50 protein-coding genes (1 of these 50 running past the window's edge) are annotated in these 57671 nt (G+C 61.9%); 20 read left to right on the top strand and 30 right to left on the bottom strand.

What is annotated here, in order from left to right:
• Positions 1-48 precede the first annotated feature (48 nt).
• The 6 genes from tkt to fba all read left to right on the top strand — a co-directional run bounded on the left by tkt (position 49) and on the right by fba (position 6358).
• On the top strand, positions 49-2046 hold the full coding sequence (gene tkt, locus PSH81_RS25215; RefSeq protein ID WP_192299918.1) for a transketolase: 1998 nt from the start codon (positions 49-51) through the stop codon (positions 2044-2046).
• A gap of 159 nt (positions 2047-2205) precedes the next feature.
• Complete coding sequence (gene epd, locus PSH81_RS25210) at positions 2206-3261, top strand: erythrose-4-phosphate dehydrogenase (RefSeq protein ID WP_192299917.1); 1056 nt, start codon at positions 2206-2208, stop codon at positions 3259-3261.
• Positions 3262-3278: 17 nt separating this feature from the next.
• A complete protein-coding gene (locus tag PSH81_RS25205) occupies positions 3279-4442 on the top strand; it encodes a phosphoglycerate kinase (RefSeq protein ID WP_192299916.1) in 1164 nt (387 codons plus the stop codon).
• Positions 4443-4471: 29 nt separating this feature from the next.
• Positions 4472-4699, top strand: coding sequence for a hypothetical protein (locus tag PSH81_RS25200; RefSeq protein ID WP_192299915.1), 228 nt, complete (start codon positions 4472-4474; stop codon positions 4697-4699).
• 47 nt (positions 4700-4746) lie between these two features.
• A complete protein-coding gene (locus PSH81_RS25195; RefSeq protein WP_192299914.1) occupies positions 4747-5079 on the top strand; it encodes an MliC family protein in 333 nt (110 codons plus the stop codon).
• A gap of 214 nt (positions 5080-5293) precedes the next feature.
• Positions 5294-6358 (top strand): class II fructose-bisphosphate aldolase, encoded by a 1065-nt coding sequence (fba, locus tag PSH81_RS25190; protein WP_192299913.1) that lies wholly within the window; start codon positions 5294-5296, stop codon positions 6356-6358.
• Positions 6359-6415: 57 nt separating this feature from the next.
• On the opposite strand, the gene PSH81_RS25185 is transcribed toward fba, so the two are convergent.
• Entirely contained in the window at positions 6416-6844 is a 429-nt protein-coding gene (locus PSH81_RS25185) for a hypothetical protein (RefSeq protein ID WP_226454531.1), read from the bottom strand.
• A 233-nt stretch (positions 6845-7077) separates the two neighbouring features.
• Positions 7078-7743 (bottom strand): polysaccharide lyase family 7 protein, encoded by a 666-nt coding sequence (locus PSH81_RS25180; RefSeq protein ID WP_226454530.1) that lies wholly within the window; start codon positions 7741-7743, stop codon positions 7078-7080.
• A gap of 312 nt (positions 7744-8055) precedes the next feature.
• Here PSH81_RS25180 and PSH81_RS25175 point away from each other — a divergent pair, with 312 nt between their 5' ends.
• Genes PSH81_RS25175 through PSH81_RS25165 form a run of 3 tightly spaced genes read left to right on the top strand, consistent with a single transcriptional unit; the run spans position 8056 to position 11017 of the window.
• On the top strand, positions 8056-10158 hold the full coding sequence (locus PSH81_RS25175; RefSeq protein ID WP_226454529.1) for a bifunctional diguanylate cyclase/phosphodiesterase: 2103 nt from the start codon (positions 8056-8058) through the stop codon (positions 10156-10158).
• A 42-nt stretch (positions 10159-10200) separates the two neighbouring features.
• Positions 10201-10701: a M48 family metallopeptidase gene (locus PSH81_RS25170; protein ID WP_017735682.1), complete on the top strand. Its 501-nt coding sequence runs from the start codon at positions 10201-10203 to the stop codon at positions 10699-10701.
• A 19-nt stretch (positions 10702-10720) separates the two neighbouring features.
• Positions 10721-11017, top strand: coding sequence for a helix-turn-helix domain-containing protein (locus PSH81_RS25165; RefSeq protein WP_192299909.1), 297 nt, complete (start codon positions 10721-10723; stop codon positions 11015-11017).
• Positions 11018-11138: 121 nt separating this feature from the next.
• Here PSH81_RS25165 and PSH81_RS25160 read toward each other — a convergent pair whose 3' ends face one another.
• A complete protein-coding gene (locus PSH81_RS25160) occupies positions 11139-11591 on the bottom strand; it encodes a GNAT family N-acetyltransferase (protein WP_226454528.1) in 453 nt (150 codons plus the stop codon).
• A 177-nt stretch (positions 11592-11768) separates the two neighbouring features.
• Here PSH81_RS25160 and PSH81_RS25155 point away from each other — a divergent pair, with 177 nt between their 5' ends.
• Positions 11769-12506, top strand: coding sequence for an ABC transporter substrate-binding protein (locus tag PSH81_RS25155; protein WP_226454527.1), 738 nt, complete (start codon positions 11769-11771; stop codon positions 12504-12506).
• 104 nt (positions 12507-12610) lie between these two features.
• On the opposite strand, the gene yccS is transcribed toward PSH81_RS25155, so the two are convergent.
• The 10 genes from yccS to betI form a co-directional block, all read right to left on the bottom strand.
• Positions 12611-14794, bottom strand: coding sequence for a YccS family putative transporter (gene yccS, locus PSH81_RS25150; RefSeq protein ID WP_192299906.1), 2184 nt, complete (start codon positions 14792-14794; stop codon positions 12611-12613).
• A 215-nt stretch (positions 14795-15009) separates the two neighbouring features.
• Positions 15010-16188, bottom strand: coding sequence for an NAD(P)/FAD-dependent oxidoreductase (locus PSH81_RS25145; RefSeq protein ID WP_192299905.1), 1179 nt, complete (start codon positions 16186-16188; stop codon positions 15010-15012).
• Between the two features lie 159 nt (positions 16189-16347).
• Positions 16348-17685, bottom strand: a complete 1338-nt coding sequence (gene dbpA / locus PSH81_RS25140; RefSeq protein WP_230412671.1) for an ATP-dependent RNA helicase DbpA — start codon at positions 17683-17685, stop codon at positions 16348-16350.
• Between the two features lie 130 nt (positions 17686-17815).
• Entirely contained in the window at positions 17816-19243 is a 1428-nt protein-coding gene (mdtD, locus tag PSH81_RS25135; RefSeq protein ID WP_226454525.1) for a multidrug transporter subunit MdtD, read from the bottom strand.
• A gap of 37 nt (positions 19244-19280) precedes the next feature.
• Positions 19281-20129, bottom strand: coding sequence for an alpha/beta fold hydrolase (locus PSH81_RS25130; RefSeq protein WP_305391671.1), 849 nt, complete (start codon positions 20127-20129; stop codon positions 19281-19283).
• Positions 20130-20407: 278 nt separating this feature from the next.
• Positions 20408-21724 carry a TldD/PmbA family protein gene (locus tag PSH81_RS25125; protein WP_305391670.1) on the bottom strand — a complete coding sequence of 439 codons (1317 nt, stop codon included), beginning with the start codon at positions 21722-21724 and terminating at the stop codon, positions 20408-20410.
• Positions 21724-23166, bottom strand: a complete 1443-nt coding sequence (locus PSH81_RS25120; protein WP_226454523.1) for a TldD/PmbA family protein — start codon at positions 23164-23166, stop codon at positions 21724-21726. Before PSH81_RS25120 ends, PSH81_RS25125 begins: the two co-directional genes overlap by 1 nt.
• A gap of 215 nt (positions 23167-23381) precedes the next feature.
• Positions 23382-25085 carry a choline dehydrogenase gene (betA, locus tag PSH81_RS25115; RefSeq protein WP_226454522.1) on the bottom strand — a complete coding sequence of 568 codons (1704 nt, stop codon included), beginning with the start codon at positions 25083-25085 and terminating at the stop codon, positions 23382-23384.
• Between the two features lie 134 nt (positions 25086-25219).
• On the bottom strand, positions 25220-26692 hold the full coding sequence (gene betB / locus PSH81_RS25110) for a betaine-aldehyde dehydrogenase (protein ID WP_305391669.1): 1473 nt from the start codon (positions 26690-26692) through the stop codon (positions 25220-25222).
• Between the two features lie 91 nt (positions 26693-26783).
• On the bottom strand, positions 26784-27377 hold the full coding sequence (gene betI / locus PSH81_RS25105; RefSeq protein ID WP_015886274.1) for a transcriptional regulator BetI: 594 nt from the start codon (positions 27375-27377) through the stop codon (positions 26784-26786).
• 380 nt (positions 27378-27757) lie between these two features.
• On the opposite strand from betI, the gene PSH81_RS25100 reads away from it, so the two are divergent.
• Positions 27758-29692 carry a BCCT family transporter gene (locus PSH81_RS25100; RefSeq protein WP_226454820.1) on the top strand — a complete coding sequence of 645 codons (1935 nt, stop codon included), beginning with the start codon at positions 27758-27760 and terminating at the stop codon, positions 29690-29692.
• A gap of 171 nt (positions 29693-29863) precedes the next feature.
• Here PSH81_RS25100 and choV read toward each other — a convergent pair whose 3' ends face one another.
• The 3 genes from choV to PSH81_RS25085 form a co-directional block, all read right to left on the bottom strand.
• The gene (gene choV, locus PSH81_RS25095; protein WP_192299896.1) at positions 29864-31042 is read right to left on the bottom strand and encodes a choline ABC transporter ATP-binding protein; all 1179 of its coding nucleotides are present in this window, start codon (positions 31040-31042) and stop codon (positions 29864-29866) included.
• Positions 31039-31884 (bottom strand): choline ABC transporter permease subunit, encoded by an 846-nt coding sequence (gene choW / locus PSH81_RS25090; protein ID WP_010207125.1) that lies wholly within the window; start codon positions 31882-31884, stop codon positions 31039-31041. The genes choV and choW overlap by 4 nt, the downstream gene beginning before the upstream one ends.
• A 71-nt stretch (positions 31885-31955) precedes the next feature.
• Entirely contained in the window at positions 31956-32903 is a 948-nt protein-coding gene (locus tag PSH81_RS25085) for a choline ABC transporter substrate-binding protein (protein ID WP_305391668.1), read from the bottom strand.
• A 415-nt stretch (positions 32904-33318) separates the two neighbouring features.
• Here PSH81_RS25085 and PSH81_RS25080 point away from each other — a divergent pair, with 415 nt between their 5' ends.
• The gene (locus PSH81_RS25080) at positions 33319-34695 is read left to right on the top strand and encodes an L-serine ammonia-lyase (protein ID WP_305391667.1); all 1377 of its coding nucleotides are present in this window, start codon (positions 33319-33321) and stop codon (positions 34693-34695) included.
• A 518-nt stretch (positions 34696-35213) separates the two neighbouring features.
• Complete coding sequence (locus tag PSH81_RS25075) at positions 35214-36317, top strand: GlxA family transcriptional regulator (protein ID WP_192299893.1); 1104 nt, start codon at positions 35214-35216, stop codon at positions 36315-36317.
• Between the two features lie 106 nt (positions 36318-36423).
• Here the strand turns inward: PSH81_RS25075 and PSH81_RS25070 are convergent, their stop codons facing one another.
• The 5 genes from PSH81_RS25070 to PSH81_RS25050 all read right to left on the bottom strand — a co-directional run bounded on the left by PSH81_RS25070 (position 36424) and on the right by PSH81_RS25050 (position 40516).
• Positions 36424-36687 (bottom strand): hypothetical protein, encoded by a 264-nt coding sequence (locus tag PSH81_RS25070; RefSeq protein ID WP_192299892.1) that lies wholly within the window; start codon positions 36685-36687, stop codon positions 36424-36426.
• Between the two features lie 223 nt (positions 36688-36910).
• Entirely contained in the window at positions 36911-37396 is a 486-nt protein-coding gene (locus tag PSH81_RS25065; RefSeq protein ID WP_305391666.1) for a thioesterase family protein, read from the bottom strand.
• A gap of 113 nt (positions 37397-37509) precedes the next feature.
• Positions 37510-38475, bottom strand: a complete 966-nt coding sequence (locus PSH81_RS25060; protein WP_226454516.1) for an L-carnitine dehydrogenase — start codon at positions 38473-38475, stop codon at positions 37510-37512.
• A 147-nt stretch (positions 38476-38622) separates the two neighbouring features.
• Positions 38623-39510 carry a 3-keto-5-aminohexanoate cleavage protein gene (locus PSH81_RS25055; protein ID WP_192299889.1) on the bottom strand — a complete coding sequence of 296 codons (888 nt, stop codon included), beginning with the start codon at positions 39508-39510 and terminating at the stop codon, positions 38623-38625.
• Between the two features lie 73 nt (positions 39511-39583).
• Positions 39584-40516: a choline ABC transporter substrate-binding protein gene (locus PSH81_RS25050; RefSeq protein ID WP_305391665.1), complete on the bottom strand. Its 933-nt coding sequence runs from the start codon at positions 40514-40516 to the stop codon at positions 39584-39586.
• Positions 40517-40709: 193 nt separating this feature from the next.
• Here PSH81_RS25050 and PSH81_RS25045 point away from each other — a divergent pair, with 193 nt between their 5' ends.
• On the top strand, positions 40710-41654 hold the full coding sequence (locus PSH81_RS25045) for a GlxA family transcriptional regulator (RefSeq protein ID WP_192299887.1): 945 nt from the start codon (positions 40710-40712) through the stop codon (positions 41652-41654).
• 99 nt (positions 41655-41753) lie between these two features.
• Here the strand turns inward: PSH81_RS25045 and PSH81_RS25040 are convergent, their stop codons facing one another.
• Both PSH81_RS25040 and PSH81_RS25035 read right to left on the bottom strand, forming a co-directional pair.
• Positions 41754-42170: a DUF3010 family protein gene (locus PSH81_RS25040; protein ID WP_305391664.1), complete on the bottom strand. Its 417-nt coding sequence runs from the start codon at positions 42168-42170 to the stop codon at positions 41754-41756.
• A gap of 41 nt (positions 42171-42211) precedes the next feature.
• On the bottom strand, positions 42212-42613 hold the full coding sequence (locus tag PSH81_RS25035; RefSeq protein WP_192299885.1) for a lysozyme inhibitor LprI family protein: 402 nt from the start codon (positions 42611-42613) through the stop codon (positions 42212-42214).
• Positions 42614-42831: 218 nt separating this feature from the next.
• Here PSH81_RS25035 and PSH81_RS25030 point away from each other — a divergent pair, with 218 nt between their 5' ends.
• From PSH81_RS25030 to PSH81_RS25005, 6 genes are all read left to right on the top strand, one after another.
• On the top strand, positions 42832-43809 hold the full coding sequence (locus tag PSH81_RS25030; protein WP_005792153.1) for a dipeptidase: 978 nt from the start codon (positions 42832-42834) through the stop codon (positions 43807-43809).
• Between the two features lie 78 nt (positions 43810-43887).
• Positions 43888-44418: a DUF5943 domain-containing protein gene (locus PSH81_RS25025; RefSeq protein ID WP_192299884.1), complete on the top strand. Its 531-nt coding sequence runs from the start codon at positions 43888-43890 to the stop codon at positions 44416-44418.
• Between the two features lie 15 nt (positions 44419-44433).
• On the top strand, positions 44434-46494 hold the full coding sequence (dgcA, locus tag PSH81_RS25020) for a dimethylglycine demethylation protein DgcA (protein ID WP_192299883.1): 2061 nt from the start codon (positions 44434-44436) through the stop codon (positions 46492-46494).
• A 173-nt stretch (positions 46495-46667) separates the two neighbouring features.
• A complete protein-coding gene (gene dgcB, locus PSH81_RS25015; RefSeq protein ID WP_305391663.1) occupies positions 46668-48611 on the top strand; it encodes a dimethylglycine demethylation protein DgcB in 1944 nt (647 codons plus the stop codon).
• Complete coding sequence (locus tag PSH81_RS25010) at positions 48611-49831, top strand: electron transfer flavoprotein subunit alpha/FixB family protein (RefSeq protein WP_192299881.1); 1221 nt, start codon at positions 48611-48613, stop codon at positions 49829-49831. Before dgcB ends, PSH81_RS25010 begins: the two co-directional genes overlap by 1 nt.
• A gap of 10 nt (positions 49832-49841) precedes the next feature.
• Positions 49842-50612: an electron transfer flavoprotein subunit beta gene (locus PSH81_RS25005; RefSeq protein WP_192299880.1), complete on the top strand. Its 771-nt coding sequence runs from the start codon at positions 49842-49844 to the stop codon at positions 50610-50612.
• Positions 50613-50730: 118 nt separating this feature from the next.
• Here PSH81_RS25005 and PSH81_RS25000 read toward each other — a convergent pair whose 3' ends face one another.
• The 7 genes in view from PSH81_RS25000 to PSH81_RS24970 are tightly spaced (at most 15 nt apart) and all read right to left on the bottom strand, a layout consistent with a single transcriptional unit that may run on beyond the window.
• Complete coding sequence (locus PSH81_RS25000; RefSeq protein ID WP_226454512.1) at positions 50731-52671, bottom strand: secretin and TonB N-terminal domain-containing protein; 1941 nt, start codon at positions 52669-52671, stop codon at positions 50731-50733.
• 15 nt (positions 52672-52686) lie between these two features.
• On the bottom strand, positions 52687-53175 hold the full coding sequence (locus PSH81_RS24995; RefSeq protein ID WP_305391662.1) for a hypothetical protein: 489 nt from the start codon (positions 53173-53175) through the stop codon (positions 52687-52689).
• Positions 53172-53708, bottom strand: a complete 537-nt coding sequence (locus PSH81_RS24990; RefSeq protein ID WP_226454510.1) for a hypothetical protein — start codon at positions 53706-53708, stop codon at positions 53172-53174. Before PSH81_RS24990 ends, PSH81_RS24995 begins: the two co-directional genes overlap by 4 nt.
• 6 nt (positions 53709-53714) lie before the next feature.
• Positions 53715-54269 carry a hypothetical protein gene (locus tag PSH81_RS24985; RefSeq protein WP_305391661.1) on the bottom strand — a complete coding sequence of 185 codons (555 nt, stop codon included), beginning with the start codon at positions 54267-54269 and terminating at the stop codon, positions 53715-53717.
• Entirely contained in the window at positions 54266-54991 is a 726-nt protein-coding gene (locus PSH81_RS24980) for a hypothetical protein (protein WP_305391660.1), read from the bottom strand. Before PSH81_RS24980 ends, PSH81_RS24985 begins: the two co-directional genes overlap by 4 nt.
• Complete coding sequence (locus tag PSH81_RS24975) at positions 54972-56612, bottom strand: GspE/PulE family protein (protein ID WP_305391659.1); 1641 nt, start codon at positions 56610-56612, stop codon at positions 54972-54974. The genes PSH81_RS24980 and PSH81_RS24975 overlap by 20 nt, the downstream gene beginning before the upstream one ends.
• A 4-nt stretch (positions 56613-56616) precedes the next feature.
• A protein-coding gene (locus PSH81_RS24970) for a type II secretion system F family protein (RefSeq protein WP_226454506.1) crosses the window boundary here: on the bottom strand, positions 56617-57671 show its 3' portion. Its footprint extends 130 nt past the window's final position; only the last 1055 of its 1185 coding nucleotides appear in the window; its start codon lies beyond the right edge, outside the window — the gene reads right to left on this strand; it ends in the stop codon at positions 56617-56619.

Genomic DNA, 57671 nt, shown 5'->3' with positions numbered 1-57671 from the left:
CCGGTCCTTTTTTCCGTTTCTTTTTATTCAAACCCCAGGAGATCAGCGATGCCCAGCCGTCGTGAGCGTGCCAACGCCATTCGTGCCCTCAGCATGGATGCCGTGCAAAAAGCCAACAGCGGCCATCCCGGTGCCCCGATGGGCATGGCGGATATCGCCGAGGTACTTTGGCGTGACTACCTGAAACACAACCCGAGCAATCCATCGTTCGCCGACCGTGACCGCTTCGTGCTGTCCAACGGCCACGGCTCGATGCTGATTTACTCGCTGCTGCACCTGACCGGCTACGACGTCACCATCGATGACCTCAAGAGCTTCCGCCAGCTGCACAGCCGCACCCCGGGTCACCCGGAATTCGGCTACACCCCAGGCGTCGAGACCACCACCGGTCCCCTGGGCCAAGGCCTGGCCAACGCCGTTGGCTTCGCGCTGGCGGAAAAAGTCCTGGGCGCACAATTCAACCGCCCTGGCCACGACATCGTCGACCACCACACCTACGTGTTCCTGGGTGATGGCTGCATGATGGAAGGCATTTCCCACGAAGTCGCGTCCCTGGCCGGCACCCTGGGCCTGGGCAAGCTGATCGCCTTCTACGATGACAACGGCATCTCCATCGACGGCGAAGTCGAAGGCTGGTTCACCGATGACACCCCGAAGCGTTTCGAAGCCTACAACTGGCAGGTGATCCGCAACGTCGACGGCCACGATCCGGAAGAGATCAAGACCGCCATCGACACCGCTCGCAAGAGCGCACAGCCGACCCTGATCTGCTGCAAGACCACCATCGGCTTCGGTTCGCCGAACAAGCAAGGTAAAGAAGACTGCCACGGCGCCCCACTGGGTGACGCGGAAATCGCCCTGACCCGTGCTGCGCTGAAGTGGAACCATGGCCCGTTCGAAATCCCGGCCGACATCTACGCCGAATGGGATGCCAAGGAAAAAGGCCTGGCGACCGAAGCCGAGTGGGACCAGCGTTTCGCGGCCTACTCCGCCGAGTTCCCGGAGCTTGCCAACGAGCTGGTACGTCGTCTGGCCGGTGACCTGCCTGCCGACTTCTCGGAAAAAGCCTCGGCCTACATCGCCGAAGTCGCGGCCAAGGGCGAGACCATCGCCAGCCGTAAAGCCAGCCAGAACACCCTGAACGCCTTTGGCCCGCTGCTGCCGGAGATCCTCGGCGGTTCGGCCGACCTGGCCGGTTCCAACCTGACCCTGTGGAAAGGCTGCAAGGGCGTGACGGCGGAAGACGCCAGCGGCAACTACATGTACTACGGCGTACGTGAGTTCGGCATGAGCGCCATCATGAACGGCGTGTCCCTGCACGGCGGCCTGGTGCCTTACGGCGCGACCTTCCTGATGTTCATGGAATACGCACGCAATGCCGTGCGTATGGCTGCGCTGATGAAGAAGCGCGTGATCCACGTTTACACCCACGACTCCATCGGTCTGGGCGAAGACGGCCCGACACACCAGCCGGTCGAGCAGCTGACCAGCTTGCGTACCACGCCGAACCTGGACACCTGGCGTCCAGCCGACGCGGTGGAATCCGCCGTGGCCTGGAAGCACGCCATCGAGCGCAAGGACGGCCCTTCGGCGCTGATCTTCTCGCGTCAGAACCTGCAACACCAAGTGCGTACCGACGCGCAGATCGCCGACATCGCCCGTGGCGGTTATGTGCTCAAGGACTGTGCTGGCGAGCCGGAGCTGATCCTGATCTCCACGGGTTCCGAAGTGGGCCTGACCGTTCAGGCGTACGACAAGCTGACTGAGCAAGGCCGCAAGGTGCGTGTGGTTTCGATCCCGTGCACCAGCGTGTTCGATGCCCAGGACGCCAGCTACAAGCAATCGGTCCTGCCGTTGCAGGTCAGCGCGCGTATCGCCATCGAAGCGGCTCACGCCGACTACTGGTACAAGTACGTGGGCCTGGAAGGCCGAGTGATCGGCATGACCACCTACGGTGAGTCGGCGCCGGCGCCAGCGTTGTTCGAAGAGTTCGGTTTCACCCTGGACAACATCCTGGGTCAGGCTGAAGAGCTGCTGGAAGACTAAGGCTGTAAATTGGGGTGGCTGTACTGACGCCTTCGCGAGCAAGCCCGCTCCCACACTTGACCGAGTTCCAGCATGAGAATGCGGTCAAAATGTGGGAGCGGGCTTGCTCGCGAAAGCGGTCTAACAGTCACCCCTCTACCCAAGGTAATCGAGAACCCCATGCCTCAACCGCGTCCCTACAAAGTTGCACTCAACGGCTACGGCCGCATTGGTCGTTGCGTCTTGCGTGCTCTGTTCGAGCGAGGGGCGGCTGCCGGGTTTGAAATTGTTGCGATCAACGATCTGGCCGACATGGCCAGCGTCGAATACCTGACACGCTTTGACTCCACCCACGGCCGTTTCCCAGGCGAAGTGCGGGTCGAGGGCGATTGTCTGCATATTAATGGCAACTGCGTGCAGGTCCTGCGCAGTGCTACCCCCGAAGGCATCGACTGGAAAGCACTGGGCGTCGACCTGGTGCTGGAGTGTTCCGGTGTCTATCACACCCGTGCCGATGGCCAGCGTTTTCTCGACGCCGGCGCGCCGCGTGTGCTGTTTTCCCAGCCGATGGCCAGCGAGGCAGATGTCGACGCCACCATCGTCTACGGCATCAACCAGGATTGCCTGACCGGCGCGGAGCTGTTGGTGTCCAACGCCTCCTGCACCACCAACTGCAGCGTGCCGTTGTTGCGCCTGCTGGATCAGGCGATTGGTGTGGACTACGTGTCGATCACCACCATTCACTCGGCGATGAACGACCAGCCGGTGATCGACGCCTACCACCATGAAGACCTGCGTCGTACGCGTTCGGCGTTCCAGTCGGTGATTCCGGTGTCTACCGGCCTGGCGCGTGGTATCGAGCGACTGCTGCCGGAACTTGCCGGGCGAATCCAGGCCAAAGCCGTACGGGTGCCGACGGTGAACGTGTCTTGCCTGGACATCACCATGCAGACCGTGAGCGACACCGATGCGACGGAGGTCAACCGGATCCTGCGCGACGCCGCCACCAGCGGCCCGCTCAAAGGCCTTTTGGCCTACACCGAGTTGCCCCACGCCAGTTGTGATTTCAACCATGACCCGCATTCGGCGATTGTCGATGCCAGCCAGACCCGCGTTTCCGGCCCGAGGCTGGTGAACATCCTGGCCTGGTTCGACAACGAATGGGGTTTTGCCAACCGCATGCTGGATGTTGCAGGACACTATCTGCACATCGCCTCCAAACAACCTCAACAGTAATTCAGGAACTGCGACCCATGACCGTGTTGAAGATGACCGACCTCGATCTGCAAGGTAAGCGCGTACTGATCCGCGAAGACCTCAACGTCCCAGTCAAGGACGGTGTTGTCACCAGCGATGCGCGAATCCTGGCCTCGCTGCCGACCATCAAGCTGGCCCTGGAAAAAGGTGCGGCCGTGATGGTCTGCTCCCACCTGGGTCGTCCGACCGAAGGTGAGTTCTCCGCCGAAAACAGCCTCAAGCCTGTAGCCGATTACCTGAGCAAGGCCCTGGGCCGCGAGGTGCCGCTGGTGGCTGACTACCTGGCTGGCGTCGACGTTAAAGCCGGCGACATCGTGCTGTTCGAAAACGTGCGTTTCAACAAGGGCGAGAAAAAGAACAGCGACGAACTGGCCCAGCAATACGCAGCGCTGTGCGACGTGTTCGTGATGGACGCATTCGGCACCGCTCACCGTGCCGAAGGTTCGACCCACGGCGTGGCCAAGTTCGCCAAAGTCGCCGCTGCGGGCCCTTTGCTGGCCGCTGAACTGGACGCACTGGGCAAGGCCCTGGGCGCGCCGGCGCAACCGATGGCGGCCATCGTTGCCGGTTCCAAAGTCTCCACCAAGCTGGACGTGCTCAACAGCCTGAGCCAGATCTGCAACCAGCTGATCGTTGGCGGCGGTATCGCCAACACCTTCCTGGCCGCCGCCGGCCACCCGGTGGGCAAGTCGCTGTACGAGCCGGACCTGCTCGACACCGCCCGCGCCATCGCCGCTAAAGTCAGCGTGCCATTGCCGGTAGACGTGGTCGTCGCCAAGGAATTCGCCGAGAGCGCCGAAGCCACCGTCAAGCTGATCGCAGACGTGGCTGCCGACGACATGATCCTGGACATCGGTCCGCAAACCGCGGCCAATTTCGCCGAACTGCTGAAAGCCTCCCAGACCATCCTGTGGAATGGCCCGGTCGGCGTATTCGAGTTCGACCAGTTCGGCAACGGCACCAAGGTGCTGGCCAAGGCCATCGCTGAGAGCTCGGCGTTCTCGATTGCCGGCGGTGGCGACACCCTGGCGGCCATCGATAAATATGGCGTTGCTGATCAGATCTCCTACATTTCTACCGGGGGTGGCGCGTTCCTCGAGTTCGTCGAAGGCAAAGTTCTGCCAGCGGTTGAAGTGCTGGAAACACGGGCCAAAGGCTAAGGCGCGTGATCCGGAAAAGGAGCATTCCCATGATCAAGACGTTGGCACTGGTGATCGCAGCGGGCCTGTTGGCCGGCTGCGGCAGCACGCCGAACGCGGCGTCCGAGGCCGGAACGCCTGGGGCGCAGCCGAAAAAAAGCTGCTACCAGGCTGACTGGCAAGCCGAGACCATGCCGGTGATCAACAAGCGCATCGGCAATGAACGGCTGGAGAAATACGACGCTGCGCCCAACGGTCAGGAACAGGGTTGTCCTTGACGGGTCTGATCAATTGGCGGCCGTTGGTCGCCTCACGAGGATTGGCAATGAAAGGCGTTTTCGCCCTGGCAGCCCTGGCCCTGTTGGCCGGCTGCAGCAGCATGAACATGTTCAACAAGGCAGAGCCTGCCGACAAGTGGACCACCTGGACCTGCGACAGCAAGGCCGAGGTCAACTGGCGCTTTGCCAATGCAGCCCGCAGTGAGGTGGACGTACGCCTCGGCGGTTCTGACCAGGTCTACCGCCTCAAGCAAGACGTCGCCGCCTCGGGTGCGCTGTACGCCAACGACCAATTGGCGTTTCACACAAAAGGTGAGGAAGGCCTGGTTTACTGGGTCGCCACCGACGATTTGATCGGCCGTGGCTGCAAGGCCCAGTAAGAACTCGATCTCAAGACAAATGAGATCCAAATGTGGGAGCGGGCAAGCCAGCTCCCACATTGACCCCGTTTCAAATTGAGATGGGTTAAATCCAATCAGCAATAACGATTCAGCAGGCCAGGCATGCAAACCCTGACCGGCAATAACTTGAATAGCAGCCGCCGCTACGGCAGGCTTGCACGATTAACGACCCTCGACCGGGAGAGACAACACAATGGCACTTATCAGCATGCGTCAAATGCTGGACCACGCAGCCGAATACGGCTACGGCGTCCCAGCCTTTAACGTCAACAACCTTGAGCAGATGCGCGCCATCATGGAAGCCGCTGACAAGACCGACTCCCCTGTGATCGTCCAGGCTTCGGCCGGTGCCCGCAAATACGCCGGCGCGCCGTTCCTGCGTCACCTGATCCTTGCCGCGATCGAAGAATTCCCGCACATCCCGGTGTGCATGCACCAGGACCACGGCACCAGCCCTGACGTGTGCCAGCGCTCCATCCAACTGGGCTTCAGCTCGGTGATGATGGACGGCTCCCTCGGCGAAGACGGCAAGACCCCGACCGACTACGAGTACAACGTACGCGTCACCCAACAAACCGTCGCCATGGCCCACGCCTGCGGCGTGTCGGTTGAAGGCGAGTTGGGCTGCCTGGGTTCCCTGGAAACCGGCATGGCCGGCGAAGAAGACGGCATCGGCGCCGAAGGCGTGCTGGATCACAGCCAGATGCTGACCGACCCGGAAGAAGCCGCTGACTTCGTCAAGAAGACCCAGGTCGACGCCCTGGCCATCGCCATCGGCACCAGCCACGGCGCCTACAAGTTCACCAAGCCACCTACCGGCGACGTGCTGGCCATCGACCGCATCAAGGAAATCCACAAGCGCATCCCCAACACCCACCTGGTGATGCACGGTTCTTCCTCGGTGCCGCAAGAATGGCTGGCGATCATCAACCAGTACGGCGGCGACATCAAAGAAACCTACGGCGTACCGGTTGAAGAAATCGTCGAAGGCATCAAGCACGGCGTGCGCAAGGTCAACATCGACACCGACCTGCGTTTGGCGTCCACCGGTGCGATGCGTCGCCTGATGGCCACCAACCCGAGCGAGTTCGACCCGCGTAAGTTCTTTGGCGCCACGGTGACTGCGATGCGTGATGTGTGTATCGCGCGTTATGAAGCGTTTGGTACTGCCGGTAATGCTTCGAAGATCAAGCCGATCTCGTTGGAAGCGATGTACCAGCGGTATTTGAAAGGTGAGTTGAACGCCAAGGTCAACTAAGCCCCGAGCGTTTGAAAAGAAGCCCGCAGCGATGCGGGCTTTTTCTTGCCTGCTGATTCAAACAACAGTGAAACGTAGATTCTGCGAGATGACAGTGTAAGTTCCGGATGCGTTTGTCTGTTCGAAATAAATATCGTAGATACCAGGTAAGCCGAATTTGAACCGTACCTCCGCCTCGTAGTGCTCGCGTTTATTGGTAATGAATGCCTGCAAGAGGGCAGGGGTCAGCAGGGTGGTGATAACAGTCACCGTGGGGAAACCGGCAGAGGGAACCGGGTACAAGTAATAGGTGATCGTGTCATTGATCCGGGTGTCTATGTCGAGCAGGTGATAGAGGACGAGATACCTGATATTGATACTGACTACCGGCAAAGTCTGAGGGCCGGTGAAAAAACTCCCAGGCGGTACCGCGTTATATATTTTGGGTTGGTTGCCCGATGAAAATCCAGAGACAGGAGCTTGAGCAATAGTAATTAAGCTGGGCATCAACTACTCCGGGGTAACGTGGCTATCGGTAGGGCAATCTCTGGCTCAGTCACTCAACTGCGTCCGACGTTGTGATCTGAGTGCGGTGCCGTGTGCCAAGTCTAAAGGGAGTTGATGTGCCCTCCACCTGTGAAACTTGACAGTGTTTTATAGGAGTTGGCTATATCGATGGTTTTTTCCATTCCCCAGTGTGCTGAAGAATGAAAAAAACCGTGCTGACAGGGTGTCGGTGTTCAGTCGTGATCAATATCCAACTTTGCAAAGGTCACCTTCGCGCCTTCCTTGCTATCTCCACTGTTGTCCTGCACATACGCCCCCGCCTTGAAATACAACGGCTTCGCCCCCCACGCCGCACCAATGCGTTCGTTCCACTCGCCATCCGCGGCATACACGCTGAGCAACCCTGCCTTATTCAGATTGATCACGTAGGTGAAGCTCTTCTCCAGCGGCACATTCGAAGCGACGATCACTACCCGCCCTTCATCCTCATCCGGGCGCATGCGCACTTTGGCGACGATGTTGCCGGTCTGGGTCTTCTCCTTGAATTGATACTCCAGCTTGATCAGCGGTTTCTGGCTGTCGTAGGCGTGAATCTGCCCGATCACGATCTTGCCCGAGGATGGCACTTGATTGACCGCCAGGGTCGCGCGCAGGAAGTTGTCCGCATCCGGGTAGGTCCAGTTGCGCAAGCGCCCATCGGCGTAGGTTTCGCGCAGTTCGCTGCGTGGGTAGATGGCGTTTTCGGTGCGGGTGCCGGTCACGGGGGTCCAGAACTGCACGTTGCTGCCTTCGGCCTGGAAGTATTGATCGTTAAAGCCGCTCATCAGCTTTGGCGTATCGATGGTCGCAGGTGGGGAGCCGACAGGGATGCTCAGGTTCCAGGTAGAGAGGTCGATCATGGCGTAGGCCTTTTTACAGAGGGGTGAAAGCTATGGCCCGGAGGCCAGACAAGTTCTTTATAGGCGGTGCTTGTCCGGTTGTTAAACACTGGTTGGCAACTTATTGGCGTCAGCGAAATGTCAAAAAGCCATGTTTCCCATGAACCGCGGGCTGTAGCGGTTGACCGTTAGTCGGCTGACTGAACTTTGCGTCTATCATGGCATCCACGTCACTTCTGATTTTCAGGAACCGGGTCTAGAGTGACGTCTCAGGGTTTGTCCGGGTTTTCTCTCAAAAATGACCGGAATTGCACCTTAAGGAAGAGAAGCAGCATGGATTGCGCTCCACACAACGGCGATGGCAGTTCGGTTCTTTTGGTGGTCGACGACTACCCGGAAAACCTCATCAGCATGCGTGCGCTTTTGCAGCGTGAAGATTGGCGGGTGATGACCGCCGCGTCCGGCATGGAAGCGCTGGAATTACTGTTGGCCCACGAAGTCGACCTGGTCTTGCTGGACGTGCGCATGCCCGGCATGGACGGTTTTGAAGTGGCGCGGCTGATGCGTGGCAGCCAGCGCACGCGCATGACCCCGATTATTTTTCTCACCGCCAATGCGCAGTCGCCCGCCGCCGTGCAGGAAGGTTATGCCAGCGGGGCGATCGACTACCTGTTCAAACCGTTTGACCCGCATATCCTCAAGCCCAAGGTCCAGGCGTTGCTGGAACACCAGCGCAACCGCCGGGCCTTGCAGCGCCTGAGTCATGACCTGGAGTCCGCCCGCGCCTTTAATGCCTCGGTGTTGGACAACGCCGCCGAGGGCATTCTGGTGGTGGGCGAGGGCAGTGTGATCCAGTACGCCAACCCGGCGATTTCGCGGTTGTTGAACGCCACGATGCTCGAGTTGCAGGGCGAGAGCTTCCTGAGCTTCCTGCAAAAGCCCCACGTGCCCGCCTGGCTGAGCTTCCCCATGTATGAGGCGTACTGCAAAGGTGAGACGTGGCGCCAGCACGACGCCATTTTGCGCACCAGTCGCGGCCAGCAGGTGGCGGTGGCCTTGTCCAGCGCGCCATTGCCCGCCGAGCAGAAGGCCATGGTGGTGACGGTGCTGGACATGTCCGAAGTGCGCCACCTGCATCAGCAGCTGGAGTTCCAGGCTGTGACCGACCCGTTGACCGGCCTGCTGAACCGGCGCGGCTTCTACCAGGCGGTGGAAAGCACGTTGCTGCGCAGCGAACGCAACGAGAACGCGCTGGTGCTGCTGTACCTGGACCTCGATGGCTTCAAGCGGGTCAACGACTCCCTTGGCCATGATGCGGGGGATCGTGTATTGCGTTGGGTCTCGGAGCAGATGCAGGCATGCCTGCGCTCCTACGACATTCTGGGGCGCATGGGGGGCGACGAATTCACCGCGCTGCTGGAGCTGGAATTCCCCGAGCAAGCGGCGAAGATTGCAGAAAAACTCATCGAGCGCGTGTCGATCTGCCAGCAGGTTGACGGCCTGGATGTGATGCTTGGCGTGAGCATCGGCATCGCCACGTTCCCCGACTGCGGCGCGGACTTGAGCGGCCTGTTGCGTGCAGCCGACATCGCCATGTACGAAGCCAAGCGCGCCGGGCGTCAGCAGTATCGCTATTACGATCAAGACATGAACGGCCGCGCCCGCTCACGCCTGATGCTGGAAGACAGCGTGCGCACGGCCATCGAGAACAGAGATTTCACACTGGTGTACCAACCCCAGGTGTCGCTGCTGGACGGGCGTTTACGTGGCGTCGAGGCGTTGTTGCGCTGGCAGCACCCCAGTGTCGGTGATGTGCCGCCAGGGCTGTTTTTGCCGCTGCTGGAAGAGGCGCGGTTGATCAGCCAGTTGAGTGCCTGGATCTACCAGCAAGTCGCCGCCCAGCGCCAGGCCTGGCAAACGTTTGACCCGGAGTTGGTGCTGAGCGTCAGCCTGAGCGGCAACCAGTTCAATATGCCCAACCTCGCCGCCCAGTTGCAGCAGGTGGTAGAGCGCCATGGATTGCAGGGGCGCCAGCTGGAAGTGGAGATCAGCGAAGACTGCCTGACCAGCAACCTGGAAGAGTCGGCCAAGCAACTCAAGCTGCTGCGCCAGATCGGGGTGCGCATCGCGCTGGATGACTTTGGTTGCGGCCATTGTTCCCTGGCCCATCTGCGTGACCTTGAGTTCGACACCCTCAAGCTCGACCCGCAACTGGTCGCCCGTCTGCCGGGATCGACCCGGGATGCGGCGATGGCGCGCAGCATCATCGAACTGTGCGGGCACTTTGATGTGCTGGTGGTTGCCGAAGGGGTGGCCACCCAGGCGCAGGCGGATTGGCTCAAGTCCAATGGTTGCGCGTTTGCCCAGGGCCCGCTGATTGCGCAACCGCTGATGGCCGACGAAGTCGCCAGCTGGCCGCACCCTCGGCAGGTCTGAATTCGTTACACTGGCGGCCATTCGAACCCTGTTGCAGACCCCATGACCGCGCTGAAATACCTCCAGGCCTATCCCGCTGCGCTCCAGGAGCAAGTGCGCCAACTGATCGCCAAGGACCAGTTGGGCGCCTACCTTGAGCAGCGCTACCCTGAACGTCACGCCGTGCAGAGCGACAAGGCCCTGTACGCCTACGCCCTGGCCTTGAAGCAGGAACACCTGCGCAACGCGCCGGCCATCGACAAAGTGCTGTTCGACAACCGCCTGGACCTGACCCACCGCGCCCTCGGCCTGCATACGACGATTTCACGGGTGCAGGGCGGCAATCTCAAATCCAAGAAAGAAATCCGCATCGCGGCGCTGTTCAAGGACGCGGCGCCGGAGTTCCTGCGCATGATCGTCGTTCACGAACTGGCGCACTTCAAGGAATCGGACCACAACAAGGCGTTCTACAAACTCTGCGACTACATGATGCCGGGCTACCATCAGGTGGAATTCGACCTGCGGGTGTACCTCACGTATCGCGACCTGCAAGGCAAGCCCTGACCGCATAAGGCGACCGACCATGGATGTGAGCAAAACCAAGAGCAGCTTCTACCGCCGCCTGTACGTGGCGTACCTGATCGACAGCGGGCTGGCGAGCAATGTGCCGGCATTGACCGACGTCACCGGCATGCCCCGGCGCACGGCGCAGGACACGATTGCGGCGTTGGCCGACTTGGACATCGTGTGTGAATTCGAGCAGGAAGACGGGGCGCGCAATCATGCGGGGCAGTATCGGATCCGCAGCTGGGGGGCGATTGATCGGGGGTGGATTGCGGGGAATCTGGCTTCGGTGAAGCAGGTGTTGGGGTATCCCTGAAGTTTTGTGGTGAAGGGGCTGGCGTTATCGCAGCGATGCGGCGACCCGACAAGCCAGCTCCCACATTTTGACTGTATTCACAAATCAGAATGTGGGAGCTGGCTTGCCTGCGATGCGGCCCTCAGACCCGCCGCATCCCAATATGCGGAATGTCATCCTCCAGATATTCCTCTCCCGCCACCACAAACCCATACCGCCCGTAATACCCCTGCAAATGGGCCTGGGCCGACAGAAAGATCGGCGTCTCGGGCCAGATGTCGGCAATCCGCTTGAGCGTCTCTTCCATCATCTGGTGGCCCAACCCGGTGCCCCGCGCCACCGGCGCCACGATCACCCGGCCGATCACCACGTCACCGCCCTGGGACTCCGGGTCCAGCAGGCGCAGGTAGGCCACCAACTGGTCATCCTGCCAGGCCATCAGGTGGTGGGTGTCGCCTTCCAGATCCTGCCCGTCGATGTCTTGGTAGACGCACTTTTGCTCGACGACGAACACCTCGCCACGCAGGCGCAGGATCGCGTACAACTGCTCCTTGCCCAGGTCGGTGTGATGTTTGCAGACCCAATCGACTGTCATGGCGAAATCTCTTATCAGTAGGTGTTCTGGATAGTAAGCGCGACGAGCGATTGTGTCTAAATCAGCTATTTTTTGTGAGTGAAATCAATTTGCCATCATTGGGTGCATTCGCCGCCCGTTTCTTTGTGTAATCTTGAGCTACTGTTAGAACCTCTGGGCCCGCCAAGGATGTTGAGCATGCCGCGATTGTTTCGTGCCGTTGCTTTGATTGGAGTGTTGTTGCTGGCCCAGCCGGCGTTCGCACAGCGTTTACGCTTGGTGGCGGATGCCTGGCCTCCCTTTACCGATGCCACCTTGATCAATGGCGGCTTGGCCACCGACATCGTCAGCACGGCCTTGGCCCGTGCCGGCTACGCCAGTGATTTCGAGCAGGTGCCCTGGGCCCGTGCGCTGATGGGCGTGGGTGACGGGCGCTACGACGTGCTGGTCAACGCCTGGTACGACGATGCCCGTACCCGGCTGGGCCAGTTTTCCGGCGAGTACCTGCTCAACCGCGTGCGTTTCATCAAGCGACGCGACGACCCTATCGAGTTCAACAACCTTGAGCAATTGCACGCGTACCCCATCGCGGTGGTGCGCGGCTATGCCTACTCCGCAGCGTTCGACGGCGATGCGCAGTTGCAGAAAGTCCCGGTGCACAGCTTCGCCATGGCCGTGCGCATGCTGGCGGCGCAACGGGTACGGCTGACGGTGGAGGATGAATATGTGGCGCGCTATTACCTGGCACGGGAGTCGCCCAAGGTGCGCAATGCGGTGGAGTTTCTACCCACACCGTTGAGTGAAAACAGCCTGCATATCCTGGTGAGCCTGAAGAACCCCGAACACGCTCAGATCGTTGCCAGTTTTGATCGGGAGATTGCCCGGATGAAGGATGATGGCAGTTATGCGCGGTTGATGAAGGCGCATGGGATGTAGTGTCTGGAAGGGCCTCTTCGCGAGCAAGCCCGCTCCCACATTGAAACGCGTACATCATTTGGAATGCGGTCAAATGTGGGAGCGGGCTTGCTCGCGAAAGCGATTTAAGCCTCGCCAGTCTCTTTGATCAAATGCGCCGCCAGAGTCCGCAACGGCCCCAACTGCCGACAAATCAACGCCAACTGCGTCTGCACCAATCGCTGCCCCTCATCAATCTCATCCGGCATCTGCTCCAGCTCCGCCGCCAACGCTTCCTCGGCATCACTCTGAATCGCAATCGGCTGCTTGTTCGCCAGCCCCGTGGCGATTTCATCGATGCTCGCCGCCAATGTCTTGCCGGCGCCGTCGATCAGATGCTCGCGCACCTCGGCCGGCAACTGCGTTTCGCGGTGCGCCCCCAGCCCCGACAAGTAGCTGAGCAAGGTGTGTGACAGCACCAGGAAGCGAAAGCCCACATCGGCTTCCTTGCGGAAGTGCCCCGGCTCCATCAGCATGTTCGCCAGTGTGGTGGACAGCGCCGCATCGGCGTTGTGCGCGTTGCGCCGGGCCAGGCGATAGGCGAGGTCGTCGCTCTTGCCGGCGGCGTACTGCTGCATGATCTGGCGCAGGTAGATGCTGTTGCAGGTCAGGGTATTGGCCAGCACCTTGTTCAGGCGTCGACCTTGCCAGTCCGGCAGGAACAGGAATACCGCCAGGCCGGCGATCAGGCTGCCAAGCAAGGTATCGAACAGGCGCGGCAGGAACAGCCCGTAGCCGTCGCCCACCTGGTTGAAGCAGAACAACACCATCAGGGTGATCGCCGCCGTGGCCAGGGTGTAGCGGGTGGTGCGGTTGATAAAGAACACCAGGCCGGCGGCGATGGCGAACATCGACTGCACCAGCGGGCTGGGGAACAGATCAAACAGCGCCCAGGCCACGGTCAGGCCGATGGCGGTGCCGATGATCCGCTGGCCGAGCTTGCGCCGCGTGGCGCCGTAGTTCGGCTGGCACACGAACAGTGTGGTGAGGATGATCCAGTAGCCTTGCGAGGCGTGGATCGCATGCAGCATGCCGTAGCCGACGGTCAGCGCCAGGGACAGGCGCAGCGCATGGCGGAACAGCAACGAGGTCGGCGTCATCTGCGTGCGCAGGCGCGTCCACATTTCCTTGAGGTTGCGCGGGGCACGGTCGAGCAGGTTGCTGTCGGTGGCGTCGGCCAGGCTATCGGGGTTGCTCGCGTCGCCGAGCAGGCGGTCCAGTGTGGACAGGTTGGCCGCCAGCGCCCGCAACGAACGCAACAGGCCGCGCCAGGCCGGGTTGCTCTGGATGCGCAGGTGTTCCAGGGATGCGTTCAGGTCACCCAGGGCTTCGGCGAAGCTGGCGTCATAGATGAACGGCTGGCGCAGTTGGATCGACTCGGCCAAGGCCTGGCAGGCCTTGCCTTGCTGGCGCAGCAGGCGCTGGCAGCGGAACAGCACGTCACTGTGGAAAAAGGCTTCGGCCAGGGCGTTGTAGGGGTAGTGCGACGAGCTGGCGCGTTCGTGGATGTCCTGGGCGAGGAAGTACAGCTTGAGGTAGCGACTGACCTTCGAACCCGGTCGGCCATTGCCCACGCGGTGCAGGATGATTTCCTTCGCGGCATTCAGCGCGGCGACCACCCGGCCGTTTTGCTGGGCCAGTTCCAGGCGGCGCGCTTCCACATCCAGCTGGCGGATCGGTTCGAACAGCGACGATTTGAGCTTGAGGTAGCGCCCCAGTTCGCGGAACAACCGCGCCAGGCTCTGCTGCACCGGCTGGTTGGAAAACAGCGCCTGCCACAGCACCGACAACGCGCCATACCAGGCCGCACCGGCCACCAGCAGCAGCGGCTCATGCCAGAAGTCCGAGACCGCGCCACCGCGCTGGTCCACACCGATCATGGTGTACACCGACAGGATCAGCGTCGCCGAGGCAATCGCCCCGTAGCGTTCGCCCAGGGCGCCGAGCATGGTCAGGCAGAAGGTGGCCAGGGCCAGGGAAATCGCGAAAATCCACGGGTAGGGGAACAGCAACTCCACGGATAGCGCGGCAATGCTGAAACACACCAGCGTCACTGCCAGGGCGTTGAGGCGGCCTTGCCAGCTGTCGTCGGTCTCGGCCAGGGCACTGGCGATAATCCCCAGGAACAGCGGGATCAGCAGGGTCATCTCATCCTGATACCAGCACAGCGCCATACTGCCGGTGAGGGCGATGAACACCCGGATGCTGTAGCTGAATTTATCCAGCGCCCACAGGCGGCGCAGGGACTGCTTGAACGAGGTCGATGACATGAAGGCTGGAGTCTTCCGGGACGATGCCGTTAAGTTGGCGCATCAGTGACGCCACGGCAAGGGTCGTGATCACATCTACTCGCAATTATTTCAGCAACACCCCATAACCCTGTGGGAGCTGGCTTGCCTGCGATAGCGGTGGTGAATCCACCACCGCTATCGCAGGCAAGCCAGCTCCCACAAGGGATTGCCTTTCAAAGGTTGAAACCGTGGTGTCAGGCGTATTGCGCGGCGGCGTAGCCCGAAGCCCACGCCCACTGGAAGTTGAACCCGCCCAAGTGACCGGTCACATCCAGCACTTCACCGATAAAGTACAGCCCAGGGCTTTTCAGGGATTCCATGGTCTTGGACGACACCTCCCGCGTATCCACCCCGCCCAGCGTTACCTCGGCCGTGCGATAGCCCTCGGTGCCGGCTGGCACCAACTGCCAGCTGCCGAGTTTCTGCGCGATGTCGGCAATCTCGGCATGGGTGTACTGCTTCATCGGCTTGGACACAAACCAGGTTTCCGCCAGCAGGTTGGCCATCTTCTTGGTGAAGATCTCGCCCAGCAGGGTTTTCAGCTCGCTGTTCGCACGCTCGGCCTGTTGCTGTTGCAGCCAGGTGTGGGCGTCGTGGTCGGGCAGCAGGTTGATCTCCACGGTGTCGCCGGGTTCCCAATACGAGGAAATCTGCAAGATTGCCGGGCCGCTCAGGCCGCGGTGGGTAAACAGGATGTTCTCGCGAAAGCTCTGGTCGTTGCAGCTGACCAGGCAATCCACCGAGGTGCCGGACAACTCGCCGCACAAGTCCTTGAGCTGGTCGGTGATGGTGAATGGCACCAGCCCGGCGCGGGTCGGCAGCAGTTCGTGGCCGAATTGCCTGGCCACCTGATAGCCAAAGCCGGTGGCGCCCAAGGTTGGAATCGACAGGCCGCCGGTGGCGATCACCAGGGACTCGCAGCGCAGTTCGCCGAGGGTGGTCTGCAATTGGTAGCCGCTGTCGACTTTGGCGATCTCCTGGATGGAGGTGTCCAGGTGCAGGCTGACGCCGGTCTGGATGCATTCGTCGAGCAGCATGCCGAGGATGTCGCTGGACTTGTTATCGCAGAACAGCTGGCCGAGTTTTTTCTCGTGGTACGGCACGCCGTGCTTGGCCACCAGCCCGATGAAATCCCACTGGGTGTAGCGCGCCAGGGCGGATTTGCAGAAGTGCGCATTGTGCGAGAGGAAGTTGGCCGGCTCGGTGTACAGGTTGGTGAAATTGCAGCGGCCACCGCCGGACATCAGGATCTTCTTGCCGGCCTTGTTGGCATGGTCGATCAGCATCACCTTGCGCCCGCGCCCGGCGGCGGTCAGTGCGCACATCAAGCCTGCGGCGCCGGCGCCAATGATCACAACTTCGGTCGAGCGCAAAACGGTGTCCTCATACAAGTGCTGATTTGAAATACAGTCCAATGTGGGAGCGGGCTTGCTCGCGAATGCGGTGTGTCAGCCACTGAATAAGTTGACTGGTCCACCGCATTCGCGAGCAAGCCCGCTCCCACATTTTGATCTCTGTATGGCGTGAAAGCTTTACAGGATGCGCACGCGCAACGAACGGCCCTTGATCTTGCCGTCATTCAAACGCTGCAACGCCTGCTTGGCGATGCCGCGTTCCACGGCCACAAAGGCCTGGAAGTCGAAAATCGCGATCTTGCCGACCTGGGCCCCCGGAATCCCGGCTTCACCCGTCAGTGCACCGAGGATGTCACCCGGACGCACTTTGTCTTTACGGCCAGCGGCGATGCACAGGGTGCTCATGACTGGCAGCAACGGCCCACCACTTTGCGGCTTGAGGTTGTCCAGTTGGTCCCAGTTCAACGGCGACTTCTGCAACTGCTCGATAGCCTGGGCGCGGTGCGCTTCGGACGGCGCCACCAGGCTGATCGCAATCCCGGTCTCACCGGCACGGCCGGTACGGCCGACGCGGTGGATGTGGATTTCCGAGTCACGGGCCAGTTCGACGTTGATCACCATGTCCAGCGAGTCGATGTCCAGGCCACGGGCGGCGACGTCGGTCGCTACCAGCACCGAGGTGCTGCGGTTGGCGAACATCGCCAATACCTGGTCGCGGTCGCGCTGTTCCAGGTCGCCATGCAGGCCAACGGCGGAGATGCCCTTGGACGTCAGGTGATCCACGGTTTCCTGCACTTGCTGCTTGGTAAAGCAGAACGCCACGCACGAAGCCGGGCGGAAGTGCGCCAGGACCTTGGTCACCGCGTCCATGCGCTCTTCCGGCGAGATTTCGAAGAAGCGCTGTTCGATCTGATCGTCGGAGTGGAACGCCTCGGCCTTCACTTGCTGCGGCGCGCGCATGAACTTGGAGGCCAACTGCTTGATGCTTACCGGGTAGGTGGCCGAGAACAGCAGGGTCTGGCGGCGTGCCGGGGTCTTGCTGATGATGTCTTCGATGGCATCGTAGAAGCCCATGTCGAGCATGCGGTCGGCTTCGTCGAGGATCAGCGTATTCAAGCCATCCAGCACCAGCGAACCCTTGCGCAGGTGCTGCTGGATCCGGCCCGGAGTGCCGACGATAACGTGGGCGCCGTGTTCCAGGGAGGCGATCTGCGGGCCGAGGGACACGCCACCGCACAGGGTCAGGACCTTGATATTGTCTTCGGCACGGGCCAGGCGACGGATTTCCTTGGCGACCTGGTCGGCCAGCTCACGGGTCGGGCACATCACCAGCGCCTGGCAGCCGAAGTAACGCGGGTTGATCGGGTTCAACAGGCCGATGCCGAAGGCGGCAGTCTTGCCGCTGCCGGTCTTGGCCTGTGCGATCAGGTCCAGCCCCTTGAGGATCACCGGCAAGCTTTGCGCCTGGATCTGCGTCATCTCGACATAACCCAGCGAGTCGAGGTTAGCCAGCATGGCGGCGGACAGCGGCAAAGTATTAAAAGCGGTGGCGATGGTAGTCACGGGACTGGCTCTGCAAAACAAAATGTCGCGCAGTGTACCAGCCCTGTGGGATTTTCCCCGCAAGTTCTAGACGAGACGCCACTTAATGCTCGATGTGCTGCTCCGGGCTGGCCAGCCGTTTGCCGTCTTTTGGCGATAATTGCAGGAAGATCGCCGCCGCCAGCATCGCCATGATGCCTACGGTGAGGAAGGTCAGCTGGAACGCGCCGAGCACGCTTTCCACGCCATCGTTGCCGGTTTCTGCGGTGAACCCGCCGAGCAATGCACCGGCGCAGGCCACGCCAAGGCTGAGGGACAATTGCGCCACGACCGACAGCAAACTGTTGCCGCTGCTGGCCTGGGCGTCGTCGAGGTCGATCAGGGTGACGGTGTTCATCGCGGTGAATTGCAGCGAGTTGATTGCCCCCAGCACCGCCAGCATGCCCAGCAACAAAGGGTAGGGCGTGTGTTCCGTGACCAGCCCCATGCTCGCCAGCATGATGCCCAGCGCGAGGGTGTTGCCGGTCAGCACGATGCGGTAGCCCACACGCTCGATCAACGGCCGCGCGATGGACTTGGCAAACATCGCCGCCGCCGCCAGCGGCAACATGCTCATCCCGGCTTCCGACGGCGAATAGCCCAGCGCCACCTGCAACAGCAGCGGCACCAGGAACGGCAGCGCGCCGCTGCCCAGGCGCGCAAACAAGTTGCCGAGGATGCCCACCGCAAAGGTGCGCGTCTTGAACAGCACCGGCGAGAACAGCGGGTTATCGATATGCCCGGCGCGCAGCCAGTACGCCGCCAGGCACGCCAGCCCGCTGAACAGCAGCAACATCACCCGCAGGTGCGGCAGGTGCAGTTCGCCCAGGCCTTCCATGGCGATGGTGATCAGCACCATTGCCGCGCCAAACAGCAAGAAACCCAGGCTATCAAAGCGAGTGCGCTCGCTGCCGCGCAGGTCGGGGATGAATTTCCACACGGCGTAGCAACCGATCATGCCCACCGGCAGGTTGATCAAAAAGATCCAGTGCCACGTCAGGTATTGCACCATCCAGCCGCCCATGGTCGGGCCGAGCAGCGGGCCAAGCAGGCCGGGGATGGTGATAAAGCCCATGATCCGCACCAGCTCGGAACGCGGGTAGGCGCGCAGTACCACCAGTCGCCCGACCGGCAGCATCAACGCACCGCCCAAGCCCTGGATGACCCGCGCGCCCACCAGCATGCTCAGGCTGCTGGACAACGCGCACAGCAGCGAACCGATGCTGAACAGCATGATCGCGCCAAAGAAGATTTTCTTGGTGCCGAAGCGGTCGGCGATCCAGCCCGAGGCCGGGATCAGCAAGGCGACGGTGAGCATGTAGGCGATCACCACGCCTTGCATGCGCAGTGGGTTTTCCGCCAGGTCCCGGGCCATGGCCGGCAGTGCCGTGTTCAGAATCGTCCCGTCCAGCGACTGCATGAAGAAGGCAATCGCCACCACCCAGGGGAGCCAGCGGGCGGTCTTGGCATCGAGCGGGACGCGATTCGGCATAGAAAACCCTTTTTGTTAGCAGGCTATGTGTCGGCGATTATGCGCCATCCGTCGTGCGTTTTCCCACCAGGAAATCCAGCAGTTCACGGTGCACCGCCACGGCGGCCTCACTGGATTCGAGGTCGAGCAAGTGCCCGGTATGTTCGGCCACGGCAAAGCTGCTGCGCCCCACATACTGCTTGAATACCTGCGCCTCGGCGGCCGGCGTGTATTCATCCAGCGCGCCGTTGATGAAGTGCACCGGCGTTTCAATCTTCTTGAGTTCCGGCAGGTAATTGCCATCGCCCAGCGCCAGCACCTGATGAATATGAAAGCGCGCCTGGCGGTATTCGGTGGTGGCCATGGTCGACAGGTGCCGATGGTTATTGCGCTTGAGCCGAGGCGACAGGTATTTGCCCACCGTCTCGTTGAGCAGATGGCCGACGGCGGACTTGTCATCCGCCTCGATCAGCACGCGCACGCGCTCCACGTAATCGAGCATCGCCCTGTTGAGGTCTGGCGCCAGGGCCATCACCACCGAGCTTTTGATCGATGGCGGGTTGTGCGCCAGGGTCAGCAGCGTGGAGATGCCGCCCCAGGAGGCCGACACCAGATGGTTGACCTCGAAGCGCTCCACCAGGGCGCGCAGCATCTGGACTTCATCGTCCTTGGTCACCAGATCCAGGTCGGTGTTGTGTTCGCGGGAATAGCCCGAGAAGGGCAGGTCGAACAACAACACATTGAAATGCTCGGCCAGGCACTTGCTGGTGCGGGCGAACGAGCGGGTGGTGGACAGCGCGCCATTGACCATCAATACGGTGTCTTTCTGCGGGTCGTTGCCCAGTTGCTCAACGTGAACGTTGTAGTGCTTGAACAGCTTGTTGATGACGAAACTTCCGTGGTCCATGTCAACGCTCACTTCCTGTGGGTGGCGGTATGCCACTAACCGTTATAGCGAGGTTTTTTGCAGGGGACAACAGAGCACGGGGGAACAAGTGCGAGATGGGATTTTGCGGTAGGACGGTGCGAAGCGAGGTATCAGAAACCTGCACAGTGCAATGTGAGAGTGGGCTTGTGTGGGAGCGGGCTTGCTCGCGAAAGCAGTGTGTCAGTCACTGAATGAGTTGACTGACCCACCGTATTCGCGAGCAAGCCCGCTCCCACACAAGCCGGGGGGTGTTGTGTTTAGAGGGTCAAGGTCAGGCGTTTGACCAAGGCGCCCGGGAGCAGGTTGGATGAGGTATTGCGCTGGCTGTAAGTGCTCGGCGACAGCAGCAACTCCCGTTCCGCCGTCAGCGCCTCCAACTGCGAACCGAGCAAGCTGTACACACTGTCATCAAAGCGCATGGTACTCACCGGCGCCTTGATCTCGCCGTCCTCTACCCAGAACGTCGCAAAGCGCGTCATGCCGGTCAGGCGCGCCGCCGGCAGGTCGGAGTAGTTCAAGTACCACAGGTTGCTGATGTACAAACCGGTGCCCAACCTCTTGAGGATGTCGGCCTGGGCCAGGTTGCCCGCCGCCATCTGCAAGGCGCTCGGCGCTTCGTCACGGCTTGCGCCGTTGGTGCTCAGGCCGTACTCGGCGGCGCTGCGCGAGTTGATCAGCTCGCCTGCGGCCTGGCCCGCGTTGATCAGCGTGACATCGCCCCGCGGATAGCCTTCGCTGGAAAACGCTTCGCTCAGGGAGCCGCTGATGCGCTCATCCACCGTCACCAGCGGGCTCAGGGATTGTTCCCCGGCATACAGTTTTTGCAGCGAACTGCTTTTGCTGGCGATGGCCTGGGCGGAAAAACCGCCCCAAGTGATGATGCTGATGATTTCTTCCATGGCCGCCGGAGCGAGGTAGGCGCGGTACTGCCCCGGTGCCAGCTTGTGCAGTGGGCGGCCAAGGAACTCGAGTTGCTCGCGGGCCTGTTGCAAGCGTGCGGCAAACGCTTTGCTGTCCCAGGTGTGCCCGGCGTAGCTGGCTTTCACCGCTTCGCCATTGGCGTGGAACAGGCTGAAGTCGAAGTTGAAGCTATTGGCCTGGTGCCAGCCGAACGCCCCCGAAGAGCTGGCAAAACCACGGCTGATCGGGCCGGCGGCGTAGAAGCCAACCAGGTCCACGCCGTCGGCGGCGCGGCTGATGTCGTCCAGCACCTGGGCCAGCGCTGGCAATGGCTGTGCCTGTTCGTTGCGGCTTTGCCAGGCGTTTTGGTTCAGCAGCAGGTACGGGTCTGGCGGCAGCAGCGGCAGGGTTTCGCGCAACTGTTGCAAGCCGTCGGCGAGGCGCTGGCGGTCCAGTTGCGGTGCACCGGCGAGGGTGATGTTCAGGTCGGCGTGGCGGTCAGCGTTGATCAGCTTGAGCGTGACGCTGGCCTGCTGCACCTGCCCGGCCTGGCGCACCTTGGCGTGGTTGAAACGTACGAACTCGGACGCTTCGGCGGCGTAGCCCAAATGAAACTGTTCGTTGTCGGTGATGGCCTGCTTGAGCCATTCCACCAGTGCCTTGAAGTCGTTCATCAGGCATCTCCCCCAAATACATCGACATCACTGAACACACAGGCCGGCGACGCATGGCCGACGCGGATCACCTGGTTGGGTTCGCCTTTGCCGCAGTTCGGCGTACCCAACACCTTGAAGGTGCTGGCATCGCCGACGGCGCTGAGGTTGCGCCAGAACTGCGCGGAAATTGCCCGGTAGTTGGGGTTTTTCACCACGCCCTTGAGCTCGCCGTTTTCGATCAGTTGGCCCCATTCGCAGCCGAACTGGAATTTGTTGCGCGCATCGTCGATGGACCATGAACGGTTGGTCGACATCAGGATGCCGTTTTCGATGCCGCCAATCATCTGCGACAGGCTCTTGTCACCCGCCTCGATATTCAGGTTGGCCATGCGGTCGATGGGCGCGCGGTTCCAGCTGCTGGCGCGGCTGTTGGCCACGCCTTGCATGCCCGCACGGAATTGCGACAACGCACCGCCCAGCGGCTTGAGCAACAACCCTTCGCGGATCAGGAATTGCTTGCTGGCGGCGGTGCCGTCGTCGTCATGGCCGTAGCTGGCGAGTTGCTCGGGGATCTGCGGGTCGAAGGTCACGTTGAGCAGCGGTGAGCCGTATTGCAGATGGCCGAAGTCGCTGGCCTTCACAAAACTGGTGCCGGCGTAATTGCGCTCGTCGCCAAGGATGCGGTCCAGTTCCAGTGGGTGGCCGATGGATTCGTGGATTTGCAAAATCATCTGGTCGGGCATCAACAGCAGGTCGCGCGGGCCATTGGGCGTATTTGGCGCGAGCAGCAGTTGCAGGGCTTCATCGGCAATGCGCGGCGCGGCGCCGACCAGGCCGAAGCGGCTGATCACGCCAAAGCCGCCTTGCTGGCCGAAGTTGCTGCCGCCCAGGGTGCGGGTCTGGCTGTCGTGGCCGTCGTAGGCGGTGACGTTGACGCCGGGGAACACGAAGCGTTGGGCCTGGCGCAGTTCGGCGCCGGCAGTGTTGAGGTAGATCTGCTCGACGTGGGTCAGGCCCAGGCTGACTTCCCAGTTCACCAGGCGCTCGTCTTTGGGCACCGCAGCGGATTCATCGCCGAGCAGTTGGTAGCAGTCGCTCAGGGACGGGAAGGCTTGCTCGAGATCGGGCGACAGGTAGTCGGCCACATCGCTGGACACCGGCTGGTCGCGCAGGTCGAGCAGGGCGTGGGCAGCGATCTGCCGGGCTTGCTGTTCGGCGCGCTCAAGGGCGGCTTGCAGGCCGGCGAGGGAAATGTCGTTGGTCGCGGCGTAGGCTTCCACACCGTTGACGCGCACGGTGAGCATGGCGCCCTCGTCGTGGTTCAGGTGCGGCGGTTCGGCGACGTTCTTGCGCACGGCCAGGTAGTGGCCGGATTCGCGCACGTAGCGCAGGGAGAAGAATTCGGCGCAGGAGCGCAGGGCACTGAAGTGCTGTTTGAGGATGGAGTGTTTATCGAACATGGGGCCTTCCTTGTGGGCGGCTCGTCGCGGGCAGGCGGACAGAGTAGGCCTGGGCTGGGAGCTGATCAAGGAAAGTGTAGGCGGGTGGTTTTGTGGTGTCTGGTCGGGCCTCATCGCGGGCAAGCCCGGCTCCCACAGGTGATCGAGTTATTTAGACGAACTCGGTCAACTGTGGGAGCTGGCTTGCCTGCGATACAGGCGACGCGGTGTATCAGTTACTGCGCGGTAGGGCCCACTTCACGCAGCGGCTTGCCACGCACTGGCGCATCGCCGGCCACGTAGTAGTCGGCAGTGCTGCGTGGCAGCGGCTGGCGGCCACGGATCTTGTCGGCGATTTTCTCGGCGATCATGATCGTCGGCGCGTTCAGGTTGCCAGTGGTGATGATCGGCATGATCGACGCATCCACCACACGCAGACCTTGCATGCCGTGTACACGGCCTTCGCCGTCCACGACTGCCATCTCGTCGGTGCCCATCTTGCACGAGCAGGACGGGTGGAACGCAGTCTCGGCGTGCTCGCGGATGAACTTGTCGAGCTGTTCATCGGTTTGCACGTCGATGCCCGGGCTGATTTCGCGGCCACGGTACGGGTCCAGGGCCGGCTGTTGCATGATTTCACGGGTCAGGCGAATGCCGTCGCGAAATTCCTGCCAGTCCTGTTCGGTGGCCATGTAGTTGAAGAGGATGCTCGGGTAGTCGCGCGGGTTCTTCGACTTCAGCTGGATGCGCCCACGGCTCGGCGAACGCATGGACCCCATGTGCGCCTGGAAACCGTGTTCTTTCACACCGTTGCTGCCGTTGTAGTTAATCGCCACCGGCAGGAAGTGGTACTGGATGTTCGGCCACTCGAATTCTTCACGGGTACGGATAAACCCGCCCGCTTCGAACTGGTTGCTGGCGCCGATGCCGGTGCCGTTGAACAGCCACTCGGCACCGATCGCCGGCTGGTTGTACCAGAGCAGCGACGGGTACAGCGACACGGGTTGGGTGCACGCGTATTGCAGGTACAGCTCAAGGTGGTCCTGCAGGTTCTCGCCGACGCCGGGCAGGTCGTGGACCACCGGGATGTCGAGGCTTTCCAGCAGTTTGGCCGGACCGACACCGGAGCGTTGCAGCAGTTGCGGCGAAGCGATCGCACCGCTGCATACCAGCACTTCCTTACGGGCGCGGGCTTCGACGCGTTCTTCGGCGGCACCGATCAGGTAACGCACGCCGACCGCACGCTTGCCTTCGAACAACACTTTGTCGGTGAGGGCGTGGGTGACGATGGTCAGCGTCGAACGCTTCTTGGCGGTGTCCAGGTAACCGCGTGCGGTGCTGGCGCGACGGCCTTTAGGCGTGACGGTACGGTCCATCGGGCCGAAGCCTTCTTGCTGGTAGCCGTTCAAGTCTTCGGTACGCGGGTAACCGGCCTGCACGCCGGCTTCGACCATGGCGTGGAACAGCGGGTTGTTGCCGGCCTTTGGCGTGGTCACGCTGACCGGGCCATCGCCGCCGTGCCAGTCGTTAGGACCGATGTCGCGGGTTTCGGCCTTGCGGAAATACGGCAGGCAGTCGAGGTAGGTCCAGTCTTCCAGGCCTGGCAGCTTCGACCAATTGTCGTAGTCCATGGCGTTGCCACGGATGTAGCACATGCCGTTGATCAGGGAAGAACCGCCCAGGCCCTTGCCGCGACCACATTCCATGCGGCGGCCATCCATGTGTGGCTCTGGATCGGTTTCGTAGGCCCAGTTGTAGCGGCGGCCTTGCAGTGGGAACGCCAGCGCGGCTGGCATTTGCGTACGGAAATCGAAACGGTAGTCCGGGCCGCCGGCTTCCAGCAGCAGGACGGTGACGCCTTCGTCTTCGGTCAGACGGGTCGCCAGGGTGTTACCGGCGGAGCCGGCACCCACGATGATGTAGTCGTATTCTTGGGACATAAATGCACCCTCTTTGGAGATGGTCAGGTCGGGCCTCATCGCGGGCAAGCCCGCTCCCACAGGGGAACGCATTCCAAGTGTGGGAGCTGGCTTGCCTGCGATAGGGCACTCACAGGCAATACAAGGCTCGGGTGTTAGAACACCGAGGCGTAATCGCCCAGCTCGACCTGTACCGATTTGATGCGGGTGAAGTTGTTCAGCGAGCTGATGCCGTTCTCACGGCCCACACCGGATTGCTTGTAGCCGCCCACCGGCATCTTCGCGTCGGACTCGCCCCAGGCGTTGATCCAGCAGATACCCGCTTCCAGCTGATGAATCACGCGGTGGGCGCGGTTCAGGTCCTTGGTCACCAGGCCGGCGGCCAGGCCGAAGTCGGTGTCGTTGGCGCGGCGGATCACTTCTTCTTCGGTTTCGTAGGTCAGGATCGCCATGACTGGACCGAAGATTTCTTCACGCACGATGACCATGTCGTCGGTGCAGTCGGTGAACACGGTCGGGGCCACGAAGGCGCCTTTGGCGAAGTCGCCGTCGGTCAGGCGCTCGCCGCCGCACAGCAGGCGTGCGCCTTGCTCTTTGCCCTTGGCGATATAGCCCAGCACGCTTTCCATGTGGGCAAAGCTGACCAGTGGGCCGAAGTTGGTGTTTTCGTCTTCCGGGTTGCCGACGCGAATGCGCGCGACACGCTCGACGATCTTGGCTTCGAACGCCGCTTGCAGGTGCTTGGGCACGAACACGCGGGTGCCGTTGGTGCACACCTGACCGGAGCTGTAGAAGTTGGCCATCATCGCGGTGTCGGCGGCGCGGTCGAGGTCGGCGTCGTCAAAGATGATCAGCGGGGACTTGCCGCCCAGTTCCATGGTCACGTCTTTGAGCGAGGAGCTCGACGCGCTGGCCATGACTTTCTTGCCGGTGTCGGTGCCGCCGGTGAACGAGATTTTCTCGATGCGCGGGTGCTCGGTCAGCCAGGTGCCGACTTCACGGCCGCTGCCGGTCAATACGTTGAACACGCCCGCTGGTACGCCGGCTTCGGTGTAGATCTCGGCCAGTTTCAGGGTGGTCAGCGAGGTGACTTCGCTTGGCTTGAAGATCATCGCGTTACCGGCGGCCAGGGCCGGTGCGGATTTCCACAGGGCGATCTGGATCGGGTAGTTCCACGCGCCGATACCCGCCACCACGCCCAGCGGCTCGCGGCGGGTGTAGACGAAGGAAGTGTCACGCAGCGGGATCTGCTCGCCTTCGATGGCGGGCACCAGGCCTGCGTAGTATTCCAGCACGTCGGCGCCGGTGACGATGTCGACGTACTTGGTTTCGGAGAACGCTTTACCAGTGTCCAGGGTTTCCAGGGCCGCCAGTTCGTCGTTGCGCTCGCGCAGGATGTCGACGGCACGACGCAGGATGCGCGAACGCTCCATGGCGGTCATCGCGGCCCAGATTTTCTGGCCTTTTTCGGCGCTGACCACGGCACGTTCAACGTCGTCTTTCGTCGCGCGTTGCACTTGGGCGAGAACTTCACCGTTAGCCGGGTTGATGGCTTCGAAGGTGGCATCGCTGCCAGCGTCGCTGTAGCCGCCGTCAATGTAGAGTTTTTGCAGTTCGAAACGGGCCATAAAGTCCTCGCAAGTGCATAAGTGGTTGGCGTTGACCACCGCACCGTAGGCCGGTGCGGCAGCGTTCAGGGGTTGAGCGTCTATGTGTGCTCTAACTCACCTGCTTGGCCAATTGGAAATCCATGTATTCGTAAGCGATCCGTTGCGCCTGCGCCGTGTCGAAAGCGTCTCCCGACAGGGCGCCGCGCAACCACAAACCGTCGATCAGGGCCGCCAGGCCTCGGGCTGCTTTGCGTGCGTGCGGCAGCGGCAGCACTCGGCGGAACTGGCAGCACAGGTTGGAATACAGACGTTGATCGTTGATCCGCTGCAACCTGTGCAATGACGGGTGGTGCATGCTGGTGGCCCAGAAGGCCAACCAGGTTTTCATTGCCGGGCCGTTGACCTGGCTGGCGTCGAAGTTGCCCTCGATGATCACCTGAAGGTGTGCCCGTGGGCTGTCGTCCGTCAGCGCGAGCCTGCGTTCGTGGACGTTGTCGATCAGCGCGTTCATCAAGTAGCGCATCGTCGCTGCAATAAGGCCGTTCTTGTCCTTGAAGTAGTGACTGATGATGCCGTTCGAGACGCCGGCCAAACGGGCGATCAGCGCAATGCTGGCATCTCCCATCCCGACCTGATCGATGGCCGTCAAGGTGGCTTCGATCAATTGCTGGCGGCGTATGGGTTGCATACCGACCTTGGGCATGTAGCACCTCTCCTTAGGCCTGCCGACTGGCGATAAACGTCCGTCGGCTTGATGGCCAGTCTATTTTGTTTTGATTGAACGTTCAATCAACAAAGAATAAGATCTGCGACAAATGGTCGCTGCCTACAGAAGTTTCCTGCCTGAGAGCCGCGACAAATGACACCTGCAAAAACCCTTGAAACGCCCTGTCTACCTGTCCGGTAGGGGGCCAAGGGTTTTCGGGGTGTCTTTATAACACCCGTCCGTCGCCTGCCCATAAAGCGATGTCCCGGGATAACCGCTGCCTTGTGTTTCTCTTTCGCACTGCCCGGAGCATCTGCGCCATGAGTTCTGCCTCTCTTATAAAGACCCCGCCGGAAAAGGTGCGGGTCAACGGTTGGGTGTTCTACACCTCCACCGCGTTGATTCTGTTGTTGACTGCCATCCTGATCATCGCCCCGCAGGAGGCCGGGCGCATGCTCGGCGTCGCACAAGCCTGGCTGTCGAAAAGCTTCGGCTGGTATTACATGGTGGTCATCGCCGCCTACCTGGTGTTTGTAGTGGGCCTGGCGTTTTCTTCCTACGGCAAATTGAAACTGGGCAGCAAGGACGACACCCCGGACTTCAGCTACGGCGCCTGGGCCGGCATGCTGTTCTCGTCGGGTATCGGCATCTCGCTGCTGTACTTCGGCGCCTCGGAGCCGCTGGACCACTACTTCAACCCGCCTGAAGGCGCGGCCGCCAGCAACATGGCTGCACGCCAGGCGCTGCAACTGACCTTCCTGCACTGGGGCTTGCACGGTTGGGCTATCTACGCCTTGGTCGGCCTGGCCGTGGCGTACTTCGCGTATCGCCATAACCAGCCGCTGGCCTTGCGTTCGGCGCTGTACCCGCTGGTCGGCGAGCGTTGGGTGAAGGGCGCGGCCGGTCACGCGGTGGACGGTTTCGGCATGTTCGTGACGCTGCTGGGCCTGGTGACCAACCTGGGGATTGGTGCGATGCAAGTGTCGTCCGGGTTGGAAAACCTGTTCGGCATGGCGCACAACAACACCAACCTGCTGATCGTGATCATCGTGATGAGCACCGTGGCGACCATCGCTGCCGTGTCGGGTGTGGAAAACGGCATTCGCCGCCTGTCCAACCTCAATATCGTGCTGTTCAGTGGCTTGCTGATCTTTGTGCTGCTGTTCGGCCCGACCCTGCACCTGCTCAACGGCTTCGTGCAGAACATCGGCGACTACATGAACGGCCTGGTGCTGAAAACCTTCGACCTCTACGTGTACGAAGGCGACGCCGACAAGACCGAACGCTGGATGGGCCTGTGGACCCTGTTCTACTGGGCCTGGTGGATTTCCTGGGCGCCGTTCGTAGGCATGTTCATCGCGCGCATTTCCCGTGGTCGCTCGGTGCGTGAACTGGTGGCGGGCGTGCTGTTGATCCCGCTGGGCTTCACCCTGGCGTGGCTGTCGATCTTTGGCAACTCGGCGCTGGACTTGGTGCTGAACCACGGTGCGGTGGAGTTGGGCAAGACGGCGCTGGAACAACCGTCGATGGCTATCTATCAACTGCTGGAGCATTACCCGGCGTCGAAAATCGTCATCGGTGTGTCGATCTTTGTGGGCTTTGTGCTGTTCCTGACCCCGGCGGATTCCGGCGCGGTGATGATGGCCAACCTGTCGTGCAAAGGCGGCAATGTGGATGAAGACGCGCCGCACTGGCTGCGGATCTTCTGGTCGGCGGTGATCACCCTGGTGACCATCGGCCTGTTGTTCGCGGGTAACTTCGAAGCCATGCAAACCATGGTGGTGCTGGCGGGGCTGCCGTTCTCGGTGGTGCTGGTGTTCTTTATGTTCGGTCTGCACAAGGCCATGCGCCAGGACGTGGCCATCGAACAGGAGCAGGCGCAATTGGCCGAGCGTGGCCGTCGTGGTTTCAGCGAGCGGTTGACCGCGCTGGACCTGCAACCGAGCCAGGGCACGGTGCAGCGTTTCATGGACAAGCACGTAACGCCGGCGTTGGAAGAAGCCGCCGTGGCATTGCGTGAGCAGGGCTTGCAAGTGCAGACCTTGCTTGGCAAATCCAAGCGCTGCATTGGTGTGCGCATCGAGATGGAAGAGGGCAACCCGTTTGTCTACGAAGTGAGCCTGGATGCTTACTCGTCGGCCTCGACCGACTTGCCTGAAGAAGAGCGCACCCGCTACTACCGCGCTGAGGTGTACCTGCACAACGGGCCTCAGGAATACGACCTGATGGGCTTTGCCCAGGAACAGATCACCCGGGACGTGCTCGATCAGTTTGAAAGCCATCGGCAGCTCCTTGGCCGGGTCTATAGCTGATAGTTGAAGCCTGGCAGTGTCCTCACTGACACTGCTGGGTCTGAATGTGGGAGCGGGCTTGCTCGCGAATGCGGTGGGTCAGTGACAGGTGTGCTGACTGATACACCGCATTCGCGAGCAAGCCCGCTCCCACATTGACCCCATTTCTTCAGTGGGGTTTGTGGGATTGGCCTAGCCCAGGTTCTTGCCTAGCAGGGCGTGGTACAGCTCGCTGTCCCCCAAGATCCCCACCACCTGGTTGTTGTCATGCAACACCAGCTTGTTCCCCGTGTGATACCGAATCTGCAACGCATCACGCATGCCGATATTCGAATCCACCAGCGTTGGCAACCGACTCAAACCTTCCACCGCTTGCCCCGGTGCCCAGTTCTGCAAATTCATCACCGCGCCATTCTGGCGAGCACCCTTGATGGTGTTGCCTTCGGCCAGGTCCAGCCACGAGTCGCCGCCCGGGTCCAGGCACACCGAACCGTTGACGCGCTTGCAGTTGTCCAGGGTGCGCATCAGGCTGCGGCCGCACAGGACGTTCAGTGGGTTGGTATGCGCGACGAAGGTGCGCACATAGTCATCCGCCGGGTTCAGCACGATCTCTTCCGGCACGCTGTACTGGATGATCTTGCCGTCTTTCATGATCGCGATACGGCTGCCCAATTTGAGCGCTTCGTCGAGGTCGTGGCTCACGAACACGATGGTCTTGCTCAGCTTGCGTTGCAGTTCCAGCAACTCGTCCTGCAAGCCCTGGCGGATCAGCGGGTCGAGGGCGGAGAAGGGTTCGTCCATCAGCAGGATGTCGGCGTCCATCGCCAACGCGCGGGCCAGGCCGACGCGCTGCTGCATGCCGCCGGAGAGTTCATCCGGCTTCTTGTTGCGCCATTGGGTCAGGCCTACCAGTTCGAGCTTTTCGTCCACCAGCTTGCGCCGGTCTTTTTCCGGACGGCCCTGCATCTCCAGGCCGAAGCTGATGTTTTCGCGCACGGTCAGCCACGGCATCAGGGCGAACTTCTGGAACACCATGGCGATGCGCTTGGTACGCATCATTTTCAGCTCGGCGGGGGTGCAGGAAGCGATGTCGATCTGGCGACCCTCATGCTCCACGAACAGCTGGCCGCGGCTCACGGTGTTGAGGCCGTTGATGCAGCGCAGCAAGCTGGATTTGCCCGAGCCCGACAGGCCCATCAGCACACAGATCTCGCCTTTCTCGATGTCCAGGCTGGCTTTTTCAACGCCGACAATCTGCCCGGTCTTTTTCAGGATCTCGTTACGGCTCATGCCCTGGTCCAGCAGCTTGAGCGCTTCGCGTGGGTCTTTGGAGAAGATCACGTCGACATTGTCGAATCGGATAATGCTCATGCATCACCCCCTACTTTGGCGTCGGGTTGTTTGCAGATGCGGTCGAGCATGATGGCCAGCAATACGATTGCCAGGCCGGCTTCAAAGCCCAGGGCGATGTCAGCGGTGTTGAGTGCGTTGACCACCGGTTTGCCGAGGCCATCGGCGCCCACCAGGGCGGCGATCACCACCATCGACAACGACAGCATGATGCATTGGGTAATGCCGGCAGCGATGCTCGGCATGGCGTGGGGCAGTTCAATGCGCGAGAGCAACTGACGGCGCGAGCAGCCAAAGGCCTTGCCGGCGTCCATCAACTCTTGCGGTACATCACGGATACCCAGGTAAGTCAGGCGGATCGGCGCGGCAATCGCGAACACCACCGTGGAAATCAGCCCAGGCACCACACCCAGCCCGAAGAGGGTCAGGGTAGGGATGAGGTAGACGAAGGTCGGTACGGTCTGCATCAGATCGAGTACCGGCCGCATCATGGTGTAGAACATCGGTTTGTGCGCGGCAACAATGCCCAGCGGCACACCGATGACCACGCAGACCAGGGTGGCGAACAGCACCTGCGCCAGGGTCTCCATGGTTTCCTGCCAGTACCCCAGGTTGAGGATCAGCAGGAAGGAGGCGATCACAAATACGGTCAGGCCCCATTTGCGTTGAATAAAATGAGCCAGCAGCGCAATCAGACCGATCAATGCCAGCGGATTGAACCAGGTCAGCGCGAACGTCACGCCGTGGATCATCGTTTCCAGCGTCGATGCGATTGCGTCGAAGTAGTTGGCACCGTGTTGGGTCAACCATTCAACGAAGGCAGCGATGTACTGGCCTAGTGGGATTTTCTGTTCAGTCAGCATGGTAGTGAATGTCCACATGCGAAGAGGGAAAACATCCCGGGGCAGCGCACCGCCCCGGGGACAACGGTGAATTACTTGGCGAGATAGGCTTTCACGGCGTCCAGTCCAGGTTTGCCATCAACGGTGGTGACCCCCGCGAGCCAGGTGTCGAGCACTTGCGGGTTTTTCTGCAGCCAGGCTTTCGCCGCAGCGTCGGGCTTCATCTTGTCGTCCAGCACGTTACCCATCAGGGTGCTTTCCATGTTCAAGGTGAACGACAGGTTTTTCAGGAGCTGGCCAACGTTGCTGCATTCCTGGGTGTAGCCCTTGCGCACGTTGGTGTAGATGGTGGCCTGGCCGTAGTTGGGGCCGAAGGAATCATCCCCGCCGGTCAGGTACTTCATCTTGAAACGGGTGTTCATCGGGTGCGGTTCCCAGCCGAGGAACACGATGGCCTGGTCACGCTTGGAGGCGCGCTCAACCTGGGAGAGCATCCCGGCTTCGCTGGATTCGACCACTTTGAAACCGGCGGTTTTCAGGCCGAAGGCGTCTTTGTCGATCAGTGTCTGGATGGTGCGGTTGCCGTCATTGCCCGGCTCGATGCCGTAGATCTTGCCGCCCAGCTCGTCCTTGAATTTGGCGATGTCGGCGAAGTCCTTCAGGCCTTTGTTGTACAGCGCTTCGGGGACCGCCAGGGTGTACTTGGCGTTCTCCAGGTTGGCGCGCACGGTTTCCACGGTGCCGGCATCACGGTACTGCTTGATGTCGTTTTCCATGGTCGGCATCCAGTTGCCGAGGAAGATGTCCATGTTCTTGCCGTCGGCCAGAGACTTGTAGGTCACTGGTACGGAAATCATCGTGGTGCGCGGCTTGTAGCCCAGGCCCTTGAGGACTTCGCTGGCGGTCGCCGTGGTGACGGTGATGTCGGTCCAGCCGACATCGGAGAAGTTGACGGTGTGACATTGTGCCGGCTCTGCCGCGTGCGCCAGGACTGGCAGACTCAGCATGGCGGCCAATAACAACTGGGGTGAACCTTTCATGGGGCTAGACTCCTGTGTTTTTTCTGGCGGCCTTCGCCGCGCTTTATAAGTGTTGCGTTTAGAGCGTGTGACAACTGCTCTGGCACGGCGCCTTGCAAACGAGTCGAGACTGATCATGTACCAGTGAAAATCTGACGCCTACAGGGGGCGTCGTATCCAGTACAGGGAGGGTCGTATCCAGTGTCGGTGACGTCGCTTACAGGTTTTTCCCAAGGCAAAACTGCAGTTTTTGCCCATCTGCACCGCAAAAAACGCCCAAAACAGGTGATCACACGCCAGCGACGCTAGTGAGCATGGGTGCGTCGGTGTGAGACGCCGTGACGGCGGATAAAAGCTTGATGATGCCGCCATCTGGGCGATCTGAGCGTAGCACCTCGTTCAAGCCTGGCCGTGCTTATCGAGGAGTTCTACCGCAATGGCTATCAGTGTTTTCGACCTGTTCAAGATCGGCATCGGGCCTTCGAGTTCTCACACCGTCGGCCCCATGCGCGCCGCGGCGTTGTTCGTCCAGGGCCTGCGTGGACGTGAGTTGTTGGAACAAGTGCGGCGCGTCGAAGTTCAGCTTTATGGCTCCCTGTCCGCCACCGGCATCGGCCACGGCAGCGACACCGCCACCATCATGGGGTTGATGGGCGAGTGGCCGGACGCAATCGACCCGTCGCAAATCGGCCTGCGCATTCACACCCTGCGCGAAACCGACACCCTGCTGCTGGACGGACACCTGCCGGTGCCCTTCGTGTGGGCCCGCGACATGCGCCTGCTCGACGAAAACCTGCCGTTTCACCCCAATGCCATGACCCTTGTGGTGTACGGCGACAGCGGCGAGTTGCATCGCGACACTTACTATTCGGTGGGCGGCGGTTTTGTGGTGGATGAAGCCCAGGCACAAAGCGGCGTGGCCGACATGGACCGCACCGAACTGCCCTACGATTTTTCCAGCGCCGCCGAGCTGTTGCAGCTGTGCAAGACCCACAACCTGCGCGTCGCCGAACTGATGCTGGCCAATGAAAAGGTCTGGCGCTCCGAAGAAGAAATCCGCAGTGGCCTGCTCAAGCTCTGGCACGCCATGCAAGATTGCGTGGAGCAGGGCCTCAAGCACGAAGGCATCTTGCCCGGCGGCCTGAACGTGCGCCGCCGCGCCGCCAAGTTGCACCGCAGCCTGCAGGAATTGAACAAGCCCAATGTAATCGGCTCGACGTTGAGCGCGATGGAGTGGGTCAACCTGTTCGCCCTCGCCGTCAACGAAGAAAACGCCGCCGGCGGGCGCATGGTCACCGCACCCACCAACGGCGCGGCGGGGATCATCCCGGCGGTGCTGCACTACTTCATGAAGTTCAGCGAAGAAGTCACCGAAGCCAATGTGGTCGACTACCTGCTCGGCGCCGCGGCGGTGGGCATCCTGTGCAAGAAAAACGCCTCGATCTCCGGTGCCGAAGTCGGCTGCCAGGGCGAGGTGGGTTCAGCCTGCGCGATGGCTGCCGCCGGCTTGGCGGAAATCCTCGGCGCCACGCCGGAGCAACTGTGCAACGCCGCCGAGATCGGCCTGGAACACAACCTCGGCCTGACCTGCGACCCGGTGGGCGGGCTGGTGCAGGTGCCGTGCATCGAGCGCAACGCGATTGCGGCGGTGAAGGCGATCAACGCGGCGCAGATGGCGTTGCGTGGGGATGGTCAGCACTTTATCTCGCTGGACCGGGTGATCCGCACCATGCGCGATACCGGGGCGGACATGCACGACAAGTACAAAGAGACGTCGCGGGGTGGGTTGGCGGTGAGTGCTGTCGAGTGTTGAGTCAGTGACACCGCTATCGCAGGCAAGCCAGCTCCCACAGTTGACCGAGTTCCAGCATGAGGACGCGGTCGAATGTGGGAGCTGGCTTGCCTGCGATAGCGGAGGTCCAGACAACACTGCTCACAAAGTGCACACCCAAAGCAAAAGCGCCACCTTTTAGCGCGTCGCAAACAGATAAGTAGCTCACGAACGGTTTACCCCTCGACCACCCGTCCCCCGTGCCATGGGTGACAGACTTCTCCTACGCCCGCAAAGCGCCTTCCCACAAGTGCTACCGTTCTGCTCACCCGGTCTGTGAGGGCCCGTTCCTACGCCCATTTCAGGGCTTAACCATGCGTCTCGCGCGGGCTTATATAGACGCGTCAAAACGTCGTTTTTAGGAGTTATTGGACGGCCATTCAAATTTAGGCATGGCATTTGCTCTGTCAATTCAAAGCCTCTCTCCGTGAAGGATGAAGAGCGCAATAACAAGAGCCTCGCCTGAGGCCATCACCCGCTTTGTGTGAGGAGATACTGTGATGACGTCGTTCAACTCCGGGGCTCAACCCCAGAACCGTACGCCTCAATCCATCGGCTTTTTGCTGCTGGACAATTTCACGCTGATTTCCCTGGCATCCGCAGTCGAACCCCTGCGCATGGCCAACCAGCTGTCCGGTCGCGAGTTGTATCGCTGGACAACCCTGAGTGTCGACGGCAACCAAGTGTGGGCCAGCGACGGGCTGCAAATCACTCCCGATGCCTCCATGCACAAAGCCCCGGCCCTGGACACCGTGATCGTGTGCGGCGGCGTGGGTATCCAACGTACCGTCACCCGTGAACACGTGTCGTGGCTGCAGAGCCAGGCGCGCCAGTCGCGTCGCCTGGGCGCCGTGTGCACCGGCAGCTGGGCCCTGGCCTGCGCGGGTCTGCTCGATGGTTTCGATTGCAGCGTGCACTGGGAATGCCTGGCCTCGATGCAGGAAGCCTTCCCCCGCGTGGCCATGAGCACACGCCTGTTCACCCTCGACCGCAATCGCTTCACCAGCTCCGGCGGCACCGCGCCGCTGGACATGATGCTGCACCTGATCAGCCGCGATCACGGGCGTGAACTGTCGGCCGCGATCTCCGAGATGTTTGTGTACGAACGCATCCGCAACGAGCAGGATCACCAGCGCGTACCGCTCAAGCACATGCTCGGTACCAACCAGCCGAAGCTGCAGGAAATCGTCGCGTTGATGGAGGCCAATCTGGAAGAGCCGATCGACCTGGATGAGTTGGCGGTGTACGTCGCCGTATCGCGGCGCCAGCTGGAGCGGCTGTTCCAGAAGTACCTGCACTGCTCGCCGTCGCGTTACTACCTGAAGTTGCGCTTGATCCGTGCGCGGCAGTTGCTCAAGCAAACGCCGATGTCGATCATCGAAGTGGCGTCGGTGTGTGGGTTTGTCTCCACGCCGCACTTCTCCAAGTGCTACCGCGAATACTTCGGCATTCCACCACGGGATGAACGTGTGGGCTCCAACACGACCCAACAGGTGGCGATGATGCCGATTCCACCGGCCTTGGTGCTGTCACCGTTGTCGGGGCCGATGTCGGCGTTGAGCCAGGCGCGCAATGAGTCGACGTTTGCCAGCGTAAGGCTCTAGACCCAGGCGCCTGCATTCGCGAGCAAGCCCGCTCCCACATTCAACTGCATTCCAGGGTTGGAACTCGGTCGAATGTGGGAGCGGGCTTGCTCGCGAATGCGGTTCATCAGGCCCCGGAGTTCTGCTTGAACTGCATCAGGGCCGGGAGCAACTGCTTATCGATCGCCTGGCGCACCGCCGGCAAGATCGTCGCGCTGCCGGTGTACATCTGCTCCACCATCCCCTTCAGTGCCTTGGCCCGCGCCTCGCTCAAGCCACGCACCGCACACTCGCAGGCCTGCTCGGCGGTAGAGCCGCTGGAGACTTCAAAACCCAGTGAGCGCAACTGGCCCAGCAGGTCATCCTGGTCAATCAAATCCGCATGCATCATGACGTTTATCCTGGTGAAGGGAACGGGTTTGACCTCGATTCTGGTAGCCACTCAAGGGGTCGGCAAGGGCAGATTGCACGAATGGCTCAGATGGCTATGAGCATGTCGTTTTCGGGCCATTTGCCGACGGCACTAATGGGCACACTGGGTTCAAGCAAGCAGCTTGACGGTTTGGTCACCCTCGGGATGTACAGCTCACACAAAACCTTCTGCCTCGATCTCGTCACGGCTTGATCGGGGCTTTTTTTATGCCGATGACCCGGCCGAGCAGGGCAGGGCGCGGTAAGTCGGCCTGCTCCAGGCAGATCGCCGAAAGGCGTTGCAGCGTGGCCTCGCTAAACGCTGTCGCATGGGGCCCTTTGAGGTCGACGTGCAGCAGCATCTGTTCGTTGCCCGCCAGCTCCTTATCGCCGCCGACCGGATGCAGGCTGTGGTAGAGATGCAGGCGCTTGGTGTCATGGGCGATGAGTTGGGTATGCACCTCGACGTCGGCGCCGAGTTTCACTTCGTGCAGGTAGTTCAGGTGCAACTCCAGGGTGAACAGCGAGTGGCCGCTGGCTTCGCGGTGGGTGCTGTCCAGGCCGAGGCTGTCCATCAGCGCGTCGGTGGCGTAGCTGAAAATCAGCAGGTAGAACGCGTCGCGCAGGTGGCCGTTGTAGTCCACCCAGTCGGGTTGGATTTGCGTCGTATAAGTGGTTAATGCAGGCATGGCATGTACTCGGTCAAAAAATGTGGGAGCGGGCTTGCTCGCGAATGCGGTGAGTCAGAAAAATTTAAGTGACTGACACTCCGCTTTCGCGAGCAAGCCCGCTCCCACAGGGGTTATTCAGCGAAGCTCATGCCGTGTTTGGCCTTGGTGGTTTTTACCGCTTCCAGCACCGCCAACAGGCAATCATCACGATAGCGCTCCAGCGCCGAAATGCTGTGTGTGCCCAACTGATCGCGGGTGCCCTCCACCACATCGTCGATCAACTTGTCGGTCAGCTCCGGTGCCGGCAGGTAGGTCCACGGCAGCTGTAGCGCCGGTCCGAACTGCGCCATGAAATGCCGCATGCCGGCGTCGCCACCCGCGAGGGTGTAGGTGAGGAACGTGCCCATGAACGACCAACGCAGCCCCGCGCCAAAACGGATCGCATCGTCGATCTCGCCAGTGGTCGCCACGCCGTCGTTGACCAGGTGCAGCGCCTCACGCCAGAGCGCTTCAAGCAGGCGGTCGGCAATAAAGCCAGGGACTTCCTTGCGCACATGCAACGGGCGCATGCCGAGGGATTCATACACCTTGATCGCGGCCTGGATCGCTTGCGGCGCGGTGTTTTTGCCACCGACCACTTCCACCAGCGGCAGCAGATACACCGGGTTGAACGGATGGCCGACCACGCAGCGTTGCGGGTGTGTGGCGCGCTCGTAGAACTCACTCGGCAACAGACCGGACGTACTCGAACCGATCAGCGCATTGGGCTTGGCGGCGGCGCTGATCTTGCTGTGCAATTCGAGCTTCAACTCCAGGCGTTCGGGGGCGCTCTCCTGGATGAAATCGGCGTCTTTTACGCAGGCTTCGATGGTGTCGACAAAGCGCAGGCGATCCTGTGATGCACCGGGTGCCAGGCCTTGTTTCTCCAGGGCGCCCCAGGCGTTGGCGACGCGTTTGCGCAGGGCGGCTTCAGCGCCGGGCGCGGGGTCCCAGGCGACCACATCCAGGCCATGGGCGAGGGCGCGGGACACCCAGCCGCTGCCGATGACACCGCTGCCCAGGGCGGCGAAGGTTTTGATTTCGGTGATAAAGCTCATTGGCGACATTCCTGAAGAGTTCGGTGATCCATTGTGGGAGCGGGCTTGCTCGCGAATGCGCAGTGTCAGTCGCTCTATCCGGTACTGAGCCACCGCATTCGCGAGCAAGCCCGCTCCCACATTTTTGATTCGGTTTCGGGCAGGGGGTTAGCCGCGTCGGGTCAGGCCCATCTTCACGCGACCTTCCGCCGGGGTCAGAACCCGTGCACCAAGCCGGCTGAGAATTTCACTCGCCCGCTCCACCAACTGGCCGTTAGTGGCGAGCACGCCCTTGTCCAGCCACAGGTTGTCTTCCAACCCCACCCGCACATTGCCGCCCAGCAGCACCGCTTGCGCCGCCATCGGCATTTGCATGCGGCCGATGCCGAAGCCGGCCCACACGGCGTCGGCGGGCAGGTTGTCGACCATGGCTTTCATGGTGGTGGTGTCGGCCGGTGCGCCCCACGGGATGCCCAGGCACAGTTGGAACAACGGGTTGTCGAGCAGGCCTTCCTTGATCATCTGCTTGGCGAACCACAGGTGGCCGGTGTCGAAAATCTCCAGCTCGGCCTTGACCCCCAACTCCTGGATACGCTTGGCGCCCGCGCGCAGTTGCGCCGGGGTGGATACGTAAATGGTGTCGCCATCCCCAAAGTTCAGCGTGCCGCAGTCCAGGGTGCAAATTTCCGGCAGCAGTTCCTCCACATGCGCCAGGCGGGTCAACGGGCCGACCAGGTCGGTATTGGGGCCGAACGCCATCGGGTTCTCGCCCGCACCGATCTCCAGGTCGCCGCCCATGCCGGCGGTGAGGTTGACGATGATGTCGATGTCGGCCTCGCGGATGCGCTCCATCACTTCGCGGTACAAGGCGACGTCGCGGCTGAACTTGCCGGTCTCGGGGTCGCGCACATGGCAGTGCACTACGGTGGCGCCGGCCTTGGCGGCTTCCACGGCGGCGGCGGCGATCTGTTTGGGAGTGACCGGCACGTGGGGGCTGCGGCTGGTCGTGTCGCCAGCACCGGTGAGTGCGCAGGTGATGATGACGTCGTGGTTCATGAGGCGGTTCCTTACAGGCGTGGTGATGCCGTTCGCGGTCGGGAGTGACCGCGAAACGGTGGTTGGAAATGGCTTATTTGCTGGACAGTTGCAGGTTGGCCGCAGCCGGCTTGCCGTCGAAAGTGGTCACGCCTTCGAGCCAGCGCGCCTGGTCCTGGGGGTGATCCTTGAGCCACTGCCTGGCGGACTCGATGGCGTCCTTGTGATCCAGCAGGGGCTGCATCATCCGGCTCTCGTCGGCAGCGGTGAAGGTCAGGTTGGTCAGCAACTTGTGCACGTTGGGGCACTGTTCGGCGTAGGTCGGCGCGGTGACGGTCCATACCGTGGCCATGCCTTCGTTCGGGCCCAGGGCGTCGTCGCTGCCGGTGAGGTAGGTCATGGCGACGTTGACGTTCATGGGGTGCGGCGCCCAGCCGAAGAACACCACGGCTTCCTTGCGGCGCACCGCACGGTCGACGGCGGCGAGCATGCCGGCCTCGCTGGATTCGACCAGCTGGAACTTGCCCAGGCCGAACTGGTTCTTGGCGATCATTGCCTTGATCTGGGTATTGGCGCCCGAGCCTGGCTCAATGCCGTAGATCTTGCCGCCCAGTTCTTTCTCGAACCTGGCGATGTCGGCGAAGGTTTTCAAGCCCTTGTCCGCCAGGTAAGTCGGCACGGCGAGGGTGGCACGCGCATCTTCCAGGCTCGGCTTGTCGAGGACCTTGACTTGCTTGGCGTCGACGAACGGCGTGATGGTCTGGGTCATCAGCGGGTTCCAGTAGCCGAGGAACAGGTCCAGGCGCTGGTCGCGGATGCCGGCGAAGATGATTTGCTGGGAGGCGCTGGTCTGTTTGGTCTTGTAGCCGAGGCCGTCGAGCAACACTTGGGTCATGGCGCTGGTGGCGATGACGTCGGTCCAGTTCACCACGCCCATGCGCACGTTCTGGCAGGACGCCGCGTCGGCCGCCATCGCGTTGGTACTCAAGAGTGCGCTGGCGCTGAGTGCGAACATCAGTCGTTTCATGGTGGTTCCCTCGGCAGGTCGTTATTGTGGGGGCCGGTGTCTTTGTGCACCGTGCAGCCAAGGTACGCAGCTTGCGCGGCGGTAAAACGCACGGCGGCGACCGACTCTTGCACTGCAGCGACCTGCCCCCTTGAAACCACCCGCGAACGGGAGTATCACAGTGCCACGCTGGCCGTCCGACGAGAGCGCCACCATGTCCCAGGATGTCTATTTTTTGCTGATGCCGGGCTTCTCGGCCATCGGCTTTATCTCCGCGCTGGAACCGCTGCGGGTGGCCAATCGCTTTCGTGGCGAGCTGTACCGCTGGCACGTGCTGAGCGCCGATGGCGGCGCGGTGTTGGCGAGCAATGGCATGTCGGTCAATGCCGACGCGGCGCTCGAGCCGCTGAAGAAAGGCGCGACATTATTGGTTGTCGCTGGCTTCGAGCCTTTGCAGTTCGCCACGCCCGCGCTGGAGCACTGGTTGCGCCGCCTCGACCACGAGGGCGTAACCCTTGGCGCCATCGACACCGGCGCTTGTGTGCTGGCTGAGGCGGGCCTGCTCGATGGGCACCGCCTGACCCTGCACTGGGAAGCCATCGACGCTTTCAAGGAATCGTATCCGCACCTGACCGTGACCCAGGAACTGTTCGAGATCGACCGTCGCCGCATCACCTGCGCCGGCGGCACCGCGTCCATCGACCTGATGCTCGACCTGATTGCCCAGGCCCATGGTCCCGACCTGGCGATCCAGGTTTCCGAGCAATTCGTGCTGGGCCGCATCCGCCCACGCAAAGACCACCAGCGCATGCAGATCGCCACGCGCTACGGCATCAACAACAAGAAACTGGTGCAAGTGATCGGCGAGATGGAACAGCACACCGAGCCACCGCTGAGCACATTGGCCCTGGCCGAGGCGATCAAGGTCACTCGGCGCCAGCTGGAGCGCCTGTTTCGTTTGCACCTGAATGACACCCCGAGCAATTTCTACCTCGGCCTGCGCCTGGAAAAGGCCCGGCAACTGCTGCGCCAGAGCGACATGAGCGTGCTGGAAGTGAGTATTGCGTGCGGGTTTGAATCGCCGTCGTATTTCACCCGCAGTTACCGCGCGCGGTTTGCCAAGTGCCCACGGGAGGATCGGCGACGGGAGGTGGTTTGATCATTTTTTAGCCAATTATAGTGGCGACTATAAATTATAGTTGCCGCCATAATTGGGTATAAAACTTAATTTCAGAGCTGCACCGAGTATCAGTGTGGCTTATTTCTTAAGCAGGGCCGAGCAGGCGGCTTTGTAGGCTTCGTGCTGGTACTTGTTGAGCGTCGCGGGCAGATCAAAATTGTGCTTCTTGTTCTGCGCATTAATAGTCTGTGGCGACAACAACGTCACCTCCGCACCGTCGAGCAACTGAAACACCCCTTCAATCTTGAACGTGGTCGGCCCGCCGGCAAATTCACCCTTCTTGCTGCGCTTCTTGATCGCGATGCGCTCGATGCCATTGGCCTGCACAAACGCCTTCACTTGCGCGGCGAAGGCTTTGACGTTGGCGGCTTCGTCGTCGTCTTCCAGGGCGATCTTCTTGGTGGCCAGGGCGACGTGGCTCAGCACTTGGTTGTCCAGGGAGGCGACGGCGATGATGGCTTCGCTGCCTTTGATTTCGATGCCGCAAGTCTTCATGAATAGCCTTGTTTCAAACGGAAAGTGCCGGGGATTGTCGCTTATTCCTGCCCAATCGACTCCAAAAACTCCGACCGCTCGTCACTCATGCGCGCCAGGCAGTCATTCACTGCAATCGCATAGGCCTTGGTGCCCGTTACCGCCGGGAAGGTGTCCACGGCGCAATCGGCATCCCGCAGTTTTTCCCACTTCTGCTGGGCATCCTTCAGACGAGCGGTAATGTCTGCCAGCTTGGTTTTGTCGCTGCCGTAGGTCGCCGCCATGCGTTCCAGCAGGCCCTGGTAGTTATCCTTGAGCAGTTGCTCGGCGGTGGTTTTGTTGTAGGTAGCGCATTCCAGGGTTTGTTTGTCGTTTTCGATGCCATCGCACGGGGTGCTGTCGGTGTCTTCGGCCGCGTGGACGCCGGTTGCGATGAGTGCCAAAGCCAGGAAAATCGATTTCATTGCGCCGTCTCATATCAGGTGTGCGGGAATTCTGGCCCAAGAGTAGGACAAAGAACAGTCGTCAGTCAGGCCTCTGTTCTTAGCCTTTGTCGTGGATTGACGCTTTCGGCAATTCCCCTGTCGTTTTTGCACCCGGCTCTGTCGGCCCCTGGGCATATGCTGGCCCCAAAGCGCCGGCAGACGATTCGGCGCATGAATCGCCAATAAGGGGACGCCTGATGAGCCCAGCCGAATTGCACGCCGACAGCATCGTTATCGACGGGCTGATTATTGCCAAGTGGAACCGCGACCTGTTCGAGGACATGCGCAAAGGCGGCCTCACCGCCGCCAACTGCACCGTGTCGGTGTGGGAAGGGTTCCAGGCCACCATCAATAACATCGTGGCCAGCCAGACCCTGATCCGTGAAAACAGCGACCTGGTGATCCCGGTGAAAACCACCGCCGACATCCGCCGCGCCAAGGAGCAGGGCAAGACCGGCATTATCTTCGGCTTCCAGAATGCCCACGCGTTTGAAGACCAGCTCGGCTACGTCGAGATCTTCAAGCAGCTCGGCGTTGGCGTGGTGCAGATGTGCTACAACACCCAGAACCTCGTCGGCACCGGCTGCTACGAGCGTGATGGCGGCCTGTCGGGTTTTGGTCGTGAGATCGTCGCCGAGATGAACCGCGTCGGCATCATGTGCGACCTGTCCCACGTCGGCTCCAAGACCAGCGAAGAAGTCATCCTCGAATCGAAAAAACCGGTGTGCTACTCCCACTGCCTGCCGTCCGGGCTCAAAGAGCACCCGCGCAACAAGTCCGATGAAGAACTCAAGTTCATTGCCGACCACGGCGGGTTTGTCGGCGTGACCATGTTTGCGCCGTTCCTGGCCAAGGGCATCGATTCGACCATCGACGACTACGCCGAAGCCATCGAATACACCATGAATATCGTCGGCGAAGACGCCATTGGCATCGGCACCGACTTCACCCAGGGCCATGGCCAGGATTTCTTCGAAATGCTGACCCATGACAAGGGCTACGCCCGCCGCCTGACCAGCTTCGGCAAGATCATCAACCCGCTGGGCATCCGCACCGTGGGCGAGTTCCCCAACCTCACCGAAACCCTGCTCAAGCGCGGCCACCCCGAGCGCGTGGTCCGCAAGATCATGGGCGAAAACTGGGTCAACGTCCTCAAGGACGTCTGGGGCGAATAAGCCACCGCCAACACATCTTCTCCCCCGGCCGTCCGCGCCCGGGGGCATTAACAAGAATTTTTCTGGAGTTAAGTTTCCATGGCCAAGATCGCCCCGCAATTGCCAATCGAAGTCGACAGCGAGACCGGTGTCTGGACCTCCGACGCCCTGCCAATGCTGTACGTGCCGCGCCATTTCTTCGTCAACAACCACATCGGTATCGAAGAAGTGCTGGGCGCCGAGGCCTATGCCGAGATCCTCTACAAGGCCGGCTACAAATCCGCCTGGCACTGGTGTGAAAAAGAAGCCGAGTGCCACGGCCTGGAAGGCGTCGCGGTGTTCGAGCACTACATGAAGCGCCTGTCGCAACGCGGCTGGGGCCTGTTCAAGATCCAGGACATCGATCTCGACAAAGGCACCGCCAGCGTCAAGCTGGAACACTCGGCCTTCGTCTACGTGTACGGCAAGGTCGGGCGCAAAGTCGACTACATGTTCACCGGCTGGTTTGCCGGTGCCATGGACCAGATCCTGCAAGCGCGTGGCAGCAAGATCCGCACCGTCGCCGAACAAGTCTACGGAGGCTCCGAAGAGGGCCACGATGATGGCTTGTTCACCGTCAAGCCGTTGTAAGCCGAGGACCGTGCCATGGCTTTCGAAGCAATGTTTGCGCCGATCCAGATCGGCAAACTGACCATCCGCAACCGCGTGCTCAGTACTGCCCACGCCGAGGTGTATGCCACCGACGGCGGGATGACCACCGACCGCTATGTGAAGTATTACGAAGAGAAAGCCAAGGGCGGTATCGGCCTGGCGATCTGCGGCGGCTCCTCCGTGGTGGCGATCGACAGCCCCCAGGAATGGTGGAGCTCGGTGAACCTGTCCACCGACCGTATCATCCCGCACTTCCAGAACCTGGCTGACGCCATGCACAAGCATGGCGCCAAGATCATGATCCAGATTACCCACATGGGCCGTCGCTCGCGTTGGGACGGTTTCAACTGGCCGACCCTGATGTCGCCGTCCGGCGTACGTGAGCCGGTGCACCGTGCCACCTGCAAGACCATCGAGCCGGAAGAAATCTGGCGCGTGATCGGCAACTACGCCCAGGCCGCACGCCGCGCCAAGGCCGGTGGCCTGGACGGTGTGGAACTGTCCGCCGTGCACCAGCACATGATCGACCAGTTCTGGAGCCCGCGCGTCAACAAGCGTACCGACGAATGGGGCGGCACCTTTGAAGGCCGCATGAAGTTCGGCCTGGAAGTGCTGAAGGCCGTGCGCGCCGAGGTCGGTGACGACTTCTGCGTAGGCATGCGCCTGTGCGGTGACGAGTTCCACCCGGACGGCTTGTCCCACGAGGACATGAAGCAGATCGCCAAGTATTACGACGACACCGGCATGCTCGATTTCATCGGCGTGGTGGGTTCGGGCTGCGACACCCACAACACCCTGGCCAACGTGATCCCCAACATGAGCTACCCGCCGGAGCCGTTCCTGCACCTGGCGGCCGGGATCAAGGAAGTGGTGAAGGTCCCGGTGCTGCACGCGCAGAACATCAAGGACCCGAACCAGGCCACCCGCATCCTGGAAGGCGGTTATGTGGACATGGTCGGCATGACCCGTGCACACATCGCCGACCCGCATTTGATCGCCAAGATCAAGATGGGCCAGATCGACCAGATCAAGCAGTGTGTGGGCGCCAACTACTGCATCGACCGCCAGTACCAGGGGCTGGACGTGCTGTGCATCCAGAACGCCGCGACGTCCCGTGAATACATGGGCGTGCCGCACATCATCGAAAAAACCACCGGCGTCAAACGCAAGGTCGTGGTGGTCGGTGCCGGTCCTGCCGGGATGGAAGCCGCGCGCGTGGCGGCCGAACGTGGCCACGACGTGACCCTGCTGGAAAAGAAAGAATTCATCGGCGGGCAAATCACCACCGCGTCCAAAGCCCCGCAACGCGACCAGATCGCCGGCATCACCCGCTGGTATCAGCTGGAGCTGGCGCGTTTGAAAGTCGACCTGCGCCTGGGCGTCGCGGCCGACGCCGACACCATCATGGACCTGCGTCCAGACGTGGTAGTGCTGGCGGTCGGTGGCCATCCGAACGTGGAACAGAACGAACACTGGGGCGCGGCTGAAGGCCTGGTGGTCAGCAGCTGGGACGTGCTCGACGGCAAGGTTGCACCGGGCAAGAACGTGCTGGTCTATGACACTATTTGCGAGTTCACCGGCATGTCGGTGGCGGACTTCCTCGCGGACAAAGGCAGCCAGGTCGAGATCGTCACCGACGACATCAAGCCGGGCGTGGCCATCGGCGGTACGTCGTTCCCGACCTACTACCGCAGCATGTACCCCAAGGAAGTGATCATGACCGGCGACATGATGCTGGAAAAGGTCTACCGCGAGGGCGACAAGCTGGTGGCGGTGCTGGAGAACGAATACACCGGCGCCAAAGAGGAGCGGGTGGTCGATCAGGTCGTCGTCGAGAACGGCGTGCGTCCGGATGAAGCCATCTACTACGCCCTCAAGGAAGGCTCGCGCAACAAGGGCCAGATCGACGTCGAAGCGCTGTTCGCGATCAAACCGCAACCGTGCCTGAGCGAGACGGGCGATGGGTACTTGCTGTTCCGCATCGGTGACTGTGTGGCGCAGCGCAATACCCACGCTGCGATCTACGACGCCCTGCGCCTGTGCAAGGATTTCTGACCCAGCCTTGAACCAATGTGTACTCGGTCAAAAATGTGGGAGCGGGCTTGCTCGCGAATGCGGTGAATCAGCCACCGAATGCGTCAGCTGACACACCGCATTCGCGAGCAAGCCCGCTCCCACATTTGGGGCCAGTTTCACAGTAGACCTGTGTGGTCTTTGGGAGCTTCACCATGTTGAACACCCTGCTTCCCATTTTATTGTTTGCCGCCCTGGGCCTCGCCGTCCTCGGCGCGCTGCGGCGCGTCATGATGTGGCGCCGTGGCCGCGCGTCCAAAGTCGACCTGCTGGGCGGCCTACTGGCCATGCCCAAGCGCTACATGGTCGATTTGCACCACGTGGTCGCCCGCGACAAATACATCGCCAACACCCACGTCGCCACGGCGCTGGGCTTTGTGCTGTCGGCGTTGCTGGCGATCCTGGTGCACGGTTTCGGCCTGCACAACCGCATCCTTGGCTATGCCTTGCTGCTTGCCTCGGTACTGATGTTTGTCGGCGCCACCTTTGTCTACCTGCGTCGGCGCAACCCGCCGGCACGCCTGTCGAAAGGCCCGTGGATGCGCCTGCCGAAAAGCCTGATGGCGTTCTCGGTGAGCTTCTTCCTGGTGACCCTGCCAGTGGCCGGGATTCTGCCGGCGGACTTCGGCGGCTGGCTGCTCGCCGCGCTGCTCAGCGTAGGTGTGTTGTGGGGCGTGTCCGAAATGTTCTTCGGCATGACCTGGGGCGGCCCGATGAAACACGCCTTCGCCGGTGCCCTGCACCTGGCCTGGCACCGTCGCGCCGAACGTTTCGGCGGCGGCCGTTCCACTGGCCTGAAGCCGCTGGACCTGAGCGACAAATCCGCGCCCCTGGGCGTGGAAAAACCCAAGGATTTCACCTGGAACCAACTGCTCGGTTTCGACGCCTGCGTGCAGTGTGGCAAGTGCGAAGCCGCGTGCCCGGCGTTCGCCGCCGGGCAGCCGCTGAACCCGAAAAAGCTGATCCAGGACATGGTGGTCGGCCTGGCCGGTGGCACCGATGCCAAGTTCGCCGGGAGCCCGTACCCAGGCAAAGCCATCGGTGAACACAGCGGCAACCCACATCAGCCGATCGTCAATGGCCTGGTGGACGCCGAGACCCTGTGGTCGTGCACCACCTGCCGCGCCTGTGTGGAAGAGTGCCCGATGATGATCGAGCACGTGGACGCCATCGTCGACATGCGCCGCCACCTCACCCTGGAAAAGGGCGCCACGCCGAACAAGGGCGCCGAAGTCCTCGAAAACCTGATCGCCACCGACAACCCTGGCGGCTTCGCACCGGGGGGGCGCTTGAATTGGGCGGCGGATCTGAACCTGCCGTTGCTCAGCGACAAAGGCAGTGCCGACGTGCTGTTCTGGGTCGGCGACGGGGCCTTCGACATGCGCAACCAACGCACCCTGCGTGCGTTCGTCAAAGTGCTCAAGGCCGCCAATGTCGACTTCGCCGTACTTGGCCTCGAAGAGCGCGACAGCGGTGATGTGGCCCGACGCCTGGGCGATGAAGCCACCTTCCAACTGCTGGCCTCGCGCAATATCCAGACCCTGGCCAAGTACAGCTTCAAGCGCATCGTTACTTGCGATCCGCACAGTTTTCACGTGCTGAAAAACGAGTACGGCTCCTTCAACGGCCACTACCTCGTGCAGCACCACAGCACCTTCATGGCCGAGCTGATCGGCGAAGGCGCGCTGAACCTGGGCCAGCACAAAGGCAACAGCGTGACCTATCACGACCCGTGCTACCTGGGCCGCTACAACGGCGAGTACGAGGCACCGCGCCAAGTGCTGCGTGCGCTGGGCATCGAGGTCAAGGAGATGCAACGCTCGGGCTTCCGTTCCCGCTGCTGCGGCGGTGGTGGCGGCGCGCCGATCACCGACATTCCCGGCAAGCAACGTATCCCCGATATGCGCATGGAAGACATCCGCGAAACCGGCGCCGAACTGGTGGCCGTGGGTTGTCCACAGTGCACGGCGATGCTCGAAGGCGTGGTTGAACCGCGGCCGTTGATCAAGGACATCGCCGAGCTGGTGGCCGACGCATTGCTTGAAGACGCCGCACCGAGCAAAGCCCCTTTAAAGCGTGAACCTGCGGAGGTGCACTGATGAGCGACATTATCCGCCGCGACCCCCGTGCCGAATGGATCGCCCGCAACCGTCTGCACCCGCTGCACGCAGCGATGCAGCCCGTACAACATAGCTGGATGGGGCCTAACGGCATCGTCCGCAAGAACGTGCATGGCGTCGGTTTTATCGGCCCCAACGGCATCAAGCGCATCGACCGCAGCGGCGCCCAGCAGGGCGGCGCGGCCAAACGCACGGCGGCAGTGCAAGTGCAGTTGCCGCTGCATCAGGTGGCGGCGCCGGCGTTCTACATCAACGTGGTGCCGGACATGGTCGGTGGCCGCCTGAGCAGCCACGACCGCGACCTGCTCGGCCTCGCCCGGCAACTCGCCGGCAGCGACGGCGCAGTGCTGGCGGTGGTGTTTGGCGAGCATAAGGAAAACACGTTTGCCACTGCGGGCGTGGATCGCCTGCTGGTGCTGGAAGGCCACGAGTTCGACGGTTATTCACCGGAGCAACGCGTGCAAGGTTTGCGGGCTGTGGATAACCAGTTCAACCCGCGTCACTGGCTGCTGCCGGACAGCCGCAGTGGCGGTGGGGAACTGGGACGACGGTTTGCCGCCAGCCTCAAGGAGCGTCCGGCCACACGGGTGTGGCAGATCAAGGGCGACGAGTGCATCGGCCGTGCCGGCGCGGGCCAGGAAGACCTGGCCCGGCCACTGCCGCGCCTGATCCTGGCTGCCGTGGAATGCGCTGAACCCGTCAGCGAAACCCGGCACGAAGTGCTGCCCGTGGAGTTATCCACAACCCTGGCGCGCAGCCTGCCGCGTATCGAGGACCTCGGCGCGGTGGCCGTGGACCCGGCAGCGATTCCGATGGCCGAGGCGGAGTTCATTTTCTCCGGCGGCAATGGCGTTAAGGACTGGGCGCTGTTCCACCAGACTGCCGCCGCACTGGGTGCCACCGAAGGCGCTTCGCGGGTGGCAGTGGACGATGGCTTCATGGGCCGTGATCGCCAGGTCGGCGCCAGCGGCACCTGGGTCACCGCCCGGGTCTACGTGGCCGTGGGGATTTCCGGGGCGATCCAGCACCTGCAAGGCATCGGCGCCTGCGACAAGGTGGTGGCGATCAACCTCGATCCGAGCTGCGACATGATCAAGCGTGCCGACCTGTCGGTGATCGGCGAAAGTGCCGCGATCCTGCAAGCCTTGATCGCTGCAGTCGAGACCTACCGCAACGGCGCCAAGCGCGATGCCGCTTAAGGACATGACCATGACCACGAATGTAATCAGCCTGGTGTCCATCGGCGCCCACCCAACCTCCGGGCGCCCGCGCCGCGCCGAGCAGGACGCGCGCGCGGTGGAGCTGGGCCTGCAACTGGCTGGGGATACATTGCAGGTGCTGCATGCCGGCAACATCGCCGAGCCGACCTTGCGCAGTTATTTGGGCATGGGCTTGCCGCAACTGCATGTGCTGGAACAACCGGCGGGCAGCGATGCCTTGCCTGTGCTCAGTGAATACTTGCGCGATGCCGGTGCCCACGTGGTGCTCGCCGGCAGCCAGGCGGAAACCGGCGAAGGTTCGGGCATGTTGCCGTTCCTGCTCGCCGAGCAACTGGGCTGGCCGCTGATTGTCGGGTTGGCGCAAGTGGAGTCCATCGACGGCGGCGTGGCCCATGTGCTGCAAGCCTTGCCTCGCGGCCAGCGGCGGCGCTTGAAGGTGCGCCTGCCGTTTTTGGCCACGGTGGACAACGCCGCGCCCAAGCCCCGGCAAAGTGCCTACGGCCCGGCGCAACGTGGTGAGTTAGCGGCGCATGAGGTTGAGGTGGCAGAAGACGAACTGTTCAACGCCGCAGTGCTGCAACCGGCCAAGCCACGGCCCAAGCGTTTGAAGGTGATCAAGGCCAAGAGCGGTGCCGACCGGATGAAAGCCGCGACGGCCAAGGCCAGTGGCGGTGGTGGGCAAGTGCTCAAGGGTGTGAGCGCGGAGGAGGGCGCCCAGGCGATCCTCAAGTTGTTGGTGGAAGAGGGTGTAGTCCGCTAACTAGAGAACCCTGCAAAACCATGTGGGAGCTGGCTCGCCTGCGATAGCGGTCCATCAGCTAAGGCTGTACAAGCTGACCCGCCGCCATCGCAGGCAAGCCAGCTCCCACAATTGATTTTCATTGTGCCTGTGGGGCTTGAGGTGTCGGCACCGGCGCTGGCTTGGGCAGCAATTCCGGCAACGGCGGCGGCAACGGTGCCCAGTTGGCATTCGGTTGCTGCATCGGTGGCGGTATCGAGGGCGTCGGATCGCCACCGGTAGGCTTGAGCGTCATCTTCTCGGTGGTGTCGCGCAGAATCATGCCCTCCGTCGAACTGCGCGCCTCGGTGCCGCTGTGGAAGGTGCTGATCTGGGAAATCGGCAGGTCGAGGTTGCGTTCGATCCTGGGAGTCAGCAGCAGGATGATCTCGGTTTTCTGCTGGGTACTCTGATTGGTGCCAAACAGCTTTTTGCCGATCCATGGGATCTGGCTCAACCACGGCAAGCCCGAGCCGTCATCGACGTCGGCGGTGCGGATCAGCCCTGAGACCACCTGGGTTTCATTGTTGCGCGCCGTGAGCAAGGTTCTGGTCGAGCGCGAACCCAATTCAAAAGTGGCAGGCACATTTTCCGAGCCAGCAATGCGCTTGGTGATATGGCTCATCTCCACATCCACTTCCAGGTTCACCTCATCGCTGAGGCTGATATTGGGCTTGACCCTGATCTGCAGTCCCACGTCCTGGTACGCCACGGATGAGGTGGTGACCAGGTTGGCCGTCGTGGTGGTGACCACGGGGATCTTGTCGCCGATATTGACCTGGGCCTCTTCGCGATTGCGCACCCGTACCCGAGGGTTGGCCAGGGTCACGGTGTTGCCGCTGCGTTGCAGCATATTGATGCGGGCCGAGGTGCTGCCTGAGTCCAGCAGGATGTTATCGCCATTGATCCCGCGCAGTGCACTCAGCGGCACACCCGCGAGCCCCGCGGGTACGTTGGCCAGGTTGCCCACCGACAAGCCGAGACTCTCCGGGTACTGGATGCCCAGATTCAGTTCATCCGTCAGGCTGACCTCCAGCACCTGAATGTCGATAGTGACCTCCGATTGCGCAATGTCGATGGCCTCGACCATCTTCTCCACCGCACTCAACGTATCCAGCCCATCGCGCACAATCACCGCATTCAGGCGCTCGTCCACCAGCACTTCCTTGGGTTTGAGCACTTGCTTGATCTCGGCGGCGACGATCTTTGCGTCACCATGGCTGAGGTAAAAGGTGCGCACGGCCAGCTCACGGTATTCACGCTCTTTGTCGGGGCGCTTGGGGTACACGAGGATCGTATTGTTGTTGAGGATTTTCTTGTCCAGGCCCTGGGTCGCGAGCAGCAGGTTCAGCGCATCTTCGGCGGTGGTGCGGCTGGCGCTCATGCTCGCCGAGGCGCTGGGATTGACGTCTTTGTCGATGACGAAATTGACCCCCGACAGCCGCGCTATCGTCTCGAAGATCGTGCTCAGGCTCTGGGCGCTGAACTCCAGGCTCAGGGGTTTGCGCATGGCTTCGGACAGGTCGGCGCTCAGGTAGTCGGCACTCACCAACTCGCGGGTCAGGGCGTTGCGAAAATCCAGGGCCTCTCGGTAGTTGGGTTTTTGCGCAATGATCTGGCGCACCAGATTGAGCGCTTCGACCGGGTTGGCGCGTTTCATTTCATAGGCCCGCGCCAGTTGCGGGCGCAGTTGTTTCATCGCCTCGATGCTCTGGATTTCCTGGCGGGCGCCGAGGTTGCCGGGGTCGTACTTGAGGATGATTTGCAGCGCGCGAATGGCGGCCGCGTCGTCGCCGCGCACCAGTGCGGCGCTGGCTTCGCGGCTGTATTGGGCGACCAGCAACTCCAGCTTGCTGAATTGGGCGGTGCGCAATTTCACATCGTCGGGCGCCTGTTTGGCTTCGGCTTGCAGCACTTCGACCGAGCGCACGATGTCGCCTTGCTGGCGCAGTTCGTCACTGTGCTTGATCGCTCGATCGGTCTCGCAGCCGGTAAGCAATATCAGCACCAGGCCCAGGGGAATCGATGTACGCATCCACATGATCATTCCCCTTCATCAGTGAGTATCCAGGCGCAAGGTGCTGACATGCTTGAGCGGTATGTAGGTCAGCACCACGAGCGTGTCGGTGAGTTTGTCCAGCCGGTAGTGCGCGTCGAGCATCTTGCCGGGCACGATACGTCCCGGTACGGAGCAGCGGTTGCACAGGGTGTATTGGCTGCCGTTGCCTTGCAGCACGACGATTTTCGCTTGGTTCTCGTAGCGCCATTGCGCACTGACAGTGAATGGCAGCGGCGGCGGTTTGGGCGGCGAGTTATCCACAGGTATCGGCGGTGGCGGCGGGGGTGTCCAGGTTTGCGCGGGGAACAGCTCGACCATGGCCGCCGGTGCGTGCACGGGCTGGGGTGCCGGTGCGGCGGCCACCGGCTTGGCGGCCACTGCCGTGGGGGCGCTGACCGGACTGTCCGGCGTGTCCTGCCAGAACAGCCAGGCGCAGCCGATGACGGTGAGCAGCAACAGCACGCGTAGATAGAGAGGCAGCTTCATTGCGTCACCCCCAGCAGGCTGATCTTGAGGTTGATGTTCAGCCGGCTGCTGATGATCTCCTTGCGTTCCAGCATGAGGTTTTCAATGCGCACTGCCGGCTGTTGCGCGATGTCCACCAAAGCCTCGCGCAGCAGGCTGTAGGGCCCGACCAACGGGATTTCCACGTCCAGGCGTTGCAGCCCGGTGTCGCCGGGGGCGGAGTAGGCCAGGGTGGTTTGCTCGATCACGAAGCCGCGTTGGGTGAGGGAGCCCAGCAGCTGTTCCAGGCGCAGCGCAAAGTCGTCGGCACTGGGCATTTTTTCGACGGCCGCAGGCTCCGTGACTTGCACGTCCTGGGGCCGTTCGGCGATGCCGGCCTCCAGTTCCTGGCGGCGCTGGCGGTCGACGATGCCCGCCGGTTGAATCACCGTGACTTCGACCACCAGTGCAGTCGCCATCACGGCCAATGCCAGCAGCCCCCAGGAGCCCAGACGCCGTTGCCATTGCATGAGGTGCCAGCGCACGCGCGGCAGGTGACGAGTCAACGCGTCCATGGGCGATTACCCCGCGCCCACGGCGATCTTGACCTGCACCGGGTGTTGCGGGTCATTGGTCTTGAGGGTGCTTTGTTGCAGGTTCACATGCAGCCGCGGCTGGGCCTTGAGCCGTTCGACAAAGCGGAACGCATCGCCCAGCCGCCTGGCCTCCAGCTCCATGTGCAACAGCTGGGTCTGGGTGTTGACCTCGACCCGGGTCAGGGCCACGTCGGGGGACCAGGCTTGCGCCACGGCGTCGATCAGCGCGAAGGGTGTCGCCGCTTGCTTGGATAGCGCTGCCAGCTGTTGTTTCTGCCGGGGCGACAGGCGACTCGCAGCCTGGATCAATTGCTCCTGGCGTCGCGTCAGCTCGATGAACTGCTGCTCCCGTGCATCGGTCTGGCGTTGCTGGTGGTCCATGCGCTGCCAGTGCAACCAGGTGTTGAGCAGCACTCCCAGCGTGAGCAGCCACAGCATGGCGACCAGCGGCCGATGGACGCCGTCGGGGCGTTGCAAGTCCACCGCTGGCGCCTGCGGCGTGCGCAGGGTGTGCCAGGCGCTGGCGAGCCGGGATTTCATGTGGACGATTCCTCCAGCCACGGATGCAAGGGCCCCAGCCAGGGCGAGACAGGGCGATTGGCGACGATCAGCGTGGTCGTCGCCTGTTGCTGTGCCAGCAGGTCGGCGGTGAACAGGTTGTCGCTCAAGTGGCTGTCGGGGCGGGTGGGCAGCACGCACACCTGGGACGGCGCGCCGCTGTGTCGATACAGGCAACTGAGGCCGCTGGCTTCGGGGACGGCCAGCACGCAGTCTTCGGGCAGGTATCGCCAGTAACGCTGGGCCACGGCCGTGAGCAGCGGTGTGCAGCTCACCAGAGGCAGGTGCGCCAGCTTGAACAGCTCGCGGATGTCTTGCAGCAGGTCCCGTGGCAGGGCCACCGCCAGGCGATCGCGGCCGAAGCTACTGTTGGCGACCTGGACCTGCCAGTGTTCGCTGTCGATACCGGCCTGTTGGCTGAACGTGGCTTCGGCGAAGCCCTGCCAGTCAGTGTGGCGATGCAGGTCGTCTTGCCACGGCAGCATCAGGTAATGCACGTGGGGAAACCCCAGCAGCACGCTGGCCCGGTCCAGAAAGCGCACGCGACCGCGCGGCGCCTGTGCGAGCAGTTCGGCGCAGGCGGCCAAGGGTTCGCCGGCCTGTTCCGCGCGCCATACCGTTGCACCGCGCCAGCGCGGGCGCGCAGCCCAGACGGCGCCGCTGCTGTGCAGCCACACCACATGCTCAATGAAAGGGAAGGACACGGAGGATCTCCTTGATCGTGGTGTGGCCCTGGGCGGCATGGGCCAGGCCGATCTCACGCATGAACACATGGCCAGTCTCACGCGCCAGCTCGCGCAAGGTGGCTGCCGAGCTGCGGTTGAGCAGGCCCTCCTTGATGCTGTCGTTCAGCGTGAGCACTTCCGCCAGGGCGAGCCGTCCGCGATAACCCGTGTGACGACAGGCGTCGCAGCCTTTGCCCGCGCGGTAGTGGCCGTGTTTGAGTTGGTCATCGGCAAGCTGGACGAGGCGGGCGCTGTCGGCGTCGGGTTCGGCATTCACCGCACAATCCGGACACACCCGCCGCACCAGCCGCTGCGCGACCACACCGTTGAGGGCTTCGACGAAGCTGGCCGGGTCCACGTCCATGTAGGTAAAGCGTTCAAGCACGCTGAACGCGCTGTTGGCGTGCACCGAGGACATCACCAGATGCCCGGTGAGTGCCGCTTGCACCGCGATGCCGGCGGTTTCGCCATCGCGGATTTCCCCGACCAGAATGGTGTCGGGGTCATGGCGCAGGATAGAGCGCAGACCGCGGGCGAAGGTCAGCCCCTTTTTGTCATTCACCGGAATCTGCAGCACACCGGGTAGTTCGTATTCCACCGGATCTTCGATGGTGATGATTTTTTTCTCGCCGGTGTTGATCTCCGACAGGGTCGCGTACAGCGTGGTGGATTTGCCGCTGCCGGTGGGCCCGGTCACCAGCAGCATGCCGTAGGGCTCGCTGGCCAGCAGGCGGATGCGGGCGATGGTGTCGGCGGCGAGGCCGAGGCTTTCCAGGCTCAGGGATTCACCGCGCTGGGACTTGTCGAGAATCCGCAGCACCGCGCCTTCGCCATGGATGCTGGGCATGATCGACGCACGAAAATCCACCTCACGGCCTTGGATCTTCATCTTGAATCGCCCGTCCTGGGGCACCCGGCGCTCGCCGATGTCCAGTTCCGACAGGACCTTGATCCGCGACAGCGCCTGCTCGGCCATGTCCAGGCCGTTGGCCTTGCCCATCGCTTGCAGCACACCATCGATGCGGTATTTGATGTCCAGGCCTTCGGGGTTGGTCTCCAGATGGATGTCGCTGGCGCGGCTTTGCAGCGCATCAAACAACATGGAGTTGATCAGGCGCACCACGGGGTTGTCGTCGCGGGCGATGCTGCTCAGGGAGATTTCCTGGGCGGCCTGGCCGACGCGGGCGTCTTCATTGTCCTCGCCAAAGGGCTGCATCACGCGCTGGCTGGTTTCGGCGAGCGCCAACTGGGCCTTGACCGCGCCCGGCAGGCTCATCGCCAGGGGCAGTGAATGCAGGCTGGGAGTGGACTGGATCCAGTGCCGATTGGCCAGGGTGAACGGGTCGCCGAGCGCCAGGCAGGGGTAGCCCTTGTAGTCCAGGGGCAGCACGTTGTGCATCAGCGATTGGGGCAGTGACAGCAGGTCGAAGCGCCAGTGGTTTTCCGTCAGGTGCTCGGGTTTGATCGGCGTCAGGCCCAGGGGGGTGGCGATGGTTGCGAGTTGATCGGGTGCCTTGTCCAGCACTTCCAGCAGGTAGTTGGCCAGGGACATCGAGCGTTGTTGCGCCAATGCTTGCCATTGCCGTGTCTGTTCGCTCATGGCGCTACCCTTGAATGGAACCTGCCAGTTCGAAGATCGGCATGTACAACATGAACACGATCAGGCCGATCAAGCCGCCCACCACCAGCATCAACAGAGGCTCGAAAACTTTGCTGAAGAGTTCGATGGCGCGTTCCAGCGCTTCATCGTGAAATTGCGCAATGCGCTCGCACATCGCCGCCAGTTCACCGCTCTGTTCACCGACCCGTAACAGGCGTTCGGCGACGGCGGTGGTCAGTTGATGGCGGGCCAGGGACGTGGACAGCGGCTGCCCGGCCTGGATGTCGGTCATGGCCTGGCGCAGCGCGCCCTGACGCTCGGCGGGCAGTAGTGCGCCGGACATGTGCACCGCCGTGACCACGGGCATCCCGCCCATCAGCAACATGCCGGCGGTGCGGTAGAACCGCGCGAGGATAAACAGCGTGCGCTGGGCGCCGAGGCTGGGGATCTTCCAGAACAGGTCGGCGACGCGCCGCTTGAACGCGGCGCTGCGCAACAGCAGCACCAGGCCGACAATTGCCAGCGCCACGCCGATCAATAGTTCGCTGCCACGGGTCTCCACCAGCGCGCCCCACCACACCATGAAACGTGCGGTGGCGGGCAGGTCGGTGACCGAGTCGAACACCGAGGCGAAGCGCGGGATCACGAAAAACAGCAGGAACAACAGGATCAAGGCGCCGACGCTGAGCACCACCAAGGGGTACATCAGCGCACCGCTGACGCGTTTTTTCACTGTCTCCAAGTGCGCCTCGAAATGGTGATAACGACGCAGCGCCACCGCCAATTGGCCGCTGTGTTCCGAGGACGCCACGGTGGCGATCAGCAACTCGGGAAAGGTCTGTGGCTTGAGCTGCATGGCCTTGGACAGAGCGTTGCCCTCGTACATCGAGGCCAGCAAGTCGCTCATCACCTGGCGGTTGATCCCCGGCGGCGCCTTGTCGCGCAGGGTCTCCACGGCTTCCACCAGCACCAGGCCTGCGTCGAGCAACACCACCAACTCCTGGATAAACAGGCCCAGGGCGAACTTGGCGCGGCGGCTGGGCAACTTGAGCTGGCGAC

Source organism: Pseudomonas sp. FP2335, from assembly GCF_030687535.1.
Taxonomy (GTDB): Bacteria; Pseudomonadota; Gammaproteobacteria; order Pseudomonadales; family Pseudomonadaceae; genus Aquipseudomonas.
The sequence above is the reverse complement of the archived record's forward strand: the minus strand, read 5'-3'. Positions and strand labels throughout refer to the sequence as shown.

What these genes read in the sequence shown, in the direction of transcription:
- tkt (WP_192299918.1), top strand. Translation starts at nt 49, where the DNA reads ATGCCCAGCCGTCGTGAGCGTGCCAACGCCATTCGTGCCCTCAGCATG.
- epd (WP_192299917.1), top strand. Translation starts at nt 2,206, where the DNA reads ATGCCTCAACCGCGTCCCTACAAAGTTGCACTCAACGGCTACGGCCGC.
- PSH81_RS25205 (WP_192299916.1), top strand. Translation starts at nt 3,279, where the DNA reads ATGACCGTGTTGAAGATGACCGACCTCGATCTGCAAGGTAAGCGCGTA.
- PSH81_RS25200 (WP_192299915.1), top strand. Translation starts at nt 4,472, where the DNA reads ATGATCAAGACGTTGGCACTGGTGATCGCAGCGGGCCTGTTGGCCGGC.
- PSH81_RS25195 (WP_192299914.1), top strand. Translation starts at nt 4,747, where the DNA reads ATGAAAGGCGTTTTCGCCCTGGCAGCCCTGGCCCTGTTGGCCGGCTGC.
- fba (WP_192299913.1), top strand. Translation starts at nt 5,294, where the DNA reads ATGGCACTTATCAGCATGCGTCAAATGCTGGACCACGCAGCCGAATAC.
- PSH81_RS25185 (WP_226454531.1), bottom strand. Translation starts at nt 6,844, where the DNA reads ATGCCCAGCTTAATTACTATTGCTCAAGCTCCTGTCTCTGGATTTTCA.
- PSH81_RS25180 (WP_226454530.1), bottom strand. Translation starts at nt 7,743, where the DNA reads ATGATCGACCTCTCTACCTGGAACCTGAGCATCCCTGTCGGCTCCCCA.
- PSH81_RS25175 (WP_226454529.1), top strand. Translation starts at nt 8,056, where the DNA reads ATGGATTGCGCTCCACACAACGGCGATGGCAGTTCGGTTCTTTTGGTG.
- PSH81_RS25170 (WP_017735682.1), top strand. Translation starts at nt 10,201, where the DNA reads ATGACCGCGCTGAAATACCTCCAGGCCTATCCCGCTGCGCTCCAGGAG.
- PSH81_RS25165 (WP_192299909.1), top strand. Translation starts at nt 10,721, where the DNA reads ATGGATGTGAGCAAAACCAAGAGCAGCTTCTACCGCCGCCTGTACGTG.
- PSH81_RS25160 (WP_226454528.1), bottom strand. Translation starts at nt 11,591, where the DNA reads ATGACAGTCGATTGGGTCTGCAAACATCACACCGACCTGGGCAAGGAG.
- PSH81_RS25155 (WP_226454527.1), top strand. Translation starts at nt 11,769, where the DNA reads ATGCCGCGATTGTTTCGTGCCGTTGCTTTGATTGGAGTGTTGTTGCTG.
- yccS (WP_192299906.1), bottom strand. Translation starts at nt 14,794, where the DNA reads ATGTCATCGACCTCGTTCAAGCAGTCCCTGCGCCGCCTGTGGGCGCTG.
- dbpA (WP_230412671.1), bottom strand. Translation starts at nt 17,685, where the DNA reads ATGCTGGCTAACCTCGACTCGCTGGGTTATGTCGAGATGACGCAGATC.
- mdtD (WP_226454525.1), bottom strand. Translation starts at nt 19,243, where the DNA reads ATGCCGAATCGCGTCCCGCTCGATGCCAAGACCGCCCGCTGGCTCCCC.
- PSH81_RS25130 (WP_305391671.1), bottom strand. Translation starts at nt 20,129, where the DNA reads ATGGACCACGGAAGTTTCGTCATCAACAAGCTGTTCAAGCACTACAAC.
- PSH81_RS25125 (WP_305391670.1), bottom strand. Translation starts at nt 21,724, where the DNA reads ATGAACGACTTCAAGGCACTGGTGGAATGGCTCAAGCAGGCCATCACC.
- PSH81_RS25120 (WP_226454523.1), bottom strand. Translation starts at nt 23,166, where the DNA reads ATGTTCGATAAACACTCCATCCTCAAACAGCACTTCAGTGCCCTGCGC.
- betA (WP_226454522.1), bottom strand. Translation starts at nt 25,085, where the DNA reads ATGTCCCAAGAATACGACTACATCATCGTGGGTGCCGGCTCCGCCGGT.
- betB (WP_305391669.1), bottom strand. Translation starts at nt 26,692, where the DNA reads ATGGCCCGTTTCGAACTGCAAAAACTCTACATTGACGGCGGCTACAGC.
- betI (WP_015886274.1), bottom strand. Translation starts at nt 27,377, where the DNA reads ATGCCCAAGGTCGGTATGCAACCCATACGCCGCCAGCAATTGATCGAA.
- choV (WP_192299896.1), bottom strand. Translation starts at nt 31,042, where the DNA reads ATGAGCATTATCCGATTCGACAATGTCGACGTGATCTTCTCCAAAGAC.
- choW (WP_010207125.1), bottom strand. Translation starts at nt 31,884, where the DNA reads ATGCTGACTGAACAGAAAATCCCACTAGGCCAGTACATCGCTGCCTTC.
- PSH81_RS25085 (WP_305391668.1), bottom strand. Translation starts at nt 32,903, where the DNA reads ATGAAAGGTTCACCCCAGTTGTTATTGGCCGCCATGCTGAGTCTGCCA.
- PSH81_RS25080 (WP_305391667.1), top strand. Translation starts at nt 33,319, where the DNA reads ATGGCTATCAGTGTTTTCGACCTGTTCAAGATCGGCATCGGGCCTTCG.
- PSH81_RS25075 (WP_192299893.1), top strand. Translation starts at nt 35,214, where the DNA reads ATGACGTCGTTCAACTCCGGGGCTCAACCCCAGAACCGTACGCCTCAA.
- PSH81_RS25070 (WP_192299892.1), bottom strand. Translation starts at nt 36,687, where the DNA reads ATGATGCATGCGGATTTGATTGACCAGGATGACCTGCTGGGCCAGTTG.
- PSH81_RS25065 (WP_305391666.1), bottom strand. Translation starts at nt 37,396, where the DNA reads ATGCCTGCATTAACCACTTATACGACGCAAATCCAACCCGACTGGGTG.
- PSH81_RS25060 (WP_226454516.1), bottom strand. Translation starts at nt 38,475, where the DNA reads ATGAGCTTTATCACCGAAATCAAAACCTTCGCCGCCCTGGGCAGCGGT.
- PSH81_RS25055 (WP_192299889.1), bottom strand. Translation starts at nt 39,510, where the DNA reads ATGAACCACGACGTCATCATCACCTGCGCACTCACCGGTGCTGGCGAC.
- PSH81_RS25050 (WP_305391665.1), bottom strand. Translation starts at nt 40,516, where the DNA reads ATGAAACGACTGATGTTCGCACTCAGCGCCAGCGCACTCTTGAGTACC.
- PSH81_RS25045 (WP_192299887.1), top strand. Translation starts at nt 40,710, where the DNA reads ATGTCCCAGGATGTCTATTTTTTGCTGATGCCGGGCTTCTCGGCCATC.
- PSH81_RS25040 (WP_305391664.1), bottom strand. Translation starts at nt 42,170, where the DNA reads ATGAAGACTTGCGGCATCGAAATCAAAGGCAGCGAAGCCATCATCGCC.
- PSH81_RS25035 (WP_192299885.1), bottom strand. Translation starts at nt 42,613, where the DNA reads ATGAAATCGATTTTCCTGGCTTTGGCACTCATCGCAACCGGCGTCCAC.
- PSH81_RS25030 (WP_005792153.1), top strand. Translation starts at nt 42,832, where the DNA reads ATGAGCCCAGCCGAATTGCACGCCGACAGCATCGTTATCGACGGGCTG.
- PSH81_RS25025 (WP_192299884.1), top strand. Translation starts at nt 43,888, where the DNA reads ATGGCCAAGATCGCCCCGCAATTGCCAATCGAAGTCGACAGCGAGACC.
- dgcA (WP_192299883.1), top strand. Translation starts at nt 44,434, where the DNA reads ATGGCTTTCGAAGCAATGTTTGCGCCGATCCAGATCGGCAAACTGACC.
- dgcB (WP_305391663.1), top strand. Translation starts at nt 46,668, where the DNA reads ATGTTGAACACCCTGCTTCCCATTTTATTGTTTGCCGCCCTGGGCCTC.
- PSH81_RS25010 (WP_192299881.1), top strand. Translation starts at nt 48,611, where the DNA reads ATGAGCGACATTATCCGCCGCGACCCCCGTGCCGAATGGATCGCCCGC.
- PSH81_RS25005 (WP_192299880.1), top strand. Translation starts at nt 49,842, where the DNA reads ATGACCACGAATGTAATCAGCCTGGTGTCCATCGGCGCCCACCCAACC.
- PSH81_RS25000 (WP_226454512.1), bottom strand. Translation starts at nt 52,671, where the DNA reads ATGTGGATGCGTACATCGATTCCCCTGGGCCTGGTGCTGATATTGCTT.
- PSH81_RS24995 (WP_305391662.1), bottom strand. Translation starts at nt 53,175, where the DNA reads ATGAAGCTGCCTCTCTATCTACGCGTGCTGTTGCTGCTCACCGTCATC.
- PSH81_RS24990 (WP_226454510.1), bottom strand. Translation starts at nt 53,708, where the DNA reads ATGGACGCGTTGACTCGTCACCTGCCGCGCGTGCGCTGGCACCTCATG.
- PSH81_RS24985 (WP_305391661.1), bottom strand. Translation starts at nt 54,269, where the DNA reads ATGAAATCCCGGCTCGCCAGCGCCTGGCACACCCTGCGCACGCCGCAG.
- PSH81_RS24975 (WP_305391659.1), bottom strand. Translation starts at nt 56,612, where the DNA reads ATGAGCGAACAGACACGGCAATGGCAAGCATTGGCGCAACAACGCTCG.